At 43.6% G+C, this 57,671-nt stretch carries 54 protein-coding genes and 1 tRNA gene; 26 read left to right on the top strand and 29 right to left on the bottom strand.

Translation table 11 applies throughout. The annotated features are described in order from the left end of the window. Positions 1-129: 129 nt before the first annotated feature. Positions 130-333, bottom strand: a complete 204-nt coding sequence (locus V7K36_RS08895) for a hypothetical protein (protein WP_334824631.1) — start codon at positions 331-333, stop codon at positions 130-132. 470 nt (positions 334-803) lie between these two features. On the opposite strand from V7K36_RS08895, the gene V7K36_RS08890 reads away from it, so the two are divergent. From V7K36_RS08890 to V7K36_RS08875, 4 genes are all read left to right on the top strand, one after another. After that, on the top strand, positions 804-1,133 hold the full coding sequence (locus tag V7K36_RS08890; protein WP_335114949.1) for an STAS domain-containing protein: 330 nt from the start codon (positions 804-806) through the stop codon (positions 1,131-1,133). Between the two features lie 148 nt (positions 1,134-1,281). Further along, the gene (locus tag V7K36_RS08885) at positions 1,282-4,011 is read left to right on the top strand and encodes a TIGR03960 family B12-binding radical SAM protein (RefSeq protein ID WP_335114947.1); all 2,730 of its coding nucleotides are present in this window, start codon (positions 1,282-1,284) and stop codon (positions 4,009-4,011) included. An 827-nt stretch (positions 4,012-4,838) separates the two neighbouring features. Next, entirely contained in the window at positions 4,839-6,989 is a 2,151-nt protein-coding gene (locus V7K36_RS08880) for an Rne/Rng family ribonuclease (RefSeq protein ID WP_335114945.1), read from the top strand. A gap of 8 nt (positions 6,990-6,997) precedes the next feature. Then, the gene (locus tag V7K36_RS08875) at positions 6,998-7,654 is read left to right on the top strand and encodes a ribonuclease HII (protein ID WP_335114943.1); all 657 of its coding nucleotides are present in this window, start codon (positions 6,998-7,000) and stop codon (positions 7,652-7,654) included. A gap of 273 nt (positions 7,655-7,927) precedes the next feature. Here the strand turns inward: V7K36_RS08875 and V7K36_RS08870 are convergent, their stop codons facing one another. Both V7K36_RS08870 and V7K36_RS08865 read right to left on the bottom strand, forming a co-directional pair. Beyond that, on the bottom strand, positions 7,928-8,515 hold the full coding sequence (locus tag V7K36_RS08870; protein WP_335114941.1) for a DUF1997 domain-containing protein: 588 nt from the start codon (positions 8,513-8,515) through the stop codon (positions 7,928-7,930). 71 nt (positions 8,516-8,586) lie between these two features. Beyond that, positions 8,587-8,973, bottom strand: coding sequence for a VOC family protein (locus tag V7K36_RS08865; RefSeq protein ID WP_335114939.1), 387 nt, complete (start codon positions 8,971-8,973; stop codon positions 8,587-8,589). 226 nt (positions 8,974-9,199) lie between these two features. On the opposite strand from V7K36_RS08865, the gene pheA reads away from it, so the two are divergent. Then, complete coding sequence (pheA, locus tag V7K36_RS08860; protein ID WP_335114938.1) at positions 9,200-10,075, top strand: prephenate dehydratase; 876 nt, start codon at positions 9,200-9,202, stop codon at positions 10,073-10,075. Between the two features lie 134 nt (positions 10,076-10,209). Here the strand turns inward: pheA and V7K36_RS08855 are convergent, their stop codons facing one another. From V7K36_RS08855 to V7K36_RS08820, 8 genes are all read right to left on the bottom strand, one after another. Further along, positions 10,210-10,857, bottom strand: coding sequence for an LON peptidase substrate-binding domain-containing protein (locus tag V7K36_RS08855; protein ID WP_292796955.1), 648 nt, complete (start codon positions 10,855-10,857; stop codon positions 10,210-10,212). 205 nt (positions 10,858-11,062) lie between these two features. Beyond that, positions 11,063-11,380, bottom strand: a complete 318-nt coding sequence (gene rpsJ / locus V7K36_RS08850; RefSeq protein ID WP_008232935.1) for a 30S ribosomal protein S10 — start codon at positions 11,378-11,380, stop codon at positions 11,063-11,065. A 183-nt stretch (positions 11,381-11,563) separates the two neighbouring features. Further along, positions 11,564-12,793 carry an elongation factor Tu gene (gene tuf, locus V7K36_RS08845; protein ID WP_334824644.1) on the bottom strand — a complete coding sequence of 410 codons (1,230 nt, stop codon included), beginning with the start codon at positions 12,791-12,793 and terminating at the stop codon, positions 11,564-11,566. Between the two features lie 23 nt (positions 12,794-12,816). Next, positions 12,817-14,895 (bottom strand): elongation factor G, encoded by a 2,079-nt coding sequence (gene fusA / locus V7K36_RS08840; protein WP_335114936.1) that lies wholly within the window; start codon positions 14,893-14,895, stop codon positions 12,817-12,819. Positions 14,896-15,032: 137 nt separating this feature from the next. Then, entirely contained in the window at positions 15,033-15,503 is a 471-nt protein-coding gene (rpsG, locus tag V7K36_RS08835; protein ID WP_292831101.1) for a 30S ribosomal protein S7, read from the bottom strand. 533 nt (positions 15,504-16,036) lie between these two features. After that, positions 16,037-16,420, bottom strand: a complete 384-nt coding sequence (gene rpsL / locus V7K36_RS08830) for a 30S ribosomal protein S12 (protein ID WP_012410236.1) — start codon at positions 16,418-16,420, stop codon at positions 16,037-16,039. A gap of 108 nt (positions 16,421-16,528) precedes the next feature. After that, positions 16,529-16,855 carry a HesB/IscA family protein gene (locus V7K36_RS08825; RefSeq protein ID WP_335114933.1) on the bottom strand — a complete coding sequence of 109 codons (327 nt, stop codon included), beginning with the start codon at positions 16,853-16,855 and terminating at the stop codon, positions 16,529-16,531. Positions 16,856-17,106: 251 nt separating this feature from the next. Beyond that, positions 17,107-17,526, bottom strand: a complete 420-nt coding sequence (locus V7K36_RS08820; RefSeq protein ID WP_335114931.1) for a cupin domain-containing protein — start codon at positions 17,524-17,526, stop codon at positions 17,107-17,109. 160 nt (positions 17,527-17,686) lie between these two features. On the opposite strand from V7K36_RS08820, the gene V7K36_RS08815 reads away from it, so the two are divergent. Beyond that, positions 17,687-17,848, top strand: coding sequence for a hypothetical protein (locus V7K36_RS08815; protein WP_335114929.1), 162 nt, complete (start codon positions 17,687-17,689; stop codon positions 17,846-17,848). Positions 17,849-17,909: 61 nt separating this feature from the next. On the opposite strand, the gene V7K36_RS08810 is transcribed toward V7K36_RS08815, so the two are convergent. After that, positions 17,910-19,958: a phosphodiester glycosidase family protein gene (locus V7K36_RS08810; protein WP_442948449.1), complete on the bottom strand. Its 2,049-nt coding sequence runs from the start codon at positions 19,956-19,958 to the stop codon at positions 17,910-17,912. Positions 19,959-20,729: 771 nt separating this feature from the next. Between V7K36_RS08810 and V7K36_RS08805 the strand changes: the two genes are divergently transcribed. Then, positions 20,730-25,451 carry a glutamate synthase-related protein gene (locus tag V7K36_RS08805; RefSeq protein WP_335114925.1) on the top strand — a complete coding sequence of 1,574 codons (4,722 nt, stop codon included), beginning with the start codon at positions 20,730-20,732 and terminating at the stop codon, positions 25,449-25,451. Positions 25,452-26,112: 661 nt separating this feature from the next. On the opposite strand, the gene V7K36_RS08800 is transcribed toward V7K36_RS08805, so the two are convergent. Then, positions 26,113-27,024 (bottom strand): polysaccharide deacetylase family protein, encoded by a 912-nt coding sequence (locus V7K36_RS08800; RefSeq protein WP_335114923.1) that lies wholly within the window; start codon positions 27,022-27,024, stop codon positions 26,113-26,115. 1,588 nt (positions 27,025-28,612) lie between these two features. Here V7K36_RS08800 and lepB point away from each other — a divergent pair. The 3 genes from lepB (at position 28,613) to V7K36_RS08785 (ending at position 29,739) form a co-directional block, all read left to right on the top strand. Then, complete coding sequence (gene lepB, locus V7K36_RS08795; RefSeq protein ID WP_334824662.1) at positions 28,613-29,185, top strand: signal peptidase I; 573 nt, start codon at positions 28,613-28,615, stop codon at positions 29,183-29,185. Positions 29,186-29,314: 129 nt separating this feature from the next. Continuing rightward, entirely contained in the window at positions 29,315-29,494 is a 180-nt protein-coding gene (locus V7K36_RS08790) for a type II toxin-antitoxin system RelE family toxin (protein WP_335114921.1), read from the top strand. Next, positions 29,491-29,739 (top strand): hypothetical protein, encoded by a 249-nt coding sequence (locus V7K36_RS08785; protein WP_335114919.1) that lies wholly within the window; start codon positions 29,491-29,493, stop codon positions 29,737-29,739. Before V7K36_RS08790 ends, V7K36_RS08785 begins: the two co-directional genes overlap by 4 nt. 1 nt (position 29,740) lies before the next feature. Here V7K36_RS08785 and V7K36_RS08780 read toward each other — a convergent pair whose 3' ends face one another. After that, complete coding sequence (locus V7K36_RS08780) at positions 29,741-30,274, bottom strand: ComEA family DNA-binding protein (RefSeq protein WP_335114917.1); 534 nt, start codon at positions 30,272-30,274, stop codon at positions 29,741-29,743. Between the two features lie 14 nt (positions 30,275-30,288). Then, on the bottom strand, positions 30,289-30,663 hold the full coding sequence (locus V7K36_RS08775; RefSeq protein WP_335114915.1) for an NINE protein: 375 nt from the start codon (positions 30,661-30,663) through the stop codon (positions 30,289-30,291). Between the two features lie 344 nt (positions 30,664-31,007). Between V7K36_RS08775 and V7K36_RS08770 the strand changes: the two genes are divergently transcribed. Continuing rightward, positions 31,008-31,331, top strand: a complete 324-nt coding sequence (locus V7K36_RS08770) for a DUF1825 family protein (RefSeq protein WP_292762021.1) — start codon at positions 31,008-31,010, stop codon at positions 31,329-31,331. A 64-nt stretch (positions 31,332-31,395) separates the two neighbouring features. Here the strand turns inward: V7K36_RS08770 and V7K36_RS08765 are convergent, their stop codons facing one another. After that, the gene (locus tag V7K36_RS08765) at positions 31,396-33,321 is read right to left on the bottom strand and encodes a transglycosylase domain-containing protein (protein WP_335114913.1); all 1,926 of its coding nucleotides are present in this window, start codon (positions 33,319-33,321) and stop codon (positions 31,396-31,398) included. 173 nt (positions 33,322-33,494) lie between these two features. Between V7K36_RS08765 and tyrS the strand changes: the two genes are divergently transcribed. The 6 genes from tyrS to gmk all read left to right on the top strand — a co-directional run bounded on the left by tyrS (position 33,495) and on the right by gmk (position 38,181). Then, the gene (tyrS, locus tag V7K36_RS08760) at positions 33,495-34,685 is read left to right on the top strand and encodes a tyrosine--tRNA ligase (RefSeq protein ID WP_335115052.1); all 1,191 of its coding nucleotides are present in this window, start codon (positions 33,495-33,497) and stop codon (positions 34,683-34,685) included. A 21-nt stretch (positions 34,686-34,706) separates the two neighbouring features. Continuing rightward, a complete protein-coding gene (pyrF, locus tag V7K36_RS08755) occupies positions 34,707-35,426 on the top strand; it encodes an orotidine-5'-phosphate decarboxylase (protein ID WP_335114911.1) in 720 nt (239 codons plus the stop codon). Continuing rightward, positions 35,423-36,109 carry a hypothetical protein gene (locus V7K36_RS08750; protein ID WP_335114909.1) on the top strand — a complete coding sequence of 229 codons (687 nt, stop codon included), beginning with the start codon at positions 35,423-35,425 and terminating at the stop codon, positions 36,107-36,109. Before pyrF ends, V7K36_RS08750 begins: the two co-directional genes overlap by 4 nt. 42 nt (positions 36,110-36,151) lie before the next feature. Continuing rightward, a complete protein-coding gene (locus tag V7K36_RS08745; protein ID WP_335114907.1) occupies positions 36,152-36,601 on the top strand; it encodes a DUF29 domain-containing protein in 450 nt (149 codons plus the stop codon). 384 nt (positions 36,602-36,985) lie between these two features. Further along, a complete protein-coding gene (remA, locus tag V7K36_RS08740) occupies positions 36,986-37,252 on the top strand; it encodes an extracellular matrix/biofilm regulator RemA (protein ID WP_073639751.1) in 267 nt (88 codons plus the stop codon). Between the two features lie 329 nt (positions 37,253-37,581). Further along, positions 37,582-38,181: a guanylate kinase gene (gene gmk / locus V7K36_RS08735; protein ID WP_334824691.1), complete on the top strand. Its 600-nt coding sequence runs from the start codon at positions 37,582-37,584 to the stop codon at positions 38,179-38,181. Positions 38,182-38,423: 242 nt separating this feature from the next. On the opposite strand, the gene V7K36_RS08730 is transcribed toward gmk, so the two are convergent. From V7K36_RS08730 to V7K36_RS08720, 3 genes are all read right to left on the bottom strand, one after another. After that, positions 38,424-38,945 carry a photosystem I reaction center protein subunit XI gene (locus V7K36_RS08730; protein WP_334824671.1) on the bottom strand — a complete coding sequence of 174 codons (522 nt, stop codon included), beginning with the start codon at positions 38,943-38,945 and terminating at the stop codon, positions 38,424-38,426. Between the two features lie 417 nt (positions 38,946-39,362). Further along, positions 39,363-39,512, bottom strand: a complete 150-nt coding sequence (gene psaJ / locus V7K36_RS08725; protein ID WP_334824673.1) for a photosystem I reaction center subunit IX — start codon at positions 39,510-39,512, stop codon at positions 39,363-39,365. Between the two features lie 39 nt (positions 39,513-39,551). Continuing rightward, positions 39,552-40,046: a Photosystem I reaction center subunit III gene (locus V7K36_RS08720; protein ID WP_334824675.1), complete on the bottom strand. Its 495-nt coding sequence runs from the start codon at positions 40,044-40,046 to the stop codon at positions 39,552-39,554. A gap of 533 nt (positions 40,047-40,579) precedes the next feature. On the opposite strand from V7K36_RS08720, the gene tsaD reads away from it, so the two are divergent. Further along, complete coding sequence (gene tsaD / locus V7K36_RS08715; RefSeq protein WP_335114905.1) at positions 40,580-41,629, top strand: tRNA (adenosine(37)-N6)-threonylcarbamoyltransferase complex transferase subunit TsaD; 1,050 nt, start codon at positions 40,580-40,582, stop codon at positions 41,627-41,629. An 83-nt stretch (positions 41,630-41,712) separates the two neighbouring features. Here tsaD and V7K36_RS08710 read toward each other — a convergent pair whose 3' ends face one another. After that, positions 41,713-42,624: an alpha/beta fold hydrolase gene (locus V7K36_RS08710; RefSeq protein ID WP_335114903.1), complete on the bottom strand. Its 912-nt coding sequence runs from the start codon at positions 42,622-42,624 to the stop codon at positions 41,713-41,715. A 129-nt stretch (positions 42,625-42,753) separates the two neighbouring features. Beyond that, positions 42,754-43,473, bottom strand: coding sequence for a hypothetical protein (locus V7K36_RS08705; protein WP_300416882.1), 720 nt, complete (start codon positions 43,471-43,473; stop codon positions 42,754-42,756). Positions 43,474-43,883: 410 nt separating this feature from the next. On the opposite strand from V7K36_RS08705, the gene V7K36_RS08700 reads away from it, so the two are divergent. The 6 genes from V7K36_RS08700 (at position 43,884) to V7K36_RS08675 (ending at position 48,824) form a co-directional block, all read left to right on the top strand. Further along, the gene (locus tag V7K36_RS08700; RefSeq protein ID WP_335114901.1) at positions 43,884-44,435 is read left to right on the top strand and encodes a GNAT family N-acetyltransferase; all 552 of its coding nucleotides are present in this window, start codon (positions 43,884-43,886) and stop codon (positions 44,433-44,435) included. Between the two features lie 298 nt (positions 44,436-44,733). After that, positions 44,734-44,807 (top strand) — tRNA-Pro (locus V7K36_RS08695). A 590-nt stretch (positions 44,808-45,397) separates the two neighbouring features. Next, positions 45,398-46,216 carry a Tic22 family protein gene (locus V7K36_RS08690; protein WP_334946594.1) on the top strand — a complete coding sequence of 273 codons (819 nt, stop codon included), beginning with the start codon at positions 45,398-45,400 and terminating at the stop codon, positions 46,214-46,216. A gap of 25 nt (positions 46,217-46,241) precedes the next feature. Then, positions 46,242-47,132, top strand: a complete 891-nt coding sequence (prmC, locus tag V7K36_RS08685; protein ID WP_335114899.1) for a peptide chain release factor N(5)-glutamine methyltransferase — start codon at positions 46,242-46,244, stop codon at positions 47,130-47,132. Between the two features lie 63 nt (positions 47,133-47,195). Next, positions 47,196-47,804, top strand: a complete 609-nt coding sequence (locus tag V7K36_RS08680) for an L-threonylcarbamoyladenylate synthase (protein WP_335114897.1) — start codon at positions 47,196-47,198, stop codon at positions 47,802-47,804. A gap of 99 nt (positions 47,805-47,903) precedes the next feature. Next, positions 47,904-48,824, top strand: coding sequence for a sensor histidine kinase (locus V7K36_RS08675; RefSeq protein ID WP_334825396.1), 921 nt, complete (start codon positions 47,904-47,906; stop codon positions 48,822-48,824). Here the strand turns inward: V7K36_RS08675 and V7K36_RS08670 are convergent. The 5 genes from V7K36_RS08670 to V7K36_RS08650 all read right to left on the bottom strand — a co-directional run bounded on the left by V7K36_RS08670 (position 48,787) and on the right by V7K36_RS08650 (position 53,358). Continuing rightward, positions 48,787-49,257 (bottom strand): GNAT family N-acetyltransferase, encoded by a 471-nt coding sequence (locus tag V7K36_RS08670; protein WP_335114895.1) that lies wholly within the window; start codon positions 49,255-49,257, stop codon positions 48,787-48,789. The two genes, V7K36_RS08675 and V7K36_RS08670, sit on opposite strands and share 38 nt — an antisense overlap. Before the next feature lie 101 nt (positions 49,258-49,358). Beyond that, positions 49,359-49,772, bottom strand: a complete 414-nt coding sequence (locus tag V7K36_RS08665; RefSeq protein ID WP_334946585.1) for a hypothetical protein — start codon at positions 49,770-49,772, stop codon at positions 49,359-49,361. Positions 49,773-49,845: 73 nt separating this feature from the next. Next, positions 49,846-50,823, bottom strand: a complete 978-nt coding sequence (secF, locus tag V7K36_RS08660; protein WP_334946581.1) for a protein translocase subunit SecF — start codon at positions 50,821-50,823, stop codon at positions 49,846-49,848. After that, positions 50,820-52,238 (bottom strand): protein translocase subunit SecD, encoded by a 1,419-nt coding sequence (gene secD, locus V7K36_RS08655; protein WP_335115050.1) that lies wholly within the window; start codon positions 52,236-52,238, stop codon positions 50,820-50,822. The genes secF and secD overlap by 4 nt, the downstream gene beginning before the upstream one ends. A 136-nt stretch (positions 52,239-52,374) precedes the next feature. Then, positions 52,375-53,358: an alpha-ketoacid dehydrogenase subunit beta gene (locus V7K36_RS08650; RefSeq protein WP_335114893.1), complete on the bottom strand. Its 984-nt coding sequence runs from the start codon at positions 53,356-53,358 to the stop codon at positions 52,375-52,377. 331 nt (positions 53,359-53,689) lie between these two features. On the opposite strand from V7K36_RS08650, the gene V7K36_RS34065 reads away from it, so the two are divergent. Continuing rightward, entirely contained in the window at positions 53,690-53,863 is a 174-nt protein-coding gene (locus tag V7K36_RS34065; protein WP_442948448.1) for a DUF6888 family protein, read from the top strand. Next, positions 53,860-54,072, top strand: a complete 213-nt coding sequence (locus tag V7K36_RS08645) for a DUF6887 family protein (RefSeq protein WP_335114891.1) — start codon at positions 53,860-53,862, stop codon at positions 54,070-54,072. Before V7K36_RS34065 ends, V7K36_RS08645 begins: the two co-directional genes overlap by 4 nt. A 196-nt stretch (positions 54,073-54,268) precedes the next feature. On the opposite strand, the gene V7K36_RS08640 is transcribed toward V7K36_RS08645, so the two are convergent. From V7K36_RS08640 to V7K36_RS08630, 3 genes are all read right to left on the bottom strand, one after another. Next, positions 54,269-54,949 (bottom strand): trypsin-like serine peptidase, encoded by a 681-nt coding sequence (locus tag V7K36_RS08640; protein WP_335114889.1) that lies wholly within the window; start codon positions 54,947-54,949, stop codon positions 54,269-54,271. Positions 54,950-54,994: 45 nt separating this feature from the next. Then, positions 54,995-55,201: a hypothetical protein gene (locus V7K36_RS08635; protein WP_335114887.1), complete on the bottom strand. Its 207-nt coding sequence runs from the start codon at positions 55,199-55,201 to the stop codon at positions 54,995-54,997. A 470-nt stretch (positions 55,202-55,671) separates the two neighbouring features. Beyond that, entirely contained in the window at positions 55,672-57,546 is a 1,875-nt protein-coding gene (locus V7K36_RS08630) for a CHAT domain-containing protein (protein WP_335114885.1), read from the bottom strand. Positions 57,547-57,671 lie beyond the last annotated feature (125 nt).

Below are 57,671 nucleotides of genomic sequence, written 5' to 3'. Positions count from 1 at the left end.
AAACAATCATATCGCCCTTGTTATCCCCCCTACCTTTACTAAAACTTGTTTTACCTATTTGAAATTTTGATTGCTCCAGCCTTAATCAAATTCACCGGATATAGCCAAAAAGCCTCTATGTCTAAGCAATTAGGAATATCCCCAGCTAGAAACTAACTGAATTCGACCAGCATCCATCTCTGCCATTAATAACTCTAGGGCTTCGTAATCAATATCAGAAATGTAACCCAGTTCGGTCAGTTCTGAATTGATTTCATTTTCTATCTCAGGAGTTAGTTTTTTAATGTCAAGAGCTTTTTCTACCAATTTACGAATAGCGTACTGAGTTCTCATAAGTAATAACCCATTTGTATATGATACTAATTATCCCAGATTTTTCTAAGTATAAAGAGTGATCTAAATACTAACTTCTAGTGATATAAATCACATTTTAATTAGTTAATAGATAATGCCCCATAACTCTGTGGTATGTCATCAGCAAGGCTAAAGTGGGAGATTTAACTTCCCGTTAAGACTTAGCTAAATTAGCTTTAGTTATAGACTAAGTAAGTTTTCTTAGCATAGTTACTGATGAGTTGTCTGCTAATTAGGCTGTCTATAGTTGATTGTTTTGGAACTGCCATAAAAAAAAAGTATATATAAGCACATTTTGATCTGGAATTATAACAATCTTTAAACAGAGATACTAAAGTAATAAAGATTTAGCAAAGAGAGCTAAGACATATGGCCGATGCAACAAAATAGAGTTTATGTTCAAATAATCCTTGACTTGACGCTTCAACAATTCTTAATAGGATGTAACTATGCAGGCAGTGCTTAACTATCCCAAGATTGCAGTTATTCGCCCCCAAGGCTGTTTGAATGCTACAAACGCCTTGGAGTTTGAACGAGATATGACTACAGCCTTGGCACAAAATGGTATTTCTATCTTGGTAGTAGACCTAGTAGCAGTAGAATCCTTAGACAGCGCGGGGTTGATGGCATTGTTATCTACACACAAGCTAGCTCTCGCTTTAGGACGGGGTTTCCGACTTTGCGCTGTTACTCCGTCAATTAGAATTATTTTTGAACTAACGCAACTCGACAGGGTGTTTGAAATATTGGATAGTGAAGTTGAATTGGATGCAACATAACTTCATATAAAAGCTCAAAGGTTCGGATCATAAGTGGACTTTATGTAAAGGAGTTGTAAGTTGCAACGATAAATTCTGTTAAAAGACCTAATTCAATGCTAAAGTTGGGTTTGAGTAGCTGTAATTAAGGTAGCTAGAAGATAGCACAGTGGCTGTTGCAGTTGAAAGATTAATAACATCGGATATTTTAAAACCAGCGCGTTACCTGGGTAATGAGCGTTTAGCAGTACACAAACCTTGGGATACGACAGCAATACGCTGGGTCTTAACATACCCAGAAGTATATGAAGTCGGTGCATCCAATTTAGGGCATATCATCCTCTATAACATTTTGAATGCCCAACCGCGTCAATTGTGCGATCGCGCCTACCTCCCAGGACAAGACCTGGCAGCCAAACTACGCGAAACTAATACGCCATTGTTTGCGGTAGAGTCAAAGCGATCGCTTAGAGAATTCGACATTTTAGGTTTTAGCCTCAGTTACGAACTGGGTGCAACTAATATCCTCGAAATGTTGGATTTGGCTGGAATTCCCTTGACGTGGCGAGAACGCCAAAAAGCAGGGGAAGAATCTACTAGTCCCCAGTCCCAGTTTCCCTTGATTTTTGCTGGTGGGCAAACAGCGACATCGAATCCTGAGCCTTATGCGGACTTCTTCGACTTTTTCGCCCTTGGAGATGGAGAGGAACTACTGCCAGAAATTGGTTTGGTATTGGAAGAAGGCAAACAAGCAGGATTGAGTCGGGAAAATCTATTACTGGATTTGGCACAGATACCAGGCGTATATGTCCCCCAATTTTACGACATGGCAGAGGATGGCTCGGTTCATCCGCGTCGCCCAGACGTGCCAAAACGAATTTTGCGACGGGTTGCAACTCCCATACCAGCATATTCCATTGGGTTAGTTCCCTACGTAGAAACGGTGCATGACCGCTTAACCATTGAGATTCGGCGTGGTTGCACTCGTGGCTGTCGCTTCTGTCAACCAGGAATGCTGACTCGGCCCGCACGGGATGTAGAACCCGATCAGGTGGTAGAAGCAATTGAACAGGGAATGCGGGCAACTGGTTACAATGAGTTTTCCCTCCTATCTTTGAGTTGTTCTGATTATTTGTCCCTACCAGCAGTGGGGATGGAAATCAAAAATCGCTTAAAAAATGAAAACATTTCTCTGACTCTACCAAGCCAACGGGTAGACAGATTTGATGAGAATATTGCCAACATCCTTGGAGGTACGCGCCAAGGTGGACTGACTTTTGCTCCTGAAGCTGGAACTCAGCGAATGCGAGACATCGTGAATAAGGGTTTGACGAATGAAGAATTGTTGCGGGGGGTGAAAACGGCTTGGGAGCAAGGCTGGGATAAAATCAAGTTGTATTTTATGATTGGCTTGCCGGGTGAGACGGATACTGACGTTTTAGGCATTGCGGAAACTGTCAGCTGGTTACAGCGCGAATGTCGAGGTAAAGGCAGAAAACCCCTAAACTTTAACCTGACAATTTCTAACTTTACACCCAAACCGCATACACCATTCCAGTGGCACTCAGTCTCTACCACTGAATTTAAGCGCAAACAAAACCTCTTGCGGCAAGAATTCCGCCGGATAAAGGGAGTGAAGGTAAATTTTACCGATGTCCGCATTTCGGCAATGGAAGATTTTGTGGGAAGAGGCGATCGCAATTTGGGCAAGGTAGTCCGCCGTGCCTGGGAATTGGGTGCAGGTATGGATTCCTGGTATGAAAATTTAGATCAAGCTTTTAGTGCTTGGGGATCTGCGATCGCCCAAGCCGGTCTAGATTGGAAATACCGCCAAGTAGAAAATGGCGAATGGAATTTGTTTCACGCACAAGATCACAAGAGATCGGCAGATGGGGAAAATACCCAATACCTCACTCCTGTACAGACGCGATTAATCGCCTCTCTCCCCATTACCCCTTATCCCCAGAGGGAACCCCACCTTCCCCACTCCCTCGATATACCCCTTCCTTGGGATCATATTGATACCGGGATTGATAAAAAGTGGCTCAAAGAAGACTTGCAACGCGCCTTAGCAGCTGCAATTGTACCCGACTGCTCTTTTGAAGGTTGTTCTCACTGTGGCGTCTGTGGCACCGACTTTGGCCATAACGTTGTGATTGAATCACCCACTATTCCCAAATTCGCTGGCGAGTTTGTCCCCAATCCAACTAAGGCACAACGAATGCGAGTTTGGTTTGGGAAACAGGGTAATATGGCTTTGATCAGCCACCTAGATTTAATCCGTCTGTTTGACCGAGTTGTGCGACGAGCAAGCTTGCCAATCGCTTTCACTGGTGGGTTTCACCCCATGCCGCGAATTTCTGTAGCAACTGCTTTGGCTTTAGGGGCTACTAGTAGTGGTGAAATAGTAGATTTTGAGTTAACTGTGCCAGTAGAAGTTGATACTTTTCGAGAACAGTTGGCTCGTGAAATGCCCACAGACATACCTATATATCATGTAGAGCAGATAGATTTAAAAGGTAGTGCCGCTACCCAACTGCTGGAGGCCGCAGAGTATTTGATTACTATAGCGGTACTGGAAGAAACAACACCTATACAATGGCAAAACTGGATTGATCTAATCAAAGCCAAAGAAGAACTCTGGTACGAGCAAATAACAAAGTCAGGCAAGAGCCAGTTAATAAATCTGCGCGAGCGCTTATTTGAACTGGAATTAGTAGAAACCCATAAAAGCATTGCAGAATCTATCTCATCTGTGATGATCCGTTATCTAGGTAGCTATCGCCAGGACGGTTTGCTGTTGCGTCCCGAACAAATCCTGTTTATGCTAGAGACAGTGGCTAGTGTAGAATTTCAACTCCTGCACATCCACCGCAATCGGCTAATTTTAGGGATATAATCCCTGTAGGGCAGCTTGCTAGTAGTTGTCCTAACATGGCATATCGTCGGAATTGATTTTTAGCAAGGTTGCGTTAGAATGGTGTGAAGAGAAATTTTCTGGCGCTGCATTGAATTAGCTGGTTCACTACCCTGGTATTCAGGGGGCGAAAGCATACATATTAGAGTGCAACATCTAGGATTTTATCCCAGATAAACAAAAAGCAGATTAAAGAACACTCTCTCTATAGCTACCTTGTGAATCAGTGACTAACAGCAGGCTCGGTTAGCTTCTCTAAATCCATGCTTTTTAAACAATTGCTGAATGTCTAATCTACAGTAGTGCCCAAGAGCTAGTGCATTACTTTTCTAGAGTTGAAGCGACTGCCGTCGGTTATGCCGACTTGTAGACGTTTACAGACGCGCAAAGGGCGGCTTGCCCCAGGCTAGGGCAGCTGAAGGCAGGGTCGCAGCTGGCGTTGCTGAGTATAACCCTAAGGATAAATCCGGGGAATGGAAAATAGAAATAGTTTCTTTTTCTTAACGACTTCAGTAGGTTACTCTCAAATCAAGCGTCCTGGGTTAAAAGCTAACTCAGGATTTAGAACTTTCAACTCAGAACTCTCTTGATTGAGCGTATTGGATCACGAATCAATCACGGACTGTTGATTTAATTGCTGAAACAATACGCAGCCGGGTAAACGCTCTTAAGAGCGCCAATAGCTATTTAATTTAGAAGCTCAGATTTGCGATTTTTATTACCAGTAGCGCCTTTAGAGGGTTGTAGGGACAACAAAGGTATAACAAACCTCCATACCTATTGGTGCTGCCAGTTTTTGAGGAAATTGAATGCCAAAACAAATTATCATCGCGGAGCAGCACCAAATTGCTGCGGTTTTTTCTGAAGATCAAATACAGGAACTCGTTGTTGCTACGGGTCATCATCAAATAGGTGATATCTACTTAGGAGTAGTAGAAAACGTATTGCCTGGGATAGATGCGGCTTTTGTGAATATTGGCGACCCAGAGCGTAACGGTTTTATTCACGTCACCGACTTAGGTCCATTGAAGCTAAAGCGTACCGCAGCAGCAATTACAGAACTACTAGCACCACAGCAGAAAGTTTTGGTGCAAGTAATGAAAGAGCCAACGGGGACAAAAGGTCCCAGGCTCACGGGTAATATCACCTTACCCGGACGCTACGTAGTATTGATGCCCTATGGTAGGGGCGTAAATTTATCCCGACGGATTAAAAGTGAAAGTGAGCGCAACCGCTTGCGGGCGCTGGCGATTTTGGTCAAACCGGCGGGAATGGGTTTGCTCGTGCGTACAGAAGCCGAAGGCAAACCCGAAGAAGCGATTATGGAAGATTTGGAGGTGCTGCAAAAGCAATGGGAGACCATCCAGCTAGAAGCGCAGTCCACCCGGGCCCCAGCACTACTCAACCGGGATGATGACTTCATTCAGCGCGTATTGCGAGATATGTACGGCGCGGATGTGAATCGGATTGTCGTGGATTCTAGTACTGGTTTGAAGCGCGTAAAGCAGTACTTGCAGAATTGGAGTGGAGGTCAAACACCGCAGGGATTGTTGATTGACCATCACCGCGATCGCTCCCCAATTTTAGAGTACTTCCGCATTACTGCCGCCATTAGAGAAGCCCTAAAACCGAGAGTAGACCTACCTTCTGGAGGCTACGTCATCATAGAGCCGACTGAGGCATTAACCGTAATCGATGTTAACTCAGGTTCCTTTACGCGATCGGCAACAGCTAGAGAAACAGTTTTGTGGACAAACTGCGAAGCTGCAACAGAAATTGCTCGTCAGTTGCGTCTGCGGAATATCGCCGGGGTAATCGTCGTTGATTTTATTGATATGGAATCACGACGTGACCAACTGCAAGTTCTCGAACACTTTAATAAAGGACTCAAAGCAGACAAAGCTCGTCCTCAGATTGCTCAACTTACCGAACTGGGTTTAGTAGAACTGACCCGGAAGCGTCAGGGTCAAAACATTTACGAATTATTTGGTGAAACTTGTCCTACCTGTGGCGGTTTAGGACATACTGTGCGTCTCCCTGGAGAAATTGAAAACCGATTGCCAATACTATCAGATACACCAGAGCGCGAGCGTTTTGTCTCCCTGCCTCACCGAGAACCACGTCAGCCATCTGCCCGCATCCCGGAACCACGAGAAACCTATGATGGATTTGGGGAAGCATTTGACGGCGACTCGGAATTGAGTAACCTAAATCTGATCAATCATCCTAGTTATCAAGAACTTGATAATAAACGTCGTACCCGCACTCGCCGCAGTCGAATTGGCATTAATGGGTTAAATGGGAAAGATGAAGCTCGCCCTGTTGCCAATCCCCTGGCTTTTGTGAACGAGCCAGACTTAGACCTTGATGTGGAACCAGAACTAGGAGTTGCACCAGAGATCCCCTCACCCACCCTTGGTAAACCAGGTTGGAGTGAAAGAGTAGAGCGCATTAAAGTTATCAAGGCAGAGCCAATCAAACCTGTGGTAGAACCACCGGACATTAGGACTGTAGAAATGAGCCTCCAGGAACAGGATATGTTTGCCTTGATGGGAATATCTCCCTTGGTGAAGTTAGAGCAAGAGGTTAAAAATACCAAGTCTGTGATTATTAATGTGATTCAGCCCGGTCAACAGCCGACAACCTCAACTGAATCAACCTCAGAATCAACTGTTGTCCAAAAAGCAACACCTGAAGTAATTGCAACCAAGTTACCAATACCTAAAGTTATTGAACCAGAACAAAAATCTTTGATAGAAGAGACAACCCAAGCATCGGATCTGACTGCAAACCCTTCGGGACGCTTGTCTGCGAAAGCCTCCGCCAACGCGATCGCAGATGAAAGCGATTTGAACAGCACCTTTGCCGCCAACGCGATCGCAGATGAAAGTGACGCGAACAGCGCCGCTACTGCCAGCCGTCGTCGCCGCCGTCGTTCCTCCGCGATCGAGGATAATTAATTTGTTTTATGGTAGAAACATCGCCAACACCCTTAAAACAATCCAGTTGGCTGGAGTTTTCTACCTTGTCAGGGATTCCAGGGTTGGTTGCAGGTGTGGATGAAGTCGGGCGAGGCGCTCTATTTGGCCCCGTGGTGGCGGCAGCAGTGATTCTACCAGATCATGCTTTGCCAATACTGATGGCAGCTAAAATTAAAGACAGTAAAAAGTTGTCTAGTTCTCGTAGAACTCAGCTAGCGCAACAAATTTCTGGGCTGGCTATAGATTGGAAAATTGGGTTTGCTTCTAGTGCCGAAATTGACAAGATAAATATTTTGCAAGCGACGCTGTTAGCAATGAAGCGGGCTGTGCTGAAGTTAAAGGTACAGCCTGCACTTTGCTTGATTGACGGTAATCAGCCAATCAAAGACTTACTACTGCCGCAACAAACAATAGTCAAAGGGGACGAGCGATCGCTCGCTATTGCCTCTGCTAGTATTGTCGCTAAGGTTTGGCGTGACGAACTGGTACTGCGTCTAGCATTAAAATACCCTATGTACAACCTGGAGTGTAACAAGGGTTATGGTAGCCAGCAGCATTTGCTGGCTTTGCAACAATACGGGTCTTCGCCCCTGCATCGTCAGTCTTTTCGTCCTTGCCAAATCAAAGTACCGAACGCTGAGTGAGTGAACTACCCCAACCTATAGACGGACGGGGCTTCCCAATTCATCAGGAACAGCCTCCAGAACTCCGTAGTTCATTGGTCTGACATTCCCTCCAAAGGCAGGAGTCCTGGTTCCCAAGACCCAATTTTTTTCTTGTAACATATACCTATTAGCTTGGTTTTCGCTTATGGCATTGATAGTCAAGACCTAATTATCCTACCAGAGAAATCACCCACTCCCTATCCCCACCCTACTAAGAGTTGAGCGTGGGGACTTCCGCGATACGTTAAATAATTACTCAACATTCAGGATTGGTAATTCACTACTGTCACCGTCAAGTCCTCTATCTTTGGTTTGTGATACCACCCAATAGCGGTAATCCGCCAAAAGTTGATTTAATAACCGTTGCTTGACCGACAACAGCACGCTTTTGAGCAAACCATTGCCAGTAGCTTCTAAAATCGGCTTAGGAGTGAAGGAAAATGGCGGTGGAAAATCCACCAGCACTTCTAAATCAGCTTTTCCTTGCAGGCGAGTGCCAGTGCTAAACTCTTGAGGAGACAAATGCCCTTTTAAATTGAGAGCAAAGCGCTGGTTAATATACTCGAAACCGAGGATTTCACAGCCTAGCGATCGCAAATAAATAACTCCATTTGATTCCGCCCACACTCTCATGTCTACAGTAGGTTGAATACTTAGTGACATAAAAGTTAGCGGACGCATTTTCAAGCGAAATACTTCCTCAGAAAGCTGCTGAATCCGGCTATTGTCAACTAAAGTTTTAACCAAACGCTGAGGCTGACGCAAGTAGTGCTGAATGGGAATAGGCTGCTCTGGAACAGCAATTTCCACTGATTGTGAGGCAGTAAACTTGGTAGCCATGAATTGAAGGAAGTAATTGTTTGATACTTCTATTATTGATTAATTTCTTGTGTTTATTTTTTTAATTTAGTTTACATTGGGCTACCAATTTCAATAAGAATCCCATCTAAATCACGGACATAAGCCACTGTTTGTCCCCAAGGCTTAACTTTGGCATCTACAACAACCACAGCACCAGCTTTTATGGCACGCGATAAAGCTGCTGCTATATCGTCTGTTAAAAAACCAACCTCAATACCAGCAGGTAGATTTGACAGACTGTTTTCTTGGAATCCCTGGGGAAGGTAAGATTTTGCAAGTTCATTTGAGGCAAAAGCGAGAGTTGTTCCACCCGTTTCCATCTCAGCGTATTGTTTGCTCTCGTGAATAAATTGCTGTTTTAGTCCGAACGCCTTTTCGTAAAAAGCGACCGACTGGGCAACATCCTTTACATAGAGAATTGTGTAGGAGAACTTCATAATATTTACTTCTCACTTAAACAACCACTGAAATCAAATTAGTACATTTGCTCTACTCAGTCAAGCCTCCACACCATTGAACAGTGACAAACTGTATAATTACGCTACCTAAAAGAGCGGTACGCAATCAAATGAATCAAGTTCAACCAATATTCTCGATCAATAAAGAAAGGCTGGGTTTAGCCACGATATAGTCTATAAATTGAACAGATAACTAATAAACACCATGACTTTATCGATCGCACATTTAGGGCCTCCCGGCACTTACACAGAACAAGCAGCTGTTTTTTATGTCAACTGGTTGAGCAAAAGTACGGGAGTTGAAGCGACGTTATGTCCATATCCCACCATCTCCCAATCACTGCACGCCGTTACTGATGGTCAAGCCCACTTGGCTGTTGTGCCAGTGGAAAATTCTATTGAAGGGAGTGTTACCACAACACTGGATACACTTTGGCAGTTGGACAGTTTGCGAATTCAGTTGGCTTTGGTATTACCCATTGCTCATACTTTAATTTCCTGCGCGTCTAGCTTAGATAATATAAAAACTGTTTACTCTCACCCGCAAGCTTTGGCACAATGTCAGCGATGGTTAGAGCGGTTTCTGCCGACTGTACAGATTATTCCCAGCAATTCTACAACCGAAGCACTACAGCGATTGGAGCAAGACACAACAACAGCAGCGATCGCTTCTAGTAGAGCTGCTCAACTCTACAAATTGCCCATACTTGCTAGTAACATTAACGACTCTCCAGAAAACTTTACTCGTTTTTGGGTAGTAAGTCAGGGTGAAGCGGACACCGGATACCAGATATCAAAAGTGCCAGCCAGCTATACATCCCTAGCTTTTAGTATGCCTGCTAATGCACCCGGAGCATTGGTCAAACCTTTGCAAATATTTGCTCAGTTAGGGATTAATCTTAGCCGGATTGAATCTCGTCCGACGAAGCGATCGCTAGGCGAATACTTGTTTTTCATGGATTTAGAAGCGGATGCCAAGGAAGCACAAATGCAATCTGCTTTAGCAGAATTAACTATCCACACAGAAATTTTAAAAATTCTTGGCGTTTACAATGTTTTGCCGATCAGTCCTGTTACTTGATAAATTAGGAGTTATCAGTTAGGAATTAAGAGTTATCAGTTATCAGTTAGGGACTATAAATTATAAGTTATCAATTTTTTATTTTGTGTTATTTTTTCCTAACTCCTAACTCCTAACTCCTAACTCCTAACTGCTCACTTTTGATTAAATGTATCTTTGAGAACAGCGCGAGCTGCCAAGTGATTCCGAGTAGAAGTTAAAATTTCTGCTTCCCGCTCTAGACGAGTTGAAGTATCTTGCATTTCTAGCAATAACTGCTGCTCTGCGGCGACACCGTAAAGATTACTGGCTACCCAATAAGATAGCTCTGTTGGTAGGTCAGGCAAATCTTCTGGCAGTTCGATATTTTGTTCGGTTAATTTGGCTGACAAACGCACAACATCTCGAAGTAGTTGTTCTACTTCAGAAGACAAAGGCCGCAAATCTTTAGTCGGCGCTTGGTCTTCAATCCACTCCACTAAGCCAACACGGTATGGCTTTTCACGAACATACTCTAATACACGAAATCTTTGCTGCCCTAGAGTCAACATCTTGATCCGATCATCTGGGAGTCGCTGGTGATGAACGATTTCCGCACAACAACCAGTGTTTGCAATTGTGCCTTTAACAGGATCGAACATCAAAACACCGAACCTGCGATCGCTTTCCAAAATCGTGTTCATCATGATTCGGTAGCGAAATTCAAAGATGTGCAGGGGCAATGGCCTTGTAGGAAATAGAACTACTTCGGGTAACGGGAACAGAGGTAGTTCACGAACTGCAATTTTAGAAGATGATGTCATTGTTACCTTGGTATAAACTTAATCTTAAAAAATAATTTTTCTCTGCTTTTCCCGTACTTTGTCTACATTCTATCATTTGTTTCCGAGCTAAATAAAAGCCCTGAGATATATTTCTTCAGGGCGATGTAAATATTCATACTAATCACATTTGTCATTTGTCATTTGTTTATTGACCAATGACCAATGACCAATGACCAATGACCAATTAAAGTTTGACTTCGATATCTACACCCGATGGTAGATCCAATTTCATCAGGGCATCGATAGTCTTAGAAGAGGGCTGATAAATGTCAATAATCCGGCGATGAGTACGGGTTTCAAAGTGTTCCCGTGAATCTTTATCTACGTGAGGCGATCGCAGCACACAATAGATCCGGCGTTTTGTTGGTAAAGGAATTGGGCCTATAGCTGTAGCGTTGGTGCGGTTAGCTGTGTCTACAATCTTCTCGCAAGATGTATCTAATAGGCGGCGGTCAAAGGCTTGTAAGCGAATTCTAATTTTCTGCTGCTGTAGAGTTGCCATCTTTAATTTTCCAGGTTCTGCGTAATTAGGGGAGTAGTTAGAGGGTAAAGGTTACAGCTTATAGGTTACAGAAAACTATCACCTGTCCCCTGTAACCTATTACTTTATTTATAGAGGGAAGAGAAAGGAGCAGAGAGGCATAATAAATACCATCTCTGCTCCTTCGTTATGAGCAAAAAGGTGCTACTTCAAAATTTTGGAGACGACACCAGCACCGATAGTGCGGCCACCTTCGCGGATAGCGAAGCGCATTCCTTGTTCAATAGCGATCGCGTTGATCAATTCTACTGTCATTTTAATGCGATCGCCTGGCATGACCATTTCGGCTTCGCTGCCATCATCAGAGGTGAAGGCTTTGATCGTACCAGTTACGTCGGTTGTCCGCACGTAGAACTGGGGACGGTAGCCGGAGAAAAATGGAGTCTTACGACCACCTTCTTTTTCTGTTAAAACGTATACTTCACCTTCAAATTGAATGTGAGGTTTAATTGAACCTGGTTTGGCGATTACCATCCCCCGTTCAATATCAGCCTTCTGAATACCCCGGAGGAGTACGCCAGCGTTGTCCCCAGCCATACCTTGGTCAAGACTTTTCTTGAACATTTCAATACCAGTTACGGTAGTGGCGCGAGTATCTCTGATACCAACTAGTTCAACGTTATCGCCAACTTTGACTATACCCCGTTCAATCCGACCGGTGGCGACAGTACCACGACCTGTAATTGAGAATACGTCTTCTACAGCCATCAGGAAGGGCTTATCAACATCCCGCTCAGGGGTGGGGATGAAAGAATCTACAGCGTCCATCAATTCGTAGATTTTGTCTACCCAAGGATTTTCACCCCGTTTGGTCTTGGGATTCTTGGCCATTACTTCCAGAGCTTGCAGACCAGATCCTTTGATAATGGGGATATCGTCGCCAGGGAAATCGTAGCTGGTAAGCAATTCTCGAAGTTCTAGTTCCACTAGTTCTAGGAGTTCTGGGTCATCCATCAAGTCTTCCTTGTTCAAGAAGACAACCAGACTGGGAACACCGACCTGTTTTGCCAACAGGATGTGTTCGCGGGTTTGGGGCATCGGTCCATCGGTAGCAGCTACTACGAGGATGCCACCATCCATCTGGGCAGCGCCGGTGATCATGTTCTTCACATAGTCAGCGTGTCCAGGGCAGTCTACGTGAGCATAGTGCCGACTAGCAGTTTCATACTCAACGTGAGCGGTATTGATGGTAATACCCCGCGCCTTTTCTTCTGGCGCGTTATCGATTTGGTCGTAACCCTTAGCTATAGCTTGACCCATAGCTGCCAAGGTCATGGTAATGGCTGCTGTTAACGTGGTTTTACCGTGGTCAACGTGGCCAATGGTACCGATATTGATGTGGGGTTTATTCCTTTCAAACTTTGCGCGTGCCATGAATGCTCATTTCCTTATTTTAACTAAGCGTTCCCTTTGCCTTTAGCAATGATTGCCTCAGCCACGTTGCGAGGTACTTCTTCGTAGCGACTAAACTCCATTGAGAAGATGCCCCGACCTTGGGTCTTCGACCGGATATCAGTAGCGTAGCCAAACATGGTCGCCAGTGGGACTTTGGATGTCACCTTAGCGAGTCCTTGTTCAGTGCTTTGGCTTTCAATCTGCCCCCGTCGGGCAATCAGGTCGCCAATGACATTCCCGATATAGTCTTCGGGAACTTCAACCTCAACTTTCATCATAGGCTCTAAGAGGACGGGTGAAGCTTTCAGCACAGCCTCTTTCATCGCCATTGAGCCAGCGATTTTGAAAGCCATTTCCGAAGAGTCTACATCGTGATATGACCCATCAATTAGCGTCGCTTTGACGTCAATCAACGGATATCCCGCGACAACACCGGATTCGCAGCTTTCTTTCATTCCTTGTTCGGCTGGGTTGATGTACTCTTTAGGTACTGTACCGCCGACAATTTTGGAGACGAATTCAAAACCACTACCGGGTTCTCCAGGCTCCAAATTGATCACAACGTGACCGTATTGACCTTTACCACCACTTTGGCGGATGAATTTGCCCTCAACTTTGTTCACAGCTTTCCGAATTGTTTCCCGGTAAGCTACTTGCGGCGCACCAACATTCGCTTCCACCTTGAATTCTCGTAACATCCGGTCTACTAGAATTTCTAGGTGTAGCTCTCCCATCCCCGCGATCACGGTTTGGTTTGTTTCCGGATCGACGCGGACACGGAAGGTGGGGTCTTCTTCCGAAAGAGATTGCAGAGCCTTGGATAGTTTATCCATGTCATTCTTGGTTTTGGGTTCAACCGCCACCGAAATTACAGGCTCAGGAATGAATAGGGATTCCAGAATTACTGGCGATCCTTCTTCACAGATCGTGTCACCTGTCAAGGTGTCTTTCAATCCCAGGGCTGCTCCCAAATCACCCGCTCGCAGTTCATCGACATCTTGTCGGTCATCTGCTTTCATCAGAACTAAGCGGGAAATCCGTTCTTTTTTATTCTTACTAGCGTTGAGGACGTAGCTACCCTTTTTCAACACACCAGAATAAACGCGAACAAATGTCAGGCGACCATAAGGGTCAGCCATAATCTTGAATGCCAGAGCCGCTAGGGGTTCGTTGTCATCAGCCCGTCGTTCAACGCTATCGCCATTCGGCAGTAAGCCTTGAATTGGTGGCACTTCACTTGGCGATGGCAGATAATCGACAACGGCATCCAGCATCAATTGCACGCCTTTGTTTTTGAATGCCGAGCCACAAAGTACTGGTACGATTGTGCCAGCAACTGTGCCTTTACGCAGACCAAGAGCGATTTCGTCTGCTGTCAGTTCTTCGCCCTCGAAGTACTTAGCCATTAGAGTGTCATCAGTTTCTGCCACTGCTTCGACTAGCTTGACGCGGTATTCATCTACCTGCGCTTGCAATTCCGCGGGGATATCCGTTTCCTGAATATCGGTTCCTTGGTCATTTGCGTAAATATACGCACGTCGATGTACCAAGTCGATGATCCCTTGGAATTCGGTTTCACTACCAATTGGTAATTGAATAGCGATCGCATTCGCCCGCAAGCGATCGCGCATTTGCTCGTGAACTTTATAGAAGTTTGCTCCAGTGCGATCCATCTTGTTGATAAAGGCGATCCGAGGAACTTTGTAGCGGTCTGCTTGCCGCCACACTGTCTCAGACTGCGGTTGCACGCCGCCCACAGAACAAAATACTGCGATTACACCATCTAACACGCGCATGGAACGCTCAACTTCAATTGTGAAGTCTACGTGACCCGGAGTATCGATAATGTTAATTTGATGATCTTTCCAACTGGTACTGATAGCAGCCGCAGTAATGGTAATTCCCCGCTCCCGCTCCTGCTCCATCCAGTCTGTGACGGCAGTTCCTTCGTGAACTTCGCCAATTTTATGAATTATTCCAGAGTAAAACAATATTCTCTCTGTTGTTGTTGTTTTGCCCGCATCTATATGCGCCGCAATACCGATGTTGCGTACTTTCGCTAGCGGGATCGTGCGTGCCACAATTACCTCCTATAGTTTTTGCCTCATGATATCTTGTATATTACTCTTTGTTAAGATTCTATACTTTTGCGGAAAACCGCCTTTTTTTGTAAATCTACGATATACCGCTTCGGGAGGGCGATATATCGCTTTTCTACTTAGTAACGATAGTGTGCAAATGCTTTGTTAGCTTCCGCCATCCGGTGCGTTTCTTCCCGTTTGCGAATGGCATTTCCAGTTTCGTTGGCAGCATCCATTAACTCATTTGCCAATTTGCTTGCCATTGTGCGGCCTGGTCTAGACCGGGAATATTGCACTAACCAACGCAGTGCTAGGGTAGTGCCACGTTCTGTACGCACTTCCATTGGTACTTGGTAGGTTGCTCCGCCAACTCGCCGAGCTTTTACTTCTACTAAAGGCGTGGCATTTCGCACCGCTCTTTCAAAGGTTTCTAAGGCAGCGCTACCAGTGCGTTCCTCAATAGTTTTCAATGCATCATAAACAATCCGTGCGGCAAGCGATTTCTTGCCATGACGCATGATCCGCCTGATAATCATGCTCACAAGGCGACTGTTATATACGGAATCAGACGGAACTGGGCGCCTTTGAATAACACCACGACGAGACATACTTCACCTTTAATTCGGAATTGGCAACGAAATTATATGCTATCAGACACCGGAAACTAAAAGTGGTGGAACCCAACCCTCAGACTTCCTCAATTTTCTTCGGCTGTTGCAGCGAGGCTGACCTATTGACTGCCAATTTTGGATTTTGGATTAAGCGTTTTCGTTATATGCCCCTACCCTTGCGGTTAGAACAAATCAAAAATCGAGAATCTTTAAGCCCTATTCCCTTTTGGGTCGGGTAAATCCAAAATCGCAAATCTAAAATTGTATGACTTGCTACCTGCAACTAAATACTCAAGGCAACAAGATTATAAACTTTAATGTCCAGATGAGAATTTTGCTGTGGGTTACAGCGTTCTCCTCAGAACTTCTAGACTTGCTCGCTTAGTGTAGGTATAGCTTGCTTGATTTTTTGAAACAGACCTTGGCAGCCTTGATAACTGCTGTTAGAACACAGGCGGTAATCATTTTTTGTCCTTGGGCGCTTTTAAGGCAGACGATTAATCGTGTTGGATGCGATTAATCGTCTAATCCTATTTTTTCGCTTCTTTGGGACGTTTGGTTCCATACTTGGAACGGCCTTGCTTGCGGTCTTTGACTCCGGCTGTATCTAGGGTGCCACGGATAATGTGGTATCTCACGCCTGGTAGATCCTTAACCCGACCGCCACGAATCATCACAACTGAGTGTTCTTGTAAGTTGTGACCAATGCCTGGAATGTAAGCTGTGACTTCAAATCCAGAGGTAAGTCTGACTCTTGCTACTTTGCGTAGGGCTGAGTTAGGCTTTTTTGGTGTGGTCGTGTATACTCTGGTACAAACTCCCCGACGTTGGGGACATTGTTTCAGAGCCGGGGACTTGGTTTTCTGACGCGCTTGTTCGCGCTCATTTCGTATTAGCTGCTGTATTGTTGGCATGAGTTACAGCGCGTAAAGCTGCTTATGGTCTAAGTTTTAACAAATCCTGATTATATCGTTTTTTACTGTTTTATGTCAATTGTTGTTTATCAATTGTTTGACCAATGACTAATGACTCAAGGAGAAGGAATTGCCACAGCTACAGGTAGCGATCGCCTGGGGGTTGTGGAAGCGAAAACCACCACCCATTAAGTCTTCTGAATAATCAACCCTCAAACCGTTGAGGTAATTTAAGCTTGCGGCATCTATGACTACTTGAATCTCATCCAAGTCGAAAACCTGGTCGCCAACTTTTATTGCTTTATCGAAGGACATATCATAAAAGAACCCACAACAACCACCTGGTTTTACTGCCAATCTAAACAAGACGTTTGGTTGCTGCTTGGACTTTATTCGCCCAATCTCAGTCGCGGCTGCTGGACTCAGATGAATCATGGAACTCGTTTTTTGCAATTGAATACCCGATCTTCATTTTACAGATGGGTTAACCCTTGCTATCTCCCTGTACCAAATCACCGAACCCATGAGCGCGATCCCTATTACTACATTTATAGCATATAGCACTAATATGTATGCTTCAGTCCCCACCTTAACTAGGTAGGGACTTCTGGTGTGCAGTGTTTACCAAAGAGGGTTTGCACAAAAATGTATCTATTCAGTTTTGGGATTAAAGCCTTTAGATAGTTTTAATCCTTGGTACGAGCATAGTCATCTTGGTAGCGAATAATATCATCTTCTCCCAAGTATTCGCCATTTTGCACTTCAATCAACACCAAGGGGATCACGCCAGGATTCTCTAAACGATGAGATGTACATTGAGGTACATAGGTTGACTCATTATTGCTCAGTAGTACTTCTCGCTCACCACAAGTTACCCTAGCTGTACCAGAGACAACGATCCAATGTTCGCTGCGGTGGTGGTGCATTTGTAGACTGAGGCGGTGTCCGGGCTTAACTTCGATGCGCTTGATTTTGTATCCGCGCCCTTCTTCCAAAACTGTAAAAGCACCCCAAGGACGTAACTCTGTTGCAGCAACACCTCTGGAAGTGATAGCTGGAGGTAGGTGTAGAGTCTCAGTGTGTGTAGTTTCTTGATATCGAGCCATAGTTACCTCATTTGGAGCCATAACAAACCGTTCGTACTCTTTACTATTGATAAAAATTTTGGCGCTATCTTGCAACCTTGAAAATCAGCAATTTTGTCGCACCGTAATAAACATAGCAAAATCAAACCTTATGGTGTAAATCATCACTACTAAAACTACTATGTCTATACCAAGTCTTCATCAAGCAAAATGGCAGCTTGTTCTAAACTTTAAAAAAGGATGGGGGATTGGGCATTGGGGATTGGGCATTAGGCATTGGGCATTGGGCATTGGGCATTGGGCATTGGGCATTGGGCATTGGGCATTGGGCATTGGTAATTAAGAGACTTCTCTATTCCCTAATTATTAATGCGTAAGTCCTATTATTTTTGAATTTTGAATTGTTAACGTGGTTGCAGGAAAATACCAATTCCGTTATGAACACGAGCGGCAGTACTAGGCGAGCGGTCGAGTAGTTGCCCTCCTAAATAAAGGCTGGTAGAACTACCACCGTCCAAATTCAGGGCATCCACACAGCCCATGAGTTGCATCAATTGGGCATGTTCTGCCAAATTAGGCCCATAACCGCCGACACGATTATGTGTGGCAGTAATCATCAGTGTGCCTGTTGCCGTTGTGCAAATACCGCTACGAATAGCTTTTTCGGCAATAAAGGCATTGCTGAATTTTTCGCCTTTGGCATCAAGGACAATTTGACGGTTTTGGACTAATAGCGGACCCGCTCCAATAATCTGGGGATAACGACTAAAATCAGCTGGAGCCGTGACGCTGGAAATACTTACTGCGCTTCCAATAGGTAGTTGTGAGGCTGCACTAGCAGCGTTAGCGCGTAAAGTTAGCAGGTAGCCATCCTGGGGAATGGGAACCGCCATACCACCTACTTTGTCGCCTGGTAACTGTTCAGTAATTTGGTCTTTCTGTACCACTAGGATAATTTCGTTGTCTGTCAGGGGCGTGTAAGTTAATCCCCAAGCTGGGGTGTAACGAGCAATGCCACTCTGGACGTAACCACTGTTGAGGAACAGAATTGGTAAGCGCTGGTTATTTGCTGTGATTAAAGTTTCTTCTAAGGTGAGACGACCGAAGTAAAATTGGCCAGAATCATTCCAAGCGATCGCACCCCGGTTAAGAATGGGGCCTGATAACCACTGACTATCCCGACGAATCGCACCCAATGGCAATCTGTTATTACGGTTAAAATAACCACCATTAATCCCAGCTACTGCTAAGTAACGTTGTGCTGTTTGAATTAAGGTAGCAGTACCCGCAAGCCCATTAGGACTAGCCCACATAGGTTTCAACGTTAGCCCAAATTTGCGGGGATTAACTTCTAACCAAACCACAGGAAAGCGGTCTGTGCCTAAGTTTACATAATGCTGTCGCCAGCGCAATCCTGGCGCCCAAGTAATATCCCGTTCTTCTAAAGGATCGGGTCGAATATCGATAATGAGGCGATTGGGGTTAGCTACAGTACTAACTTGAGGCGATAAACCAAAGGGAACGCTCAGACTAATAATCGTTTGGTTTTTCACCACCTCTACATGTTGAATCAGTGGTTCAGGGGCTGGTGCTAGTGCTGGTGCTGGTGATAATTGTTTGAGTAGGTTTTGCAGCAATGTTGGTGGTGCTGGTGGTAGCTGGGGGGTATAGCGTTCTATCAAAACAGGATCGGCTATTCCATCCAGGGTAACTGTCCACTCTCGATTTGGCGGTACAGTAGATTTGGGAGTTAGTGTGTTTGAATCAGAGGATGGAGTTTGAGGTTTTGCGATCGCTAACCCTTCTGTAACTTGCCAGGGAGTTGGACGATCTAAATCGACAAGAATCCGAGCCTGTTGTAAAGGAGTAACACTCGCGTCTGAAGGTTGCTGGCTCTGAATAATATTTGTCACTTGCGCTTTTGGGGTAGCAATTACCAAGGTGTTGCCACTGACTTGGATTTGCCAGCCGGCTGTTTGAGCAAAATTAGTAATATCCAGATAGCGATATGCTCCTAGTAGCCTGGTGGCTAAAACCACTGGCTTTGTCACCGATGAAAACCACTGTATTGGTTGCCTCGCCCAATTACTACTATTTAAGAAATTTACTCCCATTAATTGCCTGAATGTCCCGTCACTGAGATGAGTTGTTATTTGACCAGATTTTCCAGGTCGCTGCAACCAAGTTCCTGGTAAGATACGCCCATTGAGGGAAACTTGATTACCAGAGAATGCCACACTTGTTAAAGGAGATGCAGGTGACTGTGAGGTTAACCTGGGTATTGATTTGATGGTTTTCGGCGACTCCTGGGCGTTGGTAGCGCAGGTAGTAGTTAAGCACAGTGCTGTCAAAAATATTGGTGACACAGTAGCCCGGAAAAACCTGCGATCGCCCTTGGCATTGGCGGAGCGATCGCTATTCCCTAATTGGCAACAATTCAGCATTTTTACCATAATTTACTAGGTACTTTTGAAAAGTATCACCCAAGGTATAAACTAACTAATTATTTGGAAATATAAAAAAAACATGACTTTCTTTTTGAGAAAACATGGTATTATCTATATTGGCTTGTTATCTCTTTTAAACATAAATAACCATTTAGGGGCTAAGTCCACTGCAACCAAGTGTTTGAACTAGCACTAATTCCAACCACACTATACACGGTGGTCTTGGTTATCAAAACTGGATTAAGATATTCAATCCTGACTGAAGGTTGCGATTGTTGCTAGTTCAGTTGGGTGTAGTTAAATAGTTAGATGTCTGGCAACTGGTAACCAGCAAAAGTTTAGACAACAACAAAAATATTTGGGAATTGTCAAATGGGTATATATTGTAATACGCTGATCTTATTGCTGGTTCAGGATGAATTTGGCTTTAAAACATAGTATAGCCTTGAGTTTTAATTTTGTTTCAGATGAGCCGAAATAGGCTCTAGGAGTAGCTAGCGTGCATCTGGAAAAAGGGGATTGAGAAAATACTTAGCTTCACAATATAAAAAAGAAACTGTCAGGGCAAAAATAATGTCTTGGCGGAGGTAATTTATTTAACACCGCATAAATACATAAAAAATACGCAACATTCTAACGCGGGTGAACTAATAAAGTAAAACCTAAAATTTTTTTTCCTAAATTTCGGTGCTTATATATTTCTCCATCGCTGAATTTAGAAATTTTTTCCCACAATGTAGTGGCGAAATTGGTAACTCAATACTTCAGGAACAGGGTATGAATAATAAACCGATGAATCAAGACCAGAAAATCACAGCAAAGATAAACTCAAGAGATACATATCAGGGGCAAAAGTGGTTAGTAGAGGAACGAGATGCCTGTGGTGTCGGTTTTATTGCTCATCGCCAGAATCATACCAGCCACGAAATTGTCGAAAAAGCCTTGGCTGCTTTAACCTGCTTAGAGCATCGAGGAGGTTGTAGCGCTGATCAAGACTCTGGTGATGGTGCTGGAGTATTGACAGCAATACCTTGGGAGTTGTTCCAACAAGATTTTGCTCAAACGGGGAAGGAATTTTCATCCACCAATAATATAGCTGTGGGGATGATCTTTCTACCACAAGACCAGGAAGCAGCCCAAAAAACTAGGGCGACTGTTGAGCAAGTAGCTGCTGAAGAAAAATTGATTGTACTGGGTTGGCGAGTAGTGCCAGTGCAAACTGATTTACTGGGGGTACAAGCAAGAGAAAATCAACCCCAAATTGAACAAGTTTTGTTAGCTTCTGTTGACAAAAGCGGCGATGAATTAGAACGACAGTTGTATATTACCCGCCGCCGCATTAGTAAAGTTGCAACCAAAATCTCAGAAGAATTTTATATCTGCTCCTTGTCAAGTCGCACAATTGTCTACAAAGGCATGGTGCGTTCCGCCGTCTTGGGCAACTTTTATCACGATTTAAAAAATCCAGCTTACAAAAGCGCCTTTGCTGTTTATCACCGCCGCTTTAGTACCAATACGATGCCCAAGTGGCCTCTAGCTCAACCAATGCGGCTTTTGGGTCACAACGGCGAAATCAATACCTTGTTGGGTAACATCAACTGGATGATGGCACGAGAAGCTAGCCTGAATCATCATGTTTGGGGCGATCGCATTCAAGAACTCAAGCCATTAGTTCACATTGATAACAGCGACTCAGCTACCCTAGACAACGTACTGGAATTGTTGGTGTGTTCTGGACGCAGCCCCTTGGAAGCTTTAATGATTATGGTTCCAGAGGCTTACCAAAATCAGCCTTCTTTGCGTGACTCTCCAGAAATTGTTGATTTCTACGAATATTACAGTGGACTACAAGAAGCGTGGGACGGGCCAGCACTTTTAGTATTCAGCGATGGCAAAAAAGTTGGTGCAACACTAGATCGTAATGGCTTAAGACCAGCTCGCTATCTGATTACTAAAGATGACTACATTGTTGTAGCTTCTGAAGCTGGGGTAGTTGATTTCCCAGAAGCCGATATTGTCGAGAAAGGTAGACTCGGACCAGGGCAAATGATTGCCGTGGATTTAGTAAACCAGGAAGTGCTGAAAAATTGGGAGATTAAGCAGCGCATCGCCAAGCAGCACCCTTATGGTGAATGGCTGCAACAGTACCGTCAAGAACTCAAAGAAATTGTCAGTAGTCAGTCATCAGATGGGAATGGAAATGGACATCTGGCTGCTGAAAATCGTAACGGGCATAGTACACCTGACAAAGTTGACAAGCAAAGCTTGCTTCAGTTTCAAACAGCCTTTGGTTACACCACAGAAGATGTAGAAATGGTGATTCATCCAATGGCGATCGCCGGTTCAGAGCCGACTTTCTGCATGGGTGATGATATTCCTTTAGCGGTGTTGTCACAAAAGCCCCACCTGCTTTATGACTATTTCAAACAGCGCTTTGCTCAGGTGACAAACCCAGCGATCGATCCCCTCCGGGAAAAGCTAGTAATGTCTCTGAAAGTCGAACTGGGTGAACGGGGTAACTTATTAGAACCCAAGCCAGAATATGCGCGGAGATTAAAACTTGAGTCGCCATTGTTGACAGAGGTAGAGTTGGAGGCGATTAAGCTGTCAGGATTTGCCACAGCCGAGTTGTCAACCCTATTTGCGATCGCCACTGGTCCAGAAGGATTGAAAGCCGCAGTAGAATCTTTACAAGCACAAGCAGCTGAATCAGTCCGGGCAGGTGCAAGGATTTTAATATTAAGCGATGCCTATGGCGGGCTACACCAACGGATAAATGTAAATGACGGTATCAGCACAGAATATACCTACATTCCTCCCCTGTTAGCAGTGGGTGCCGTACATCATCACCTGATTCGTGAAGGGTTGCGAATGAAAACATCCCTGATTATCAATACTGCCCAATGCTGGAGTACTCATCACTTTGGTTGTCTCATTGGCTACGGTGCTGGTGCAGTTTGCCCGTATATGGCTTTAGATACGGTGCGTGATTGGTGGTCTGATCCCAAAACTCAAAAGTTAATGGCTGTGGAGAAAATTCCAGCCCTGACCCTAGAACAAGCTTTAGGAAACTATCGCAAAGCAGTAGAATCAGGTTTACTAAAAATTCTCTCCAAGATGGGAATTTCTCTGCTCTCCAGCTATCAAGCAGCCCAAATCTTTGAAGCTATTGGCATCGGTGGGGATTTAATCGAACTGGGATTCCGTGGTACGACTTCCCGCATTGGTGGTTTGAGTGTTAGCGAACTCGCTGATGAAGTGCTTTCTTTCCATAGCAAGGCTTTCCCAGAACTGACGACCAAGAAATTAGAAAACCTGGGCTTTGTGCAATACCGTCCTGGCGGCGAGTACCACATGAATAGCCCAGAACTGGTCAAGGCGCTGCATAAGGCTCTAGATGGCAAAACCTACGACCACTACGAAGTCTACAAAAAGCATCTCCAAGGCAGACCAGTAACAGCCTTACGGGACTTGCTGGACTTCCAAGGCGAGCGCACACCAATTCCTCTAGAAGAAGTGGAGTCAGTAACTGAAATTGTCAAACGCTTCTGTACAGGTGGGATGTCTTTAGGCGCTTTGTCAAGAGAAGCCCATGAAACTTTAGCGATCGCTATGAACCGCATTGGCGGTAAATCTAACTCAGGGGAAGGCGGCGAAGACCCAGTGCGCTATACAGTTTTAGATGATGTAGACGAGTTTGGTCACTCACCGACCCTACCTCATTTAAAAGGATTGCGGAATGGTGATAAAGCTTATAGTGCCATTAAGCAAGTTGCATCGGGACGCTTTGGAGTTACGCCAGAGTACCTAGTCAACGCCAAACAAATTGAAATCAAAATTGCCCAAGGTGCCAAGCCTGGGGAAGGTGGACAACTACCAGGTCCCAAGGTGAGCCAATACATTGCGATGTTAAGGCGCTCGAAGCCAGGTGTGACGCTGATTTCGCCGCCACCGCACCACGATATTTATTCTATTGAAGACCTAGCGCAACTGATTTTTGATCTCCACCAAATTAATCCCAAAGCAAAGGTATCGGTGAAGCTAGTTTCAGAAGTTGGCATTGGCACGATCGCTGCTGGTGTAGCTAAGGCAAACGCCGATATTATCCAGATTTCTGGCCATGATGGTGGTACAGGTGCATCGCCATTAAGTTCGATTAAACATGCTGGCTCACCGTGGGAACTCGGTTTAAGTGAAGTGCATCGCGTCTTGATGGAAAATAGCCTGCGCGATCGGGTGATTTTGCGCGTAGATGGCGGACTCAAGAGTGGTTGGGATGTGGTAATAGGTGCATTGATGGGCGGTGAAGAATTCGGTTTCGGCTCCATTGCCATGATTGCTGAAGGCTGTATTATGGCGCGAGTTTGTCACATGAACACCTGCCCTGTAGGTGTTACTACTCAGAAAGAAGAACTCCGCAAGCGGTTTACAGGAATACCGGAACAGGTTGTCAACTTCTTCTACTTCATCGCCGAAGAAGTGCGTAGTTTGTTAGCCCGACTTGGCTACCCTTGTTTGTCAGAAATCATTGGACGTGCAGATTTGTTGAAACTGCGCCCAGAGGTAAAACTCACCAAAACGCGATCGCTGAATCTGGACTGTTTACTCCAGTTACCAGATAGCAGAGAAAATCGTAGCTGGTTGGTGCATGAAGAAGTCCACAGCAACGGCGTGGTTTTGGATGACAAATTGCTTGCCAATCCCGACATTCAGGCTGCCATTGGCAACCAATCTACTGTCACCAAGACCTACCCTATTGTCAATACTGACAGAACAGTAGGCACAAGATTAGCAGGAGCGATCGCTTCTCAATATGGTGATAGCGGTTTTGAAGGACAAATTAATCTCAATTTCACAGGTAGTGTTGGGCAAAGCTTTGGTGCGTTCAACCTCCCTGGCATAATTCTGACTCTGCAAGGAGAAGCAAACGACTACGTAGGTAAAGGGATGCGTGGTGGTGAAATCATCATCAAACCTCCATCTGATGCTACCTATAATGCAGCACAAAATGTGATAGTTGGCAATACCTGCCTCTATGGTGCTACTGGTGGCATATTATTTGCCAACGGTCAAGCAGGAGAGCGCTTTGCTGTGAGAAACTCCAAAGGCATAGCAGTGATTGAAGGCGCTGGGGATCACTGCTGCGAATACATGACAGGTGGTGTGATTGTCGTCCTTGGCAAGGTAGGACGTAACGTAGCTGCTGGAATGACTGGTGGACTGGCATACTTCTTAGATGAAGATGACTCATTTCGTGAGTTAGTCAATCTGGAAATTGTCAAAATCCAACGGGTGATTACAGAAGTAGGTGCAAAACAGCTGCAAGAGTTAATCCAAACTCATGCCGAACGCACTGGTTCACCAAAGGCGAAGAAAATTCTGCAAAACTGGCAAGAATTTTTGCCGAAATTCTGGCAGTTGGTTCCACCTTCTGAAGCTGATAGTCCCGAAGCTGATCCTGAAAAAACAACTGAGTTCAGTTTAGTAACTAGTCATTAGACATAATCAAATGAGGTACATCATAGTCCCCTCCTCGCTTACGGGGAGGGGGTTGGGGGTGGGGTTTTTCTACCTGATTATTGACCTATTGTTGTGCTTGATAATTTTAATTAAAAACACTCCTATAATAGCTCCGTCGAACATCCCAAATAATAATCTAAAAACCAATACTTATACAACAAAACGACATAAAAAGGCTCAATTATAGTTCATTAATTTATGAACACCAGCGAAATACCTTTCTCATCGTAAATATAGCTATACTTGCACCTATTGCCCCTAACATACCGGGAATGAAGAATCTAAAATCAATAATTCTTTTAAGTATTCTATGATGAGAATCAATAATTCTTTTAAGTATTTCATTTGGATTTTTAAATGAATCTTTAAGAATAAAAATCTCCACGATTACTAGACCTTCATACCCTCCGATAGCCCCAATTAATAATCTAAATATTTCAATAAAAAATTATTTTTCCTTGTGATAATTAGGTAGCTATTCCAGTAAATGCTCCTCCCAAAAAATATGTTGTAATTAATACTATGGCAATTGCTAATAGCGATTGAGTGTCAAGTTGCATAATCTAAATTATTCCTGATGATTAATTTTAGTTTTTAGCCAATTAGTATTGACGAATTAACTATAATTAATAATTAATAATTAATGCTTTTTGTTAGCAAGCAACTTTTGGTCTGCATCTTCTATTTCTAAAAGCTCTGGAATAGTCACAAAGCGATAGCCTTGCTTTCTAAAATTGCTAATAATTTCTGGTAAAGCTTGTATAGTTTTAGAACGGTTCCCACCACCATCATGCATTAGTACAATCCCACCAGGTTTTGAATCTTTAATCACGTTATTGATCAACTTTGGTACAGCAGGTAACTTGTAGTCTGTGGAGTCAGCCGACCACATCACCACAGTATATTTTTGCCCTTTAGCATAAGCAGCTAATCCATTATGCATGACACCCCCAGGCGGTCGGAACAGATTTGTTTTAGCACCTGTAACTTGATAAATTAGGTCTTCTGTGCGATCAATTTCAAAAGCAGCTGCTTGTGGATTAAAGAAGTGATACCAGTGATGCCAAGTATGGTTGCCAATGACGTGACCTTGAGCGACAATTTGCTTTCCTATTTCTGGATAATTTTTTAGGTTCTGCCCGACGACAAAAAACGTCCCTTTGATATTATTTGATTTCAGAATATCTAGCACTTGCTCTGTGGTCTGAGGCCAAGGTCCATCATCAAAGGTGAGAGCAATTACTTTCTCACCTTGAGTAAGCTTTGCAGCGTTAATTATTGCCCCTTGAAAACGTGACGGTACAGCGTAGGATAGTCCTTTTTTTTGTGCTTCTTGCTGCCAACTTGTAATCATCGCCGCCTTTAATTTCTCAATGCGCTGCTGAGTTCCGACGTTTGCAGCTACAGCCTTGATATTTATACTTTGTCTATTCTGAGCCTCCGAAGCATTTGGCCTTAGAAGCATCATGAAAGCAAGGCTAAAAACACCACATAAAGCAAGCAACGCAATTAATATTCCTTCTGGCCAGAGAAATGACTTATTGTTTTCCACCTGATAGCTCCTTCAAAGATCGAACCATCAACCACGATTATGACGGTACGTTATAGCACATTTTTTTAGATATTTAGATATAGTTGCTTTCTGGTAATCCCGAAAATTGGAATTGAGACTAACGGAAATTCACAATCGAGAAGACAGACTATACGGCTTTAACTGAAATCTAGATACTCTAGATTTGGGCGATCGCTTATACAATACTTGGTACTGTATTAATGTCAACCCACTCATAAAAGGTAAAGTCTGCACTTTGCCACTCTTACCGCTAGCTCTAAGAAGGAACACAATCAGATAATTAACCACACCCCAAAATCCTCTTAATAGGAGTTTTGAATTAGTTACTGTCTTTGACTTCACCGCTAAGGCAGCATTATCCTTTCAAGTTTTATAGCTTTTCAAATAAGATGACCTAGACTGTCGCGCCTACAATTCGCACTTTTCGCGGGCAGAAGTTTTTATCGCAAGACTTTCTGACAAGAAAGTTGTATAACTTACAGCTTAGTGAATTATTTGATTAACATACAAAACTACTTACAAGGGGCGGAGTATCTTTCAAAAAAGAGTCTAATAAACTATTAGTTCTATTGTTGATAAGATATATTTTACTGCCTGCTGCCATTGCTTCCTTTTTAAGAAAAAGTTAAATTTTCAACTGACAGAATGTTGCCTTGTACTTTCTCTGAAATAGAGAGACGAAAATTGATTCAATATAGTTTCTCATTGCCAAGGGGCACTTATTCGTTAACCTAGATACTTTTGAGCCATTTAGCAAAAATAATTTTATCGGCAGTTTAGTTCTATTTTTGGTGCTGATACTTTAACCTAAATTGCTAGTAGCTTTCTGTCTGTTAATGTTTTTCTCAATAATTAAGGAGATTTATATCTTAAAAATAGTACAGTTTAATATGCATTGTCACCGTGTAATTACGGAAAATAATCGCATATATATAAGCAAGCTGTTAAAATCACAATAGTACGGCATCTAAACTATACTATTGAACCATTTAAATGTAATATTTTTTACTAATAACACTTGATTAAGCTATATCTGTGTATTTAAAAATACCTTTAAATTGAGATTAATTTTCTGTAATATCACTTAATGATATATACCAAAATATATTTTCTTCCAACTAAGCCTCCAGCAAGACTGCCCTTTGCCTTTTTTCCTTAAAGTGAAGCAGATATTGTTAGACATTCGGTAAACTGTTTTGCCATTCAACGACCAATTTTCTGCTCAAAGAAAAAACCGACTGGCTGTATCGCTCTATCAGTCGGTAACTGCTTTTTTAGCAGGAGTAAGCAAAACCGAAAATTGTCTCATAACTTGCCTTATAATTACAGCAATTAAAATTAGGATTTTTAATTATCTATTTAGGAATCCTAATCATCAGCTTATATTGGCTTAGACAGGTCACAGTTGATTTACAGTACTTTTGCTTATTTTCGATAGATGCAGCAATAACTGTATTATTTGATGCTCATACTGATTCGTACAGAAACTAGCTTGCCTATGAACATACCTTTTAAGTCAAAATAATCAAGATATTTATCCCACTTCTGAAACTGGCTAGAAACTTTTATGATTCCTCACGAAAGTGATGCAAAAGAAGAGCGTGCGTCGTTAAAAGTATGGCGTAGTTGGCAAGAAAATCTGATTTTAATTGCGATCGCCTTATGTTTGGCATTCCTGATCAGGACTTTTATCGCCGAACCCCGTTACATACCTTCTGATTCGATGTTACCCACCTTACATACAGGCGATCGCTTGGTAGTTGAAAAAATCTCTTACCATTTTCATCCTCCCATAACTGGGGATATTATTGTTTTTCAGCCACCCGCAGAACTACAACGTCGAGGATATCCCAAAGACCAAGCCTTCATCAAGCGAGTTATTGGCAAGTCTGGTGAGGTAATTCGTGTTGCTGATGGCAAAGTCTATCTCAACGGTGAACCCTTGGCAGAAGACTACATCGCTGAACCGCCAAATCAGCCATATCAACCAGTAAAAGTCCCAGAAGACGAATTTTTTGTCATGGGCGATAACCGCAACGATAGTAATGACTCTCGCTATTGGGGCTTTTTACCCAGACAAAATATCATCGGTCGGGCAACATTTCGCTTTTGGCCTCTCAATCGTATTGGGTTTATTTAATTAGTTACTGGTCAGTTGTAAAAAACAAACAACTGACCGCTTGTAACAGTTAAGTGCAAGTATTTACAGCTAGGAAACAAAGGATGTATCACAACTGCCATCACCGAGCAGTTGAACTTTGAGCCAACTATGGCGACTAGAAACCGTAAAGAGATGCGCCCAAATCTAATGGCAGTTTGGGAATTGCGGATAGACGACTTTCGAGTGTATTACGATGTAGATGAGGAAGAATCTATCGTAGATATCCGTGCTGTCGGTATCAAAGAAGGGAACCAAGTTCGCATTGGTGGAGAAATAGTTGAATTATGAAAACAGTTGAAATTAGCGAGATCGTCTCACTGCTGGAGAAATACGATAAGAATGAGCAGCCTCTGATTCTGACTCGAAACGGTCAACCTATTGCCGCTTTGTTCTCTGTTGAAGATATCGATTTAGAAACTCTTAGCTTGAGCATCAATCCAAAGTTTATCAGCATTATTGAGAAATCACGGAAAAGCCAAAAAGAAAAAGGTAGAATTTTCTTGAAAGACATCTACCTTCCCTCGGAACCTTAAGTTAAAACCTTAAATAATACATCATCTGAGCGATCGCATCACCAGATAACTCTAACCGTCGTTGGAAATCAGCCAGATTACGGTAAGGTCCAGCTGATTGCCGATTTTGCACCACTGCTTCTGCTAGAGACAAATCTATAAATGGAATTTGTGCTAACTTTTCAACTGTTGCTGTGTTCGGGTTAACTAAATGGGTGGGATTTTCTAGAGATTCGTGGTCATAGTAAATAAAATTCAGCAGAGGCGTTAATGGCTCCAGACGCGGCGCTGGCATACCCAAAGCCGCAGCAATATCTTCAATACAGTAAAATTTAACACCCGATCGCGAAAGTTCGACAAGCGATCGGGCTTGGTGAATTGACAAACCTGGTAGGCGTAACCAATCATCTACAGTCGCTTGATTGGCATCAATGCGAATACCTAATTTTGCCGCCATCTGAATTTCTTCCCCAGATTGTAGGCGATAGTAGGGATCGTTGAGGAGCTTGGTGCGGAGTTTTTGCAGCCTGGGGTTCAAAGGTAGCCAGTTATTCATGATTGTTGCTTACCTCAAGAAATCTGGTCTAGCAATTGGCGGCGCTTTTGCTCAAATTCATACTCTGAAATCAGTCCATCCTGGCGCAGAGCATCTAATTCACGTAAAGCATCAGCTAGCGCTCCTACCTGATTACTCACCCGTTGTGAGTTTCTTAGCCCTAACTTGCCGAGATTAAAATTGCGATCAAAAGCTTCTTCATCTTGAGCTAAGTACCAAACTCCCTCAATAGCACTAGCTACCTTGGGGATAGGCGTCCAAGAAAGCAACACATACAAAACACCCCACAACGGCTGTCCCAGATAGAATTTATGTAATCCTGAAATTGTCAGTGTGCCAGAAAAAGCTAAAACAGCGGCAACACTTCGGCTTTTGCGCTTAGTCAACATATTCCTAACAAATTTACTACTACCACAGTTCTTACAATAAGACAGCCAAAAGGCATATTAAAACTTAACCCGTAACATTCACTAGCTTTGAAATACACTCCTAGACTGAAAATTCAACCGGGTGAAAACACTAATCTTAAATCAATGGCTAAAGCTGTGAGTATTGCGGCTTTATTAAGTCGGTTTAGCGAGGGGATACCTTCTCAAGTCAAGTGTTGAAATTTCGGTAACAAACCGTACTAAAACCGAAGCATCGTGACTAGATTACTCCCCTAGACTAAAATAAAAATAGAAGTAAAACTATTAAGCTACTGAGTCTGGGCACTCAGTTTAATATAAGCAATATGGGATTCTTCGATTCTGAAATAGTTCAGCAAGAAGCAAAACAGCTGTTTGAGGATTATCAGGCGCTGATCAAGCTTGGCAACGGCTACGGCAAATTTGACCGCGATGGCAAAAAGCTGTTTATTGAGCAAATGGAAACCATGATGGATCGGTATCGCATCTTTATGAAGCGCTTCGAGCTATCAGAAGATTTCATGGCACAAATGACAGTTGAACAACTGAAAACGCAATTAGGGCAGTTCGGTGTCACCCCGCAACAAATGTTTGATCAAATGCACCTTACTTTAGAACGGATGAAAGCCGAGCTAGAAAAACAGCCCTAGTCAATTTTAGATTTTGAATTTTGGATTTTGGATTAGCAATTAATCCAAAATCTAAAATCTAAAATTATTGTGACTTGGGACGAGAAAACTGGGAAGGTGGCTTGAAGTTTTCTACTGGTACGTTCTTAAGTGCCTTCTGCATAAAATCTTTCCAAATGGGAGCAACCAGAACACCACCTGTCGCATGGTCAGCTAATTGCCTGTTGTCGTCTCTCCCTACCCAGACAGCAGTTGTTAACTGTGGCACAGTACCAACAAACCAAATATCTTTTTCCGATGATGTTGTTCCCGTCTTCCCTGCGGCTGGGCGACCGATCGCAGCACCTTTACCTGTACCTTCAGAGATTACCGATCGCATGACATCGATAATGGCTGCTGATGCCCAAGGATCGAGAACTAGCTGCGGTTTAGGGGTATTGTCTAGCAACACGTTACCACTACTATCGGTGACACGGGCAATTACAGTTGGTGGAGATTGCCAGCCATAATTAGCAAAGGTAGCATAGGCACTAGCCATTTCCAGAGGGGTCACACCAATCGCACCAAGTGGCAAAGAAGACACGGGTTCCATCGGACTCATAATCCCCAAGGTACGGCAGGTTTCTATGACTCTATTCATCCCCACAGCCTTACCAATTTTGATCACGGGAATGTTGCGCGATTGGGATATAGCTGTGCGGATTGACATCTCTCCCCTAAAAGTCGCATCATAATTTCTGGGAGAGTACCAACCGTTACCATCTCGATAGCTAACTGGGGCGTCTACTACCGTTGAGTCTGCCGTATATTTACCACTAGCAAAAGCAGTATAATATACAAACGGTTTAAAAGAAGATCCGGGCTGGCGTTGAGATTGAGTTGCACGATTGAATTCACTGGTCTTAGGATCTATACCACCCACCAGTGCTTTGATAAAATGTGTGCGCGGATCGATTGCCACCAAAGCCATTTGATTCTTAGATAATCCCTGCTCTAGTAGTGATTTATGCCACTTACTGACAGTTTCTTCTGCCATCATTTGGAAGTCGGCATCAACTGTAGTTTGAACTCGCATCCCACCTTTGAGTAGTGTTTCACGCCCAAATTTCTTAGCTAACTCCTGCGCTACGGTATTGGTTACATAGGGTAGGGCACTACCTTGAAAGGATTTGATTCTACCAAGTTTGATTTCTTGCTTGAGGGCATCGTCGTACTCTGACTGGCTGATCCAATTCAATTCCAACATCCGTCCCAGCACTTCTTTTTCTTTCTGTTTTGCCAGCTTCATGCTCACAAACGGGCTGAATTCCTCTGGTGCTTGGATCAAACCCGCCATCATTGCCGACTCACCCAAGGTTAAATATTCTGCTGACTTATTAAAGTAACTGCGTGCCGCCGTTTGTACACCATAATTGTTATGACCCCAATAAACTTGATTGAGGTACATTTCAAAAATTTGGTCTTTATTGAGAATTTGCTCTAACCGGATTGCCAGCACGGCCTCTGCTAACTTGCGGGTAAAGGCACGCTTGTGAGATAAAAATAGGTTTTTTACCAATTGCATGGTGACAGTAGAGCCACCCTCTCTGACTCCACCTGCTGCCGCGTTAACTATTACAGCCCGCCCAACGCCGACGGGGTTAATACCGTGGTGATCGTAGAAGTGGCTATCTTCACTTGCCAATACCGCCCGTTTCAGATTCGGCGAAATTCTATCTAGGGGTACGACTTCCCGGTTGGCTTCTCCGTGGATACTCGTTAAAAGTTTACCCTTAACGTCATAGATGTAAGTCGTTTCTGAGGGAAAGAAGTTACGTAGCTGTCTCACATCTGGCAAATTACGGAAACTAATCGCTAAACCAACCAGTCCTCCGGCTACAATGGAACTTGCCAGCATGGTGATTGAAAGCAGAGTACCGCCAGTTACCTGACCGACTCCTTTCATAAACTCAAAACCTGATGAAGCCCGACGTTGTGGCTGCTTATCTTCAAAAGTCCTAGACGACGACACGGCTATTACACTTCCTCACTTGTAAATTTAACTGTAATTGATTGGGCGAAGCAAGGCGGTTAATTTTTTGCAATTATAGTAGTTTGGCAGATGAGAAAGCGGATAAATTGCCAGTGAATATAACCAACTTAACTTCTAGTGTGCAAAATATAGCTAACAGTGGATTTTCTAGTATGATGCCAGATTTTGCTTGGTTGCGTCGTGGTGTAGTAGAAGTTTTTCCACAACCAGTTGATATTAACAGTGAAAGTCTAGAAAAGCGCTTGGTAACTACAAACCAACCTTTGAGGATCAAATTGGGGATTGACCCTACTGGTACTGATATTCATCTCGGTCATAGCATACCAGTACGGAAACTGCGAGCGTTTCAAGATGCAGGTCATATAGCAGTTCTAATTATTGGCGATTTTACCGCACGCATTGGCGATCCGACTGGTAAATCTGAGGTGCGTCGTCAGCTTACAGAAGCAGATGTAGCTCAAAATGCTCAGACTTATCTTGACCAAGTACGTCCTATCTTGGATTTTGACACACCAGGAAGGTTAGAGGTGCGCTATAACTCCGAATGGCTCTCTGGGCTAAACTTAGCGAAAATTTTGGAGTTACTCTCGACGATGACGGTGGGGCAGATGTTGGCGAAGGAAGGATTTGCCGATCGCTATAAAAAAGAGAACCCGATTTTTATCCATGAGTTCCTCTACCCATTGATGCAAGGTTTTGATTCGGTTGCCGTTGAGGCAGATGTGGAATTGGGGGGGACTGATCAGAAATTTAACATTGCTGTGGGCAGAGATTTGCAGCGCCATTTTGGTCAAAAGCCCCAATTTGGGATGCTACTGCCAATTCTGATTGGCACGGATGGGGTGCAAAAAATGTCCAAGTCTTTAGGTAATTATATCGGGTTGTCGGAACACCCAGCACAAAAGTATCAGAAGTTGCAAGGAGTTCCCGATCATCTGCTGTCACAGTATTTTGAACTGTTGACGGATTTACCTTTGGATAAACTGCCAGAAAATCCCCGCGATCGCCAAACACTTTTAGCATCGGAAGTTGTCAAACAGTACCACGGCGAAACCGCAGCCCAAGAGGCAAAAGTTGCAGCGCAAAGCAGTGGAAAGGAGGGTGCAGTTCCAGAATTTTCTCTAGCTGAGGTATCGCAGTTCCCCGCTAAGTTAGCGTATATTCTCAATGCCACTGGCTTGTGCAAAAGTACCGGAGAAGGAAAGCGGAAAATTCAAGAAGGTGGAGTGCGCTTAGATGGCGATCGCATTACCGATGTTGATACGACTTTTGATGATCTCTGTGAGTTACAAGGTAAGGTTTTACAAGTTGGGAAAAATAAGTTTGTGCGCTTAGTACCTTAAATGGGGAGTGGGGAATCGCAAATGAACGCAGAACAACGAGTTATAGTACCTTTGGATGTGCCAGATGAAGAAAGTGCGATCGCTCTTATAGATCAACTTCCGCAAGTGGTTTGGTGGAAAGTCGGCTTAGAGTTGTTTACCAGCACTGGCCCGAAAATTCTGGAAGTGTTAAAGTCCCGACAAAAGCGCATTTTCCTAGATTTAAAATTTCACGATATCCCGAACACAGTCGCCGGTGCTTGTCTTAGTGCAGCTACTTACGGGGTGGATTTATTGACAATTCATGCTACATCTGGTAGAGAGGCTCTCAAAGCTGCAACGGAAGCAGCACAAGAAGGAGCAGCCCAAGCAGGGGTAAAACCGCCTAAGTTAATTGCCATTACTTTGCTAACGAGCATTTCTGCTAGGCAGTTGGCCTTTGATTTAAAGATTCCCCTAGAATTACCAGAATACGCCCTAGAAATGGCATTGCTGGCTCAAGAGGCCGGATTTGATGGGGCAGTTTGTTCGCCCCAAGAAGTGGCACAACTACGACAAACTTGTGGAGATGACTTTTTGCTTGTTTGTCCGGGGGTTAGACCAACTTGGGCTGATATTGGTGATCAAAAGCGATCGCTGACCCCAGCGCAAGCAATCATTGCTGGTGCAAATTATCTAGTGATTGGGCGTCCGATCACTACAGCTACTGAGCCGAAGTTAGCCTGGAAGAGGATTTCTGAGGAGTTAACCACAGTGGCATGAAGCTAAGAGTCAGTGAGAAACTGGGAGACAGGGTGCAGGGCGTAGGGGAGAAAAATCTTGCCTCTTCGCTCAGGAAGAAAAATTATAGTTGGCTTTTAGCTTGTGGCTTCTGGGTTTTAGGATCAAATAGCCAAGCTTTACCAGCGTTCTCGACAAATCTCACCCCTAAACCCTCTGCGATCGCAGAAAGGGAAAATGTCAACAGTGGGGCGAGGTCTTTGTGTTATGAGCAAAATTTAGAAACTTTAACTATACAGCTACTCCAAGATTTGCCTAGTTATACTAACCGTGTCAGTCAACGCGCCCGCCGCCTCAGTAGAAGTAGTGATGTTTACAGTTATATGCTAGTGGCAGGAAGACCTGAGTTTACTCCTCTGCCCCTTAACCTTGAAGAATATAGTGCAGATGCGCCTAAAAGTGCTGCATCAGGAGTTGAGCAAGTTTTTTTTACTACCTTGGAGCGGCAGTACATAGGAAAGAAAGCGGTAGAATTGCAGCAATTCCACTGGCTGTTGTTGACTAAAACTAAAAGTGGTTGGCGACTAGTGATGATGTTTTCTCAAGTGGGTTCCTATTCAGCACAGCAGCCACTATCCCCACCACGCGATAGTAGTAACGGTACTGTTGCCGAAGGAGTTAAAGCCTGGTTACGCGATTGTCAAGCGGGAAGTGTGCGTCAATAAAACCTAATTCCAAATTTTCGTAAATTAGGAGAATGTTAAAGAATGTCTAAAATACTCACTCAAATTCTCTATGAACAGGATTATCACTTGTGGTTAGAAACTACGTTAAAACAACTGCAAGAACGAGATTTAGAGCATCTTGATTGGGATCATTTGATTGAGGAGATTGAAAGATTGGGTAATGAGCAGAAACACAAGCTCGAAAGTTATCTACTGCAACTTCTCAAACATCTGCTTTTGTCTCAACATTGGAGTCTTCCTGAATGTAAAAATCATTGGGAAGTGGAAATTGATAATTTTCGGGTGGAACTCAGGAAATTAACCAAATCTAAAAACCTCTACAACTATCTGCTCACAGTGCTTGAAGAAGTCTACATTGATGCGCTACGACAAGCAAAAAAGAAAAGTGGATTGAATTGTTTTCCGCAAACTTGTGCTTATAGCATTGAGCAAATTTTAGATGTGGATTATTTATCACCATTTATTTATTGATCAGGCGCACAAGTAAGAAAAAAAGTGACAAAAGTTTTGATGAAGAAGCTCAAACGCTTTATTGATAATAGTTTTAAGAGCGATTACTTTCAAATGCTCTGGCGCGGTATAGCCTTTGTTAAAGGTAGGCAAAATTCCGCCGTGCTGTACTAGTCCCTTTTATAAAGATACATTACCTAACTAGCCTGTATCAGTATGATTTAGCCTATGTCTTTGGGAAGATTTTCAGGAAATATAGCTGATAAACAGCTAAAAAAAGCAGACATTATTTAAAAACGAATGCTGGCTTGAATTTAAGCGTTGTAACTCCCGTTTTTTGGCGATAACATGATAATAAGTTTATTTTAAGCTTATCAAACCGCGTTTGGCATCAGTTTTTTTTTTATGGACATTCAGTTAATCAACATCGGTTTTGGTAATATCGTGTCTGCCAACCGAGTAGTTGCCATTGTCAGTCCAGAGTCTGCCCCGATTAAGCGGATTATTACCGATGCACGGGACAGAGGTCAACTGATTGATGCAACTTACGGTCGTCGGACTAGAGCTGTAATTATCACCGATTCCAGCCACGTAATTCTGTCAGCGATTCAACCGGAAACAGTAGCAAATCGCTTTGTTATTTCCCGCGATCATCAAACTGTAGATAATTGACTATAGCAATTTTATTTGAGTTATGAAAATTATCGAACCAGCATCTTCTAGAAAACCCGCAATCGCGTTGGCATTCGCGCAGCGTATCCTAGAGAAGCGTCTCCTAGAGAAGAGCGCCAAGAGAAGAAACAGAAAAGTTCATAAATCATTTAGGACTGCTATAGGAGTGGATTAACAATCCCACTTCTATTTACACCATATCGACAGTACTATGCGAATTAGACAAGTTTTCTGTCACACTTGCTACAAATTATTTAGTCACTAGTGGACTTGGCCAGGAGTACAAGACTAATGAATAATAACTATTGATTGATTCACAGGTTGAAGGGATGATGCCAGTTTTACCCATCCAGAGTAGTGCGACTACCGAAGAATGCTTACATTTAGGGAGGTTAATTGTTTTAACTGGCCCCAGTGGGGTCGGTAAAGGCACTTTAATGCGATCGCTCCTACAACGTCATTCGGAACTATATTATTCCGTATCTGTGACGACTCGTTCTCCTCGTCGAGGTGAAATCGATGGTAAAAATTATTACTTTATTAGCCGCAGTAAATTTGAACAATTAGTTGCTGAAGGTGAATTTTTGGAATGGGCAGAATTTGCTGGTAACTATTACGGCACTCCGCGTGAAGCTGTGCTTAACAAAATTAATTCCGGTAAGTTGGTGGTGCTGGAAATTGAACTAGAAGGGGCAAGACAAATTCGTGCTTCCTTCCCCAGTGCCCTCAGAATTTTTATTCTACCGCCTTCCTTTGATGAATTAGAGAAACGGATACGCTCTCGTGCTCAAGACTCTGAAGAAGCGATCGCTCGTCGTCTACTCCGCGCCCAAGAAGAAATTCAAGCCGCAGACGAATTTGATATTCAAGTCGTTAATGACGATTTTGAAACTGCTTTAAATGACATTGAAACGGTTTTGTTTAAATAAGCTATAGCGGTTCTCCTTTGCATGAAGTACATTTTTAAACCTCACCCCTAACCCCTCTCCTTGCTAAGGAGAGAGGAGTGTTTGCTTTACTCAAATACGGGGTGAGGTTAGGACTGTATTGCACCGAAGTGAGAACCACTACAAGAGTTAAGAATTAGAAGTTATGAATTTTAACTCCTAACTCCTAACTCCTAACGTACAGACGCGATTAATCGCGTCTCTCCAAACTTATCATTTCTAAATTAACCAAATAGACCTTGAATGAGTGCCAAATTACTAGTCAAAAAGTAAGCAACTACTGCACCACCAATACCACCAATCAAGAAAGAACTGGCGAAGTTGTTCCAGCTTTCTTTAGAATTGAAAGCATCTGCCGGAGGCTTGGGTACGGTAACACTAGGAAGTGCTTTGGGCGGATTGCTATTGGAATACAGAGATAAGGCGCCGGTAAGAACAATTACCAAGCCAATGGCTCCCAATAACCCAGCTAAGTTAGCGTTATCTGTGTCCCGCAGTGGCCCCAATTTGGCAAAGGGGCCAAATAGAAAGTAACCATGAGCCATGCCAACTTCTAAACCGCGTCTAGCAGGAGCCAGACCTGGGCGATAGGCAGGTAAGTTATTAATGAACCACTTGCTCAAAGGAGAAGCATTAATCGGGGTTTCTAGGTTGCCAATCTGCTGATCACCGAATGCGGGAAAAACAACTTCCCGATTTCTTGGATCGCTGGGAAGATTCTTTGATGCATCTACTGCTTGTGCCATATTTTACGTTCGCCTCTAAATTAAAATGGTGGCATTTTTATATTAATAATAATTGTGGCTAAAGATGTGTTTTGGCTAGGAAGTTTAGAAAAATTAATTTAGCTAGTTTTCAGAGGTGAAACTCGCGATCTGTAAACAGAATCACGAGTTTCAAAAAACTATTTTTGCTGCCTATTTTGGTGATAATTCTGCCTAACTAAGCTGAATAGATCAACTACACACTATTAGGCAAAAAGCAAGACATTCAACTGTCCTAAATCCCATTTGACCAGCAATTCTAGATTTTGGGTCGCACCTTTGGTGCGCTTCCAGCCCAACTTGGATTTTGGATTAAAAGAATTTTTTGCTTCATGCCCCGTCCCTTGTGGGTAGTATTAAGCCAAAATCGCAAATCTAAAATCCAAAATTGTTTGACACTTATGGCAGTGGGTGGAAAAGCAGGTCGGGGAAAAAGCGGTTGAATTCAATCAAGATACCTGCTGTGATGGTCAGCCAGATGGTAGCTGCCACGGGCGCTGTGGAAATGAATTTAATCAAATAAGCTGATTGGTCGGCTTTGTCTGCCATGAATTTAGTCTCCAAAACAAATGAATTAGTTAAACTGATTTAGCGTGGGGAAATAGGGATTTCTGAATCCTTGGCTGCTAATTTTCCAGAGAGAAGTTCTTGGACTGCTGCTGCTGGCCAAGCAAAGCCTGACGCCATGATCGGTAGTGCCAAACCTAGATCGATTTGGACTTCTTTTAGTTCAGTGTCAGATTCCTTTTTGATCGCTTGCAGATAGGCACGACCTACCCAACCAATCCAACCAGCAATATATAAAAACAGAATGCTAGGGATCAAAAAGTCACCAGCATGATCTAGACGACTATCAACAATCAAGTGGGGATAGCCCTCAGGGCCGCACAGCGCCTGAGAATAACGCTCAAACCGCTTTCTCCCGGATTCGGGGTCAGCGGTGGTATTACGGGCATTAGCTGCTAGCTCTTGGAAAGCGGGATTGTCCTTGCACGGTGTCAAATTAGCCCCTAAAGCTTGTGCTGGGGAGGCAAAGTTGAACCAAAGACAAATCGCTAACATCAAAGCAAACAATCGTCGCATAGAGTTGTTTCCTTTTATTACAAAACAAAAAGTTCTTTGTACAAAACGAAGCGGCTTGTACAGTTGTTTATTTGCATAACTAGGAAGTCATCATACTCTTGGGTGGGAACCGAGTAAAGTTTAAGTCAATAAAAGTTAAAGCTTCTCAACCAAAATTAGTGCTGGGTGATGAGTAACGAGTGCTGAGTATAATAATTTAGGACTTACGCGCTGTACAAAACGACTTTCATGTGATATATGAATTCGGTCGTTTCAGGCTGTTGGCGACTACCTTTAGTCCAATAGTGTAGGCGTAGCCCACACTTCGACAAAGCTCAGTCACCACCGTAGGCATCGCAGTTTAATAGTCAAATAATCAAGATTGAATGCCTGAAAATCCATACCCATATTCATTTGGTTCTGTGAATGTGTAAGTCCTAGAATTGTTGTAGTAGGGTAGTAAAGAAGCAAGATTTCGTCTCTTCTATTACTCAGGACTTCAGACTCACGACTCCAGACTCAGGACTCAACACTCCAGATTCAGCACTCAAGAAATGGCAACTGTTTTAGCAATAGAAACAAGCTGTGATGAAACTGCCGTCGCAATTGTTAACAATCGTAAGGTTTACAGCAGTATCGTCGCCTCGCAAATTCCAGTCCATCAGCAGTATGGTGGGGTAGTCCCAGAAGTAGCGTCTCGCCAGCACTTAGAAACGATAAATGTTGCGATCGCTCAAGCCCTAGAGCAAGCCCAACTAGACTGGGGAAAAATTGACGCAATTGCCGCCACTTGTGCCCCTGGACTTGTAGGAGCGCTGTTGGTCGGGCTAACTGCCGCCAAAACCCTAGCGATGGTACACAACAAGCCATTTTTGGGAGTTCATCACCTCGAAGGTCACATTTACGCAACTTACTTGAGCGAATCAACTTTAAATCCCCCTTTTCTTAGCTTACTGGTTTCAGGCGGACATACAAGCTTGATTTATGTCAAAGATTGTGGTAGTTACGAAACCTTGGGACAAACCCGTGATGATGCTGCGGGTGAAGCCTTTGATAAAGTGGCGCGATTGTTAAAGCTGGGTTATCCGGGTGGGCCAATGATTGACAAGTTGGCACAACAGGGCAATCCCCAAGCCTTTGCCCTACCAGAAGGAAAAGTTTCTCTACCTGGTGGGGGGTTTCATCGTTATGATACGAGTTTTAGTGGGTTAAAAACGGCTGTATTGCGTTTAGTGCAGCAGTTAGAGAAAGATGGTGGACAAGTACCAGTGGCAGATGTAGCGGCTAGCTTTCAGGAAACCGTAGCGCGATCGCTAACCAAAAGAGCGATCGCCTGTGCCCTAGACTATGGTTTAGACACAATTGCTGTTGGTGGCGGTGTAGCAGCTAATAGCGGATTGAGAAAAAACCTCCAAGCCGCAGCCATTGAACATAATCTACGCGTCCTATTCCCCCCTCTGAAATTCTGTACCGATAACGCCGCCATGATCGGCTGTGCTGCCTCTGACCATCTATCCTGTGGTCATACATCCCCCATCACACTGGGCGTTGAGTCTAGGTTAGCGCTTACCCAGGTGATGAAGTTGTATGAACCTGTTCAGTAGTCATTAGTCATTTGTCCTTTGTCATTTGTAACCAGCAATGCCCAATGCCCAATGCCCAATGCCCAATGCCCAATGCCCAATAACTATTGACTTTTAACTATCGTCCGAATATGATCAGCCACTGCATCCGGCTGTTCCAACATCGCCAGGTGTCCGCAATCAGGAATTTCCAAAACATTGTCACCACAATACTGGAACAGTCTGTGAAAGCTAGCTAAATGGCGCACATACTTGGGTTCCATAACCTTATCTTCAGCACCAGCCAAAAAATAAACTGGCTGCTTCAATTGGGATACTAGCTCAGGCAAACGATTGATTTCTTCCTCAGTTGTGGAGTCTAACAGAGTTCCCAGAGCCGCTTCCGGGTCAGCCACAACGAAATCAATCAGCCGTTGACGTGCCCAATAGCGCTCCAAAGGACGTACCACACTGGCTCTAGTAAACAGCAAATCAATCAAAGGCACTTGGGACAGCCAACGCGGGCGGACTTGCAAAAATTTCTGACCCGCCGAGCGAAACTGCTCAAAGGCTTCTTTGAGGTAAATACCACCCCCAGCGTTGATACAAATAACTCCTTTAACACACTCAGGTATTTGATCTGCTCCCCAAAGAGCGATCGTCCCACCCAAAGAGTGACCAATTAGCCAAGCACTGGTAATATTCAGCTGTTTCAGGAGAATTGCTAAATCCTGAGCATAGGCAGCAGGAGTATAAAGAGAATCGATTGGTGAGCCAAACGCACTACTGGAGATGGGCATAAGACTCAGAGACATTTGTGCCAGACTAAAATCGGTTTTTACCTGGGACTGGGATTCACCAAAACCCCGCAAATCATAGGAAAGGCACTGCAAATCATCTGAGAGGCGGGAAATCACAGGTTGCCAATATCCACGGCTATTGAGCCAACCGTGGATAAATACTAAAGCATCGGGGCAGGAAGTGGGAGCCGTTAGCTCGTATGCGTGTGGAACGCCCAAGATTTCGATAGTTGCCATACTTATATCGTACCCCGAAGGGCGGGTGCGACTAAATACCGAACAAGAAGAGTTAGGAGTGAGAAGTTGTAAATTTTTAACTCATAACTCATAACTCCTAACTCCTAACTGATTAACTCCTCACTTTTATCATTTACCCAGCAACCTCTGCCCCACTCCTTCAGCAATTTTGTGACCGAGATATTCAGGAATGAGGCTTTCATTTGGCCCCAACAAGTAAAGAATTAGCCGTGTACGTCCGCGCCAAACCAGTAAATTGGCATTGACTACTAGCAGGTCTTCCTGCCAGATTGCGTACATCACTTTGTAGAATAATCCTGGTTGATTATCAGCTTCAATCACTAGGGCAGGGAGATGAAAGACCGGATCGACATAGAACTCAGTTTGTACCTGCTCTAAGCCAGTGTCAAGATTGAATTCTACTGCCAGCATCTCTTCTACCTCAAACCGACCTCCTAAAGCCTCACGAATGGCGCGACAGACGTTTTCTGCGGTTTTCTCGGTCAAGGCTTTACTACCACGAGACACTAACAGCTTGATAAAAACTAACATCGGCGGACGGATTTGACCGTATAGACTCAGACCGTGGACGGTCAACCCATAAGCTGCTAGTACACCAAAAATATCGCTGAGGAGAAAAGACTGGTTGCGGTAAGCAAAATGCAAGGCGCTTTTGCTACCTTCCGGTTTCAGTTCAATAACAGCGCGTCTAGTTTTATAGAGACGGTAGGCTAGCCGTAAATTTTGCAGCTGAATCTCACTGCTGACGAATTGCTCATAAAACTGGGGAAACGCTCGGTTAAAGCGCTTTAGGAGTTCCAGTGTTGAAGATTTTAAACCAGAAGCCATTGTTAAGGGTAAGACTCGCTTGCTTTCGTCACCTGGGGGCTGGGTGTTGGGGACTGGGGACTGGGGAAGAATTTTCCCAAATAATCCCTTGTATACAATTCACTCCTAAGCTAACGTGCATTTAAGCTCTATACGAGTAATTGCCAGGATTAGGTTTTTCCATTTTGAATTTTGAATTGCTTATATCCTTACCCTTTTGGTGAATTTCTCCTAGCCTTTACAACAAAATGCTAAAGTTGAAAATGATTGGTGTGAAACACGCTCTAACTGGCTGTTGCCATTGCAAATCCCGAAAGCAACCGAAAAAATTTGAGTGTCAGGGGTAGTAAATGGAGGTAGCTATGTTAAACGTGAATCAACGCTCCTGAGAGTGGAAACCAATTCAGTTATACTACCCGAACCACGTTGGCATGGGTTTTTGGAAAACTTGGTTTAGTACTCCTGAATCTGTAGGGACAACTAGGACAAACCCCTTTGAAGAGCATACAGCGCAAACTGCGGGCAACTCCAACCCCAGCAGCATTAGCGAAGCTTCTTTGAAGGAGGCTCGCATCGTCTTCAGCACGGAGCGAGACATTGACCTATATGAGCTAGAAGAACTCTGTGATGCAGTTGGTTGGTCGCGTCGTCCTCTAAGAAAAGTGAAAAAAGCTATTGAGCATAGTTTTCTTGTCGCCTCAATGTGGCAGGTGAGAGGAAACCAAAAGCGGCTCATTGGTTTTGCCCGCGCTACCTCAGATCACGCGTTTAATGCCACTATTTGGGATGTGGTGGTTCACCCAGACTTTCAAAGTCAAGGACTGGGCAAGGCACTGATGAAATATGTTCTCAAAAAACTTAGGAGTGAAGAAATTAGTAATGTCACTCTCTTTGCCGATCCCCATGTTGTAGATTTCTACCGAACTATGGGGTTTATGGCTGATCCAGAAGGCATCAAAGGCATGTTCTGGTATCCTCACTAGCGCTCAATCAAAATAAAACCCGATTCGCACAAGAAAATCAGGTATAATAGCAAAAATCTATTATTTTGATGTGGTTTTACAAGGTTCAGCCGACAAACGAACAAGTATATCTCTTGTAAAACTAAGTCGGCAAAAAACCTTTATCAGTGTAAGATTGTAATATATATTGTTTTTGCAAAAAATGAAAAAGATTAGCCATAAGCCGTGTAATCTGATATAATTGAATTAATGCTTTTGCAAAAGCGCGATCGCTTTGATGGTAAGTTAAAACCAAACCAAAAAAATAGATAAATCTCACCGGGATGTAGCGCAGCTTGGTAGCGCGCCTGCTTTGGGAGCAGGATGCCGCAGGTTCAAATCCTGTCATCCCGATTTAATCAATATACTTAACAGTTAGAGCAGATTGACTAGAGTTTTTTTGCTAAGATGTGCAACTTAATTGCATATCTTTAAGGAGAAGAACAATTAGGCTGTTCTGCTGTTGGGTTTGCTGTTGAAGCCTGACAGGCGAATTTCGTACTTAAGTGACACTGAGCTTTATATAGATTTAAAAAGATATTAAAGCAAGCGCAGATGGAACGATTGATTAACTAATAGCGTCACCCGATATTAGAAAAAGCCGATAAAATGGCGTTTATCATCTCCAAGGTTCCAGAGATGGCGAGATTTTTCACTGTTTGAGAAGACATATAATAGGCATCTACGGTATTTCCCGGTGGATAGCGAAGTGAAAGCGAGAAAAACACAACGTTAGCACAGTCAATTTGTGAAAACGATACTATAGCAATCCAAAATAGTTGCGGAATATTGGATTTTGACCGTTGACGGTTAACACTCAACCTCAACGCGCGCAATGAATTTTTCACAACTGAAATATATTGCTATATAACTAAAGCTAGTTGGTGCTGTGCAAATCCAACCATTTGTTTAATTTAATTGGATTATTGATGCGAGGAGCAGTCATGAAATCATTTATCCGCTTGGGCGCAACATTGGGTATAGCTGGCAGTATATTTTTAGCCGGACTTTCAGGAATAGGCAATCTACCAGGAATAGGCAATCTAGAGGCGATCGCCTTGCCACAAGATCAGGTAGTGAAAAAGCTTCAAGAAGTACCCGTATTCACGCTGACCAATCCTAAAGGCGAATTCGTAGTTCTTTCGAGGAAAAACGAATCCAAGACTATCTCACAAGTAGGATTTTTTATTAGCAAGCAAGATGCTCAAAAATTCCTTGATAATCGGCTCAAAAAAGAAAATCCCCAGTTGGCAAGCACGCTACAGGTAAGACCTTTGTCCTTGGCAGACTATTATAAAATAGTCCAAGAAAGCAAAAAGAAACCAGACTCTGTAATTTATACTTTAGTGCCAACGCAACAACAGGTAGCTTCGGCAACAAGTATGCTGAATCAGAATGGTCAAAAAGGAAAGCAATTCAATGGTATTCCCTTATTTGTACCCAAATTTAAGAAAGATAATAGTTATTTGACGATTCCGGTTCCAAAAGGCAACGAGCGATTAATCCCATTCTTTTTTGAAAAAGAACAAGCAGTGGCTCTGTTAGACCAATTCAAAAAAGCCGTGCCAAAGGAAGCAGACAACACTGAGATTCAGGTTGTGGATTTGTACGGTGTTTTGGAGGCTCTCAATAGTAGCAGCGATCCTGGTATAAATAAAATTATTCTGTATCCATCGCGGGAGTCGATCAATTTTATTCGATCGCTTGCGCCGAATCAATCACCAGCTGCTGCGCCCACTCCTGTGTCCGCTCCGAAAAAATAACGGATATGCACTCCAAGGTTGAGGCATGGGAAAGAAACATCTGATAGTTTCTGGTTTGCAACTTTGGCAGTGGCGAAATGCAGCTCACCAAGCAGCGATCGCCACTGATGTTCCACCAAGAGAGGTAGATTGGCTACTCCTAGAAGTTGCTGGGTTAGACCGCTTGGCACTGCGTTTAGAGTCTTTTAAAAACTGGCCGCAAATTCAGCTGCAATTGCCTCTGGAAGAATTAGACCAGTTATGGCAGAGGCGATTAAATGACCGCTTACCAGTGCAGTATATTGCGGGAGTTACACCTTGGCGTCAGTTTAAAATCGCGGTATCGAGTGCGGTTTTGATTCCCAGACCAGAGACAGAGAGCTTAATTGATTTAGCTGAAGCAGCTGCTAGTGATGTGTCAGGGCACTGGGCGGATTTGGGGACTGGGAGTGGAGCGATCGCACTGGGATTAGCAGATGTCTTGCCAAAAGCAACAATTCATGCAGTTGATTACAGTTTAGAAGCTCTGGCGATCGCTCAAGCCAACGCCGATAATTTGGGTTTTGCTGACCGGATTAAATTTTATCAAGGTTCTTGGTGGGAGCCACTGGCATTTCTCAAAGGTCAATTCAGTGGTATGGTATCGAACCCCCCTTATATACCCACCAGCACCTTACCTACCTTGCAACCAGAAGTAGTTAACCATGAACCACATCTAGCTCTGGATGGTGGCGCTGATGGCTTAGATTGCATTCGCCATTTGATAGAAATCTCTCCCAGTTATTTGCGATCGGGTGGCGTGTGGTTAATTGAGATGATGACAGGACAGGCGGATACAGTGCGAGAACTTTTGCAAAATCAAGGTAGCTATTGTAAAATTCAAATTCACGCTGATTTAGCTGGAATTGAACGCTTTGCCGTGGCCTATAAAAGTTAGGAGTGATGAGTTAGGAGTTATAAGTTATGAGTTATGAAATTCCTCACTCCTAACTTTGTAAAAATGACACAAGTTTCTTTAGAAAATCTAATAGCTGGCGCACGCGCTGGCTTGTTGGTAAGCTTTCCCACTGATACAGTTCCTGCACTTGCAGCCATACCAGAAAAAGCAGCATTAATTTTTGCGGCGAAGCAACGTAGTCAAGACAAACCTTTGATTTTGATGGCTGCTAGTGCTGAAGATTTGTGGCTGTATGTCAAAGGTAGTGAGAACGAGTATAAAGTTTGGCAAGAACTAGCACACAAATATTGGCCAGGAGGGCTGACATTAGTATTACCAGCTTCAGAACGCCTGCCAAAAGTTATGAACCCCATCGACCCGACGACAATTGGTATCCGAGTCCCAAACAGTGCGATCGCTCAAACTATTTTGGCGCAAACAGGTCCTCTTGCTACTACTAGCGCCAATTTTTCTGGTCAGCCGCCTTTGCAAACGATCGCAGAAATTGAGGTTCACTTTCCCAAGGTTTTGACTCTAGGAACGACAGAATATCAGAGTGATATACCGGGGATGGGTGTACCTTCCACCGTTGCTAAATGGACAGGGATAAATTGGCAGATTTTGCGGCAAGGTGCGATAAATTTAGATTTATCGAGTGATAACCAGATATAGGTAGCTATAATATTGTTTTCCTGATTTGAACAACAGAGAAATCCAAAACTTTAGTTTGCGCTGTTGTGGTCAATCAACTTTTTTAATAATTGCCAGATTATGAATTGGAGCAACTGGATATATCTAGGAGCTGGAATAGCACTAGGTATGGTTTTCCGTCAGTTATTTGTGCGATCGTCAAACTTTTCATCTAGCTCATCCCCAGTAGCGCCATTAGCTAAACAGGATATGCCACCAATATCGCAACAGCTACAACTTATGCAACTGGCATACCAAATGGCAAGGGAAATGAGCCAGTTTAAAGCTGGTTTTTTGGCACGGACTACCCATGAATTGCGATCGCCCCTCAATGGTCTGATAGGCTTGCATCAGTTAATTTTGTCAGATTTGTGTGAAGATCCAGCTGAAGAGCGAGAATTTATTACCCAAGCTCAGGAGCGAACACTAAAGTTGCTGAAGCTGATGGATGAAATTCTCAGCGTTGCTAGAATTGAACACGGTACGAATAAATTAGATATTCAGCCCAGACCGTTAGCCCAAATTTTGGAGGAGGTTCATAACTTAACTTATATGCTGGCGGCTAATCGCAATTTTCCCTTGCAATTGTTACCCCCCGACCCAGAAATTTATGTTTTGGCAGATTACCTCTGGCTCCGCCAAATATTGATAAGTTTAATAGACACTACCATTACTCAAATGGAGGAAGGCAGCATCTGTATTTCTACTAGCACTGTCCCTACAAGTAATTTTGTCAACATTTGGCTGGATGTACCAACCCATGCCATACTCTGGAGCGAGCCGATTGATTTGATCAAATCTGAAGATCAGCTAACCCAGATTAACCGAGAAAACGTTGCTCTTTCCCCAGGAATGAGGCTATTAATCAATCAGACTCAAGTGGAAGTTATCGGAGGAAAATTAGAAATCCTGCCCTTTCCAATTGCGAAGGAACCACTTCAGCAGCTTACCAGACTCCAAATTTCTATCCCCCTAGTAATTCCTGAAGCTGATCTTCTGTAACAGGAACGAAAGCAAGGTTCGCTTGGTTATATAGCACCATCGTAGTGGTTCTGTTGGGCTGGAAACCAATCTTTTCGTAGAAACCCTGTTGGTGAGTAGTCATCAGGTAAACGCGCTCAACACACCTCATGCGGGGATGACTCAAAACGGTTTCTACTAAATGGCTTCCCAGCCCACTACTTTGATACTCTGGATGAATCACAACATCCCAAATTGTGGCGCGATATATGCCATCAGATGTTGCTCTAGCAAAGCCAATGAGTCGATCGCCAAGGCAGACGGAAATTACTGGCTCACTATTGGCAATAGCTATGCCTAAATCCTCAATACTGCGTCCCTTTGCCCAGAAAGCTGAAACGTTTAACAGTTCTTGGAGTTGGTAAAGGTCAATTTCAGACTTGCGTTCATTAAATTGAATCTGAGACTCGTTCATGTAGGGCATCCACTTTTGGCAGTATCTTTCTATGGTTAAGTCATATTTTGCTAGAAATTGCTGTACGTGTATATGTATATGTAACGAGAAAAAAAAATTAATTATTGACAAACCCATTTCCACAGAGGATGAGTTGCTCCCTGTTGACGTATCCGATAAACTTGTTTTTCTAAACGTTGTTTTTCGTGCTGTGGTAGTCCGAGTAAGATATTCCGACTTTGCCAAACTAAGACAGCAGCAGTCATCCCAATACAAAAGGCTAAACCAAAAGTAGACAGTGGATGATAGAAAAGTCCATATCTCACTGCTACCCAGGTAAAATATTGTTGCCACAAAAAAATTTCTGCACGTAGACCCCACAAGCTAAGAGGCGCAATGGTCAGCCATAAACAGCCGACAAATAGCCACCTCCCATATACTGTCAGCTGATGTAGCCTTTGTACTTGTTGAGCAAAGGATGGGTCAGATTTCTCAAAGTCTGGGACAGTAGTTAATGGTTCTTCCGGTTGATCCATAGGGGAATAAAATTGCAAAGCATAGTTGAGCAATTCAAAATCCTTTAACCCAATTGCGAAATACACACAAGTTTTAACTATCCTGGGAACTGGCAGATGTATCAATCGGTTCAGGGCTGTTTCCCACGCTTGTTTGACCCTTGCGCTCTCGCCACCAAGCTAAAAGAGAACCGGCGATGAAAATACTTGAATAAGCGCCCATCGTGAAGCCAATAATCAAAGCTAGAGAAAAGTTTCTCAGGGTTTCGCCGCCAAATAGGAATAGGGAAAATAATGTTAGTAAAACGGTAAAGGTGGTATTAATTGATCGCGTTAAGGTTTGATTTATTGCATCATCAACAACTTTGTCAATGTGATCGTTAGGATGTAGATGCAGTATTTCCCGAATGCGATCGTAGATAACCACGGTATCTGTCACCGAGAAACCAGTAATAGTCAAAATAGCAACGACGAAAAGGCTATCAACTTCAATACCTGCTACTAATCCCAATATGGAGAAAACACCCAGCGTAATCAAAACATCATGGAACAAGGCAATAATTGCGATTACGGCATAGTCCACCTGGAACCGCACACTCAAATAAATAACGATCGCCGCGAAGGAGACAACCAGAGCTAATAACCCTTGGGAAAGTAGTTGACGACCAAGTGTCGGGCCAACGGTGTCAATTTGAGTGCCTTTCGGATCAAAGGCTCCAATTTTTTCAGTCAAAGCTGTTTGCAGCTGGGTGCGTTGCTCGACATCTAATGTCTTTGTGCGAATGGATATTCCCTGTTGCTTTTGACCAACAACTTGGATGCTACTATTATTTAGCTTCTGAGCGTCAACTACTTCCCTGACGCTAGAGATTTCAATCGGTTGAGTGCAGTTGTTTGGTTGTGTACAATCGCGTTCAAATTGTAGTCGCGTACCACCAACAAAATCTAAACTGGGACGTAGCGGTGCGCCTAGTTGTTGCCAAGAAATCACCATCGCCACGATGCCAATGATCGTTAGGATGGTAGAAATTGTCCACCATAATCCTCGCTGTTTGATGACACTAAATTTCATGACTGCACCTCCGCACCAGACTTAATTGACGTTGAGAGATTGGGACAAAACAACTCTGGCTTACGCAAGTTGGGAAATTGCAATGATAGGAATAGCAGTGTGCGACTACAAGTAATGGCAGTAAATAAATTCACCCCCAACCCTAGCGCCAATGTTAAAGCAAAGCCTTTAACTAAACCTGCTCCTAAGAAAAACAGTGCTGCACAAGAAATTAATGATGTGACATGACTATCTAAAATGCTAGACCAAGCTCGGTAGAATCCTGCCTCTATAGAACGATATAAACTTTTACCAGCGCGTAGTTCTTCACGGGTGCGCTCAAAAATCAATACGTTAGCATCAACTGCCATGCCGATACTGAGAATAAACCCAGCAATACCGGGGAGAGTTAATGTCACGCCTAGCAAAGCGAAGGTAGCATAGGTCAATAGCGCATAGATAATCAAAGCAACGTCGGCAATTAACCCTGGTAGTCGGTAGTAAACTAACATGAAAATCAATACTAACAGCAATCCGCCACTACCAGCGTAAAGACTGCGTTGAATACTATCTTTACCTAAGGTTGCCCCAACAGTGCGGTTTTCGACGATTTGCACTGGTAAGGGTAAAGCACCCCCCCGTAGCTGCACACCTAAGTTGTTAGCTTCTTGGGCGGTAAACCTACCTGTAATCACAGCAGCACCACCACTAATACCACTAGCAGCAAATTCTGGCCCGACACTGGGAGCGCTGATCAGTTCATTGTCTAGAAAAATGCCAATGCTGCGTCCTGTACCGGCAAGTTTTTTCGTCAGTTCGGCAAATAGTTCACCACCCTTTTGGTCGAAGCGAATGGCAACATTCCAATTGTTGTTTTGAGTGGGTTCACCGGCTGCATCTTTGAGGAATTTCCCTGCGAGTGGAGGGTTTGTGCTTTCAAACAATTCAGCGATCGCTTGATTATTTTTCTGCAAATCTTGCTGATTTTTGAGAATTGCTGCTTGATCGTTACTCTTTATCAAATCTTGCTGCTTGGCTTTCAATTCAGCTCGTGATGATTGGAAAGCAAGCAGTTGAGTTTCCGTACCAGGCTTTTGCGTGCGAAATTCTAACTGCGCTGTACCCCCTAGAACCCGTTCAGCTTGCTGTGGATCGCTCACTCCCGGCAACTGCACTAAGATTTGATCTTTCCCTACAGTTTGTACTACTGGTTCGGAAACGCCAAGACCGTTAATGCGACCTTCAACTATTTTTTTCACGGCTTCCAATTCGCGGTCGGTGATTTTCTTAATCTCCGGTGTTGTTTTCACTTGAATTGTGAGCTGTGAGCCTCCGCGCAAGTCCAGTCCTAGCGGAATCGAAATTGTGTTAATCACCACAATGGCGGCGATTATCAGGACTACAATCAAAATTAAAAGCGATCGCTGTCTTTGCATACTATAACTCGCAACTGACAAAGGCTATAATAGCTCTCTTTTGTAGAGTTATGAGTAAGTATTGGTTACTGGGCATGGGGCATGGGGCATTGGGCATGGGTTATTCTTATTGTCCCCAGTCCCCAGTCCCCAGTTCTTAAACTCGCAAAGCTACCATTTTTTCCACAGCTTCTACTATTTGCTCTGGTTGGACGATTGTCAGTCGTTCCAGATTACCGTTATAGGGTGTGGGGATATCTTGAGAAGAAAGCCGCAGTACTGGCGCATCTAATTCATCGAATAAGCGATCGTTAATTGAAGCGATGACTTCTGCTCCGATACCCGCAGTTCGCATGGATTCTTCCACCACAATCACTTTATGGGTTTTACGTACTGATGCGCAAATAGTATCAAAATCTAATGGTTTGAGCGAGATTAAATCAATAACTTCTGGATCATAACCTTGTTTTTCCAAACTTTTTACCGCTTGCAGCACATGATGCCGCATCCGCGAATAAGTGATAATTGTGACATCTTTTCCTTGACGCACAACTTCTGCTTTATCTAGGGGTAGTAAATATTCTTCTTCTGGTAAATCTTCTTTCAAGTTGTAAAGCAGAACGTGTTCAAAGAACAATACGGGGTTATCATCGCGGATAGCGGATTTTAGTAGTCCTTTGGCGTTTCTTGGTGTGGAGCAGGCAACAATCTTCAACCCAGGCACAGCTTGAAAGTAGGTTTCTAGTCGCTGGGAATGCTCTGCCCCTAGTTGTCGTCCCACACCTCCAGGGCCGCGAATTACCATCGGAATTTTAAAGTTACCGCCAGAAGTATAGCGCAGCATCCCAGCGTTGTTGGCTATTTGGTTGAAGGCGAGCAGTAAAAAGCCCATATTCATGCCTTCGATGATGGGACGTAACCCAGTCATCGCAGCTCCCACGGCCATACCGGTAAAGCTATTTTCCGCGATGGGGGTGTCTAGAACGCGGAGTTCACCATATTTTTGGTACAGGTCTTTGGTAACTTTATAGGAACCGCCGTAGTGTCCGACGTCTTCACCGAGAACAAATACGCTGGAGTCACGCGCCATTTCTTCATCAATGGCTTCCCGTAAGGCGTTGAAGAATAGTGTTTCTGCCATTTAGACCTTTTTGTACGATTATGGTTTTAGAATTTTATCGTGCTGCTGTCGCAAATACGGTGAGCGATCGCACTAGTTAGAGATTAGCTTGTTTGCATAAACCGCCCCTAGCACAGAGCGAGTAATTCCCATAACTATATCAAAGCTATTTAATTTAGATTTTAGAGGTTTTATCAGCGATCGCCTCCCACTCTGGCAAATGTGGCTGATTTATTTATGTAATAAAACTTATAATTAATGTATAAAATACATTGCAAACTTCACGGTTCAAAGATCCCAACTTAACTGAAGTCACGCCAAAGTAAAAAATCTGTTTCAGCAAGCCCTAAATATGCCTACTGTAAAACAATTGAAAACGTTGTTTATTTTAAGTTTTTGGGCTACTAAAATGTATTTACCTGTGTTTTTAGTGCGAATCGATCAACGAACAAAAAATATTGTAATTCTCGCTGGTGAAGAAAACGAAATTATAATTTACCTAAACGGGAAGTCGAGATATGTATGAGTAAGCCAGACTTGATGACAATGCCCCGTACCCAATTGCGTCAATATATCCTTGACCACAGAGAAGATGATGAAGCCTTTCAAACTTATTTAGATAGATTCACCTCTGAAGACGCTGTAATCTTTCCTGCACCACAGTCAATAGATGATTTAGAAAACTTCCCAGAGTTGCATCAACAGAACCTAGAAAGACTACGAAATCAAGCTTAAGCGATCGCAACCCTCCAACAATATTTTATAACTTGGCGTTGATAACCTCATCGAATTACCGAAAACAAAAGAAAAACCTCACCCTGTCCTATCTTTAATCCCTCTCCTTACTAAGGAGAGGGACAGGTTTTACGTAGTAAAACCAGGGTGAGGTTCTTTTATTATCCGCAATTCAGCAGACATGATATAACCCTATCTAATTTCCACCCGAAGCCTCCTCAATGGTAGAAATTTTCACCGCATAATTGATGATATCTTGTCCAGTCTGGAGATTTTTTCCTTCACCATTATTCAGAGCCACAATATAAGGGTCGCCACCAATTACGCCAACAATGGGACTACCGGAAGAACCAGCAGCAGTGGCGCAATCATGTAATAAAAAACCATTTTCTTCTCCGACAATACTGCATCCTGCCTCATAACTTGCCGTCCATCCCGCCCCGGCACTGAAATATTTTTGATAATTGTCGTTAGGGAAATCTCCAGAATAACCCACGAAAAAGAAAGCTTTTTGTTTGCTAACAAGCGTAGGAGAAGGTATGGATTTCCACCCCAAATAACCGTATTTGTGACCTAGAGGGTGGTTAATTCTCAGAATTGCCCAATCATTAGGACTAAGCTCTTTGCTTTCCTTGAAATCTGTTCCATAATAAACTTCCTCGGCTTCCGCTATGTCTTGGTAATGACCATCGATTACGTTAGGCAGAAACTGGATTTTTGTGCTTAATTTGCCAGTTTCGTGGTCAATAGCACAGTGAGCATTAGTTAAAACCAGATTAGCAGCAATTAACGTTCCCGTGCAGTAATAACCACTGCCATCGGCTGTAGTTCCTTTGATTCGACCAATTGCCGACCAAGGATATTTTTGGCTCAACATCGGGGTACGGTTATCTATAAGTCCAGGAATGCCTCTAGAGTCGCTTTACTCTGGTTTGGCAGTCCGTTCCAAACCAGGAGGGATAAAAGGTTTGCCATCACCTTCTAGCTTTAGTTGTTGGGAACTGATGAATTTGGGTGTAATGCTTTGCTGTGGTTTTACCTGTGTTTGTGCTTGAACTGATGACCAATAGCTGAAAGTTGTGACAATCAGAAATCCGGTCAACAAGAGGGCAAAAAATTTTCTATTCATTGCTACTAACACTCCGTAATATTGAATATTTGAACTGATATCATGTCCGCTTTATTACTTATGAAACCCGAAGAACCCCACCCCGCCAAAGCTGCGTTTTGTCTCCCCTCCCCGCCGACGGGGAGGGGATTAAGCAAGGTGGTTTCATACAAGCAGAGAAAAACTAAAACTGAGTTTCAAAGCCTCTCGACCTTTCGGGGAGAGGTTTGGAGAGGGTAAAAAGCCATGTCACAAAACGAGAATCAAGACTTATGTATTTTTCTTTCTTCGTATGAAACCATCCTGCCGGCTCTTCAAATCTCGTTTCCAGCCTCTTGCTGGAAATGCTGCTCAATTGCGGCTCTGCCGCCAACAAGGGAGGCGGAGCCTCTAGAACGGCATTCCCAGTCGGAGACTGGGAACGAGACAATCTAAAATCTGGTTCTAGGCAGGTTTTGACGCTAAGTTGACACCAATGGCTACTCCCCCGCTCATCGCCACTCGCCTTGCAACGTGAAAGCCGCCCAATAGTATGGGTTTCGCCAGTCTTCTTGCTGCCACAGTTTGAGTTGTGCTTCACGCAGGGCAGTTATGGGAGATGCTTTTTGCTGCAACATCGCTGTGTAAAACTGGGGCATCAATTCCGATGTTGCGGTGTCATTGACTTGCCACAAAGACACCACAGCACTTTTTGCCCCTGCATACATCAATCCTCGTGTCAACCCTACCAATCCTTCACCTTGGACATCCTTACCTAAACCAGTTTCGCAAGCACTCAGCACAACTAAATCTGCACCCAAATCTAAGTTAAAAATGTCACGTAGCCGTAAGATACTTGGGTTATTAGATTTGCCTTCTTTGTTTATCTGAGAAAGTACGATTCCTGAGGATTCTGGGTTGATCGGGTCAGCAAAACCGTGAGTTGCAAAGAGGATGAATCGATATTGTTTGAGTTTTGGACTAGTTGCCAGATTGTAATTGGCATCAAAATCAAAAGCATATAAGCTTTCCGAGGGTGGTACAAGTTTTAATATTTGTTCGGCTTCTATGCGCGTACCCAGTAGCCGTCCCCATCCTGCACGATTAAGATTTCTCGCGGCTTGTTGGAGGCTAGACTGTTCGAGGTTGAGTTCGGGGCCTAGAGAAGGGGGTTTACCTGTGAATCGCTGGTCATCAGCCGCAAATACAGGGTCAGCAAGAACAGCTAGGGTTTTGGGTGCAGGTTGGCGTTTGTTCAAGTCTTCCCTGTGGGTGGCGATCGCAGTGACGGAGGGTAGATTTACAATTTCGTGGTTAACTAGAAGGGGTTGATAATTAGATTTCCCCGTCTGCGGCGACTTTTCAAGCTGAGAGATTTGATTTGGTTCTGATAATGCTGTAAAGGGAATTTCTTCCAATGCACCATCTGCGACAATTACCAAACGCTTTTTCCCCAACTTTGCTGAAACGGGCGCAAGGATCAGCTGGCTAAGTTCAGTCGCAGCTTGGGTAATTTCTTGAAAATCCTTAGCTTTTTGCTCTGCGGGTAACTTCTGGCAGACAATACCTAGTTCTTGACATTTTCTCAATACGTTCTTGAATTTTTCTGCTGATGTTTCTATCGCTTCGCCTCTAGGGAGTTCGTAGCTATTGATGGAATTAGGAGTGACAGCCCAAAGATAGCTGCGTTCTTTACCCAAGGAATATTGCAAAAGCAGAGTATCTGAATCGAGTTGTTGCTGAATTTGAGCTAATTTCAGAGGTTCAGGATATTTCAGTGCTGCATATTTGGGGCTACTTGTACGGATTTTGGTTTGCAGTTCTCGGTATTGGCTACGGAGGTCGGCAATTTCTTGTTCGAGCTTTTGTTCTTGTTCGAGCTTTTGTATTGCGGTTGTGGGTGCTTTTTTATTCAGTAACTCTTGAGGCAGTTTATCTCTAGCATCAAGTTGCTGCTGCAAGTTTTGTTCTTCTGCCAGTAGTTGCGGGTCAATGCCTTTACGGATATTGGCATTGACTTCTGTTAATAGTTCTAATAAAACCCTGGCACGCGATCGCTCACTAATATGCAGTGCCAAAGCGTCGTATCCTTTTGATGGGTCTTTTTTGTGCAACTGCATCAGCAAGTCGATGTAGAACTTGTAATAATCCTGCACCGTGGCGAAGTAGGAAGTACGCAAATCATTGCTGGTAACTTTGCTGCGCGTATTCTCAATGATGTTTATGGCTGTTTCTATTTGTGTCTTAGCTTGGTTGAGATTGCCTCTGTTGCGCTCAATGATGGCTATGTTATAAAGTGGAAAAGTTTGTTGGGATGTGTCGCCTATTTGCTGCGCTAGCTTTAGTTCTTGGTTATAAGCCTCTATAGCCTGCTGCGGCTGCTTCATAGAGGCGTAAATCTTGCCTTGAATTTTGTAGACACTAGTACAGCTTGGCGGAAATAAACAGACTATTAGATAGCCAGGACTTTACCCTTGTAAGTCCACTTAAAAGGTTTAGCCATTGTTTTATT

The sequence above is a fragment of the Nostoc sp. genome (assembly GCF_036919555.1).
In the GTDB taxonomy this organism is placed as follows: domain Bacteria; phylum Cyanobacteriota; class Cyanobacteriia; order Cyanobacteriales; family Nostocaceae; genus Nostoc.
This window is presented reverse-complemented; position numbering and strand designations above follow the sequence as displayed.

Coding starts and splice junctions, on each gene's coding strand:
- V7K36_RS08895 (WP_334824631.1), bottom strand. CDS start 333: ATGAGAACTCAGTACGCTATTCGTAAATTGGTAGAAAAAGCTCTTGAC.
- V7K36_RS08890 (WP_335114949.1), top strand. CDS start 804: ATGCAGGCAGTGCTTAACTATCCCAAGATTGCAGTTATTCGCCCCCAA.
- V7K36_RS08880 (WP_335114945.1), top strand. CDS start 4,839: ATGCCAAAACAAATTATCATCGCGGAGCAGCACCAAATTGCTGCGGTT.
- V7K36_RS08875 (WP_335114943.1), top strand. CDS start 6,998: ATGGTAGAAACATCGCCAACACCCTTAAAACAATCCAGTTGGCTGGAG.
- V7K36_RS08870 (WP_335114941.1), bottom strand. CDS start 8,515: ATGGCTACCAAGTTTACTGCCTCACAATCAGTGGAAATTGCTGTTCCA.
- V7K36_RS08865 (WP_335114939.1), bottom strand. CDS start 8,973: ATGAAGTTCTCCTACACAATTCTCTATGTAAAGGATGTTGCCCAGTCG.
- pheA (WP_335114938.1), top strand. CDS start 9,200: ATGACTTTATCGATCGCACATTTAGGGCCTCCCGGCACTTACACAGAA.
- V7K36_RS08855 (WP_292796955.1), bottom strand. CDS start 10,857: ATGACATCATCTTCTAAAATTGCAGTTCGTGAACTACCTCTGTTCCCG.
- rpsJ (WP_008232935.1), bottom strand. CDS start 11,380: ATGGCAACTCTACAGCAGCAGAAAATTAGAATTCGCTTACAAGCCTTT.
- tuf (WP_334824644.1), bottom strand. CDS start 12,793: ATGGCACGCGCAAAGTTTGAAAGGAATAAACCCCACATCAATATCGGT.
- rpsG (WP_292831101.1), bottom strand. CDS start 15,503: ATGTCTCGTCGTGGTGTTATTCAAAGGCGCCCAGTTCCGTCTGATTCC.
- rpsL (WP_012410236.1), bottom strand. CDS start 16,420: ATGCCAACAATACAGCAGCTAATACGAAATGAGCGCGAACAAGCGCGT.
- V7K36_RS08825 (WP_335114933.1), bottom strand. CDS start 16,855: ATGATTCATCTGAGTCCAGCAGCCGCGACTGAGATTGGGCGAATAAAG.
- V7K36_RS08820 (WP_335114931.1), bottom strand. CDS start 17,526: ATGGCTCGATATCAAGAAACTACACACACTGAGACTCTACACCTACCT.
- V7K36_RS08815 (WP_335114929.1), top strand. CDS start 17,687: ATGTCTATACCAAGTCTTCATCAAGCAAAATGGCAGCTTGTTCTAAAC.
- V7K36_RS08810 (WP_442948449.1), bottom strand. CDS start 19,958: ATGGTAAAAATGCTGAATTGTTGCCAATTAGGGAATAGCGATCGCTCC.
- V7K36_RS08805 (WP_335114925.1), top strand. CDS start 20,730: ATGAATAATAAACCGATGAATCAAGACCAGAAAATCACAGCAAAGATA.
- lepB (WP_334824662.1), top strand. CDS start 28,613: ATGATTCCTCACGAAAGTGATGCAAAAGAAGAGCGTGCGTCGTTAAAA.
- V7K36_RS08790 (WP_335114921.1), top strand. CDS start 29,315: ATGGCGACTAGAAACCGTAAAGAGATGCGCCCAAATCTAATGGCAGTT.
- V7K36_RS08785 (WP_335114919.1), top strand. CDS start 29,491: ATGAAAACAGTTGAAATTAGCGAGATCGTCTCACTGCTGGAGAAATAC.
- V7K36_RS08780 (WP_335114917.1), bottom strand. CDS start 30,274: ATGAATAACTGGCTACCTTTGAACCCCAGGCTGCAAAAACTCCGCACC.
- V7K36_RS08775 (WP_335114915.1), bottom strand. CDS start 30,663: ATGTTGACTAAGCGCAAAAGCCGAAGTGTTGCCGCTGTTTTAGCTTTT.
- V7K36_RS08770 (WP_292762021.1), top strand. CDS start 31,008: ATGGGATTCTTCGATTCTGAAATAGTTCAGCAAGAAGCAAAACAGCTG.
- tyrS (WP_335115052.1), top strand. CDS start 33,495: ATGATGCCAGATTTTGCTTGGTTGCGTCGTGGTGTAGTAGAAGTTTTT.
- pyrF (WP_335114911.1), top strand. CDS start 34,707: ATGAACGCAGAACAACGAGTTATAGTACCTTTGGATGTGCCAGATGAA.
- V7K36_RS08750 (WP_335114909.1), top strand. CDS start 35,423: ATGAAGCTAAGAGTCAGTGAGAAACTGGGAGACAGGGTGCAGGGCGTA.
- V7K36_RS08745 (WP_335114907.1), top strand. CDS start 36,152: ATGTCTAAAATACTCACTCAAATTCTCTATGAACAGGATTATCACTTG.
- remA (WP_073639751.1), top strand. CDS start 36,986: ATGGACATTCAGTTAATCAACATCGGTTTTGGTAATATCGTGTCTGCC.
- gmk (WP_334824691.1), top strand. CDS start 37,582: ATGATGCCAGTTTTACCCATCCAGAGTAGTGCGACTACCGAAGAATGC.
- V7K36_RS08730 (WP_334824671.1), bottom strand. CDS start 38,945: ATGGCACAAGCAGTAGATGCATCAAAGAATCTTCCCAGCGATCCAAGA.
- psaJ (WP_334824673.1), bottom strand. CDS start 39,512: ATGGCAGACAAAGCCGACCAATCAGCTTATTTGATTAAATTCATTTCC.
- V7K36_RS08720 (WP_334824675.1), bottom strand. CDS start 40,046: ATGCGACGATTGTTTGCTTTGATGTTAGCGATTTGTCTTTGGTTCAAC.
- tsaD (WP_335114905.1), top strand. CDS start 40,580: ATGGCAACTGTTTTAGCAATAGAAACAAGCTGTGATGAAACTGCCGTC.
- V7K36_RS08710 (WP_335114903.1), bottom strand. CDS start 42,624: ATGGCAACTATCGAAATCTTGGGCGTTCCACACGCATACGAGCTAACG.
- V7K36_RS08705 (WP_300416882.1), bottom strand. CDS start 43,473: ATGGCTTCTGGTTTAAAATCTTCAACACTGGAACTCCTAAAGCGCTTT.
- V7K36_RS08700 (WP_335114901.1), top strand. CDS start 43,884: ATGGGTTTTTGGAAAACTTGGTTTAGTACTCCTGAATCTGTAGGGACA.
- V7K36_RS08690 (WP_334946594.1), top strand. CDS start 45,398: ATGAAATCATTTATCCGCTTGGGCGCAACATTGGGTATAGCTGGCAGT.
- prmC (WP_335114899.1), top strand. CDS start 46,242: ATGGGAAAGAAACATCTGATAGTTTCTGGTTTGCAACTTTGGCAGTGG.
- V7K36_RS08680 (WP_335114897.1), top strand. CDS start 47,196: ATGACACAAGTTTCTTTAGAAAATCTAATAGCTGGCGCACGCGCTGGC.
- V7K36_RS08675 (WP_334825396.1), top strand. CDS start 47,904: ATGAATTGGAGCAACTGGATATATCTAGGAGCTGGAATAGCACTAGGT.
- V7K36_RS08670 (WP_335114895.1), bottom strand. CDS start 49,257: ATGAACGAGTCTCAGATTCAATTTAATGAACGCAAGTCTGAAATTGAC.
- V7K36_RS08665 (WP_334946585.1), bottom strand. CDS start 49,772: ATGGATCAACCGGAAGAACCATTAACTACTGTCCCAGACTTTGAGAAA.
- secF (WP_334946581.1), bottom strand. CDS start 50,823: ATGAAATTTAGTGTCATCAAACAGCGAGGATTATGGTGGACAATTTCT.
- secD (WP_335115050.1), bottom strand. CDS start 52,238: ATGCAAAGACAGCGATCGCTTTTAATTTTGATTGTAGTCCTGATAATC.
- V7K36_RS08650 (WP_335114893.1), bottom strand. CDS start 53,358: ATGGCAGAAACACTATTCTTCAACGCCTTACGGGAAGCCATTGATGAA.
- V7K36_RS34065 (WP_442948448.1), top strand. CDS start 53,690: ATGCCTACTGTAAAACAATTGAAAACGTTGTTTATTTTAAGTTTTTGG.
- V7K36_RS08645 (WP_335114891.1), top strand. CDS start 53,860: ATGAGTAAGCCAGACTTGATGACAATGCCCCGTACCCAATTGCGTCAA.
- V7K36_RS08640 (WP_335114889.1), bottom strand. CDS start 54,949: ATGTTGAGCCAAAAATATCCTTGGTCGGCAATTGGTCGAATCAAAGGA.
- V7K36_RS08635 (WP_335114887.1), bottom strand. CDS start 55,201: ATGAATAGAAAATTTTTTGCCCTCTTGTTGACCGGATTTCTGATTGTC.
- V7K36_RS08630 (WP_335114885.1), bottom strand. CDS start 57,546: ATGAAGCAGCCGCAGCAGGCTATAGAGGCTTATAACCAAGAACTAAAG.